Genomic DNA, 44,715 nt, shown 5'->3' on the forward strand with positions numbered 1-44,715 from the left:
ACGGCCGTCCCGGAGACATCGTCGTCGGGGTGGACATCCGTCAACTCTGCGATCCGCTCCTGGAGTTCGCGTTCGGCGAGGCCGCCCGGCTCGGCTGCCGGGTGCGGGCCGTGCACGCCTGGACCCTCCCACCGGTCGTACGCGAAGCCTCCGCCCTCGTGGCCGCAGAGCAGGACCTGGCACCCGGCGTCCAACGCGGACTCGCCGCGATACTCGCGCACTGGGAGCGGCAGTACCCGTCGGTGCCCGTCGTCGCGCTCGCGCCGGTCGGCCCGGCCGCCCCCGTGCTCGTACGGGCCGCCGCCGGGGCGGAGCTGGTGGTCGTCGGGCGCCGCAGCCGCCGTCCGACCCTCGGCGCGCACATCGGGCCCGTCACCCACGCGGTCGTCCACCACTGCGCGGCGCCGGTCGCCGTCGTATCCCACCGGTGAACGGGTGTGGAGGGCGCCGGGGAGCCGGACCGGGCCCACCTGACGGACAATCCATGTAGAGGCCCGCGAGCCCGACCCACCGCCCAGGGACCGTCATGAACGAACCGACAACACCCGGCACACCCATCCGCGTCTTCCTCGTCGATGACCACGAGGTGGTCCGGCGCGGCATCCGCGACCTCATCGACGACGAGCCCGACATGGAAGTGGTCGGCGAGGCGGGCACGGCCGACCAGGCTCTGGCCAGAGGGCGCGCGCTGCGGCCCGACGTGGCGGTGCTCGACGTACGCCTCCCCGACGGCGACGGCATCACCGTGTGCCGGGAACTGCGCTCATGGATGCCCGACCTCGCCTGCCTCATGCTGACCTCGTTCGACGACGAGGACGCCCTCCTCGACGCGATCATGGCGGGGGCCGCCGGGTACGTCCTGAAACAGATCAAGGGCTCCGACCTGGTCTCGGCCGTACGGACCGTGGGCACGGGCCAGTCGATGCTGGACCCGGCGACGACCGCACGCCTCATGCACTCCCTGCGCGGGCCCGAACCGGCCGCGCCGCCGGAGGACGAGCGGCTCGCGGGGCTCTCCGAGCGCGAACGCAACGTACTGGAACTGATCGGCGAGGGGCTCACCAACCGCCAGATCGCCGAACGCCTCTACCTCTCCGAGAAGACCGTCAAGAACCACATCTCACGGCTCCTCGGCAAGCTGGGCGTGGAACGCCGCGTACAGGCCGCCGTCATCGCCGCACACGCGCGCGAGCACGACACGTGAGCCGAGCAGAATCCGTTCCGTCAGTCCCGAAGCGCAGCGCGTTCCCGTCGGCCGGATGTGTGGAAGGCCGTGCGGACGATCCGGGCTGCGCCGAAGGCCACGGCGGCGCAGGCCAGGGCCAGGCCGGCTTCCGCCCACCCGAGGGGTTCGGTCTGGAGGACCGAGCGGAGGAAGGGCAGCGTGAGCGCCGCCGCCCCGAGCAGGGCCGAGGCGAGGGCGGAAAGGGGCAGGAAGAGGTTGGCTCGGGTGAAGAGCCGAGCGCGCAGGCCGAGGACGACACCGAGCTGGGCGGCGAGCAGAGCCGCGAACAGCACGCTCTGCCAGGCGAGGCCGAACGCTTCGGCGGCCAGCCCGGCCCCGAGGGAAGCGGCCGTGACGACGGCGGCCAGGACGAGCAGCCGCTGCCATGCGCCGCTGCCGAGGATGTGCTGCTCCGGGGGCCGGGGCGGCCGTCGCATCGCACCGGGGGATGCGGGTTCCGCGCCCATCGCCACGCCGGTGAGCCCGTGGGTGAGGAGATTGATCCAGAGGATCTGGCCCGCGCGCAGCGGCAGCGTCAGGCCGAGCAGCGGTCCGAGCAGCATGATGAGGATCTCGGCGGCGCCGCCCGCCATTCCGTACACGAGGAAGCGCCGGATGTTGTCGTACACCCGTCGGCCCTCCTCGACGGCGGCCACGACGGTGGAGAGCTCGTCGTCCGTGAGGACGAGGTCGGCGGCCTGGCGGGCAACCTCGGTGCCGCGCGCACCCATGGCCACGCCGATGTCCGCGCGGTGCAGGGCGGGGCCGTCGTTGACTCCGTCGCCGGTCATGGCGGTGACCGCTCCCCTGGCGCGCCAGGCCTCGACGATGTCGAGCTTCTGCCCCGGGTCTGTCCGGGCGAAGACTCTGACCGCCGTGAGGTCGGAGACCGTCCCCGCCGCCACGTCCCCGCCGGTGACGACACGGCGGTCCGTCCCGGTGTCGTCGTCGGTGAGGACTCCGACGCGGGAGGCGATCGCCTCTGCCGTGGCGGGATGGTCCCCGGTGATGAGTACGGGGGTAATGCCGGCCGCGCGGCAGGAGGCGAGGGTGGCCGCCGCGTGCGGTTTCGGAGGGTCGCTCAGCGCGACGAGTCCCAGCAGGTCGAGGCCGTGCTCCGCGTCGGCCGCCTCGTCGGGCGGGGTGTCCCGCGTGCCGGACGCGACCGCGAGTACGCGGTGGCCTCGCGCCGCCCAGTCCGCGGCGTGTTCGTGGGCGCGTGCGAGGGTGTCGGGACGGTCCCGGAGGACGGCCGGGTCGAGCACCGCCTCGGGCGCCCCCTTGAGGCAGACGAGGACGCGGCCTTCTGGAGTGCGGTGCAGAGTGGACATCCGCTTGCGGAGGCTGTCGAAGGGCGCTTCCGCGATCCGGGGGTACGCAGGGTGGTCCGGCGCACGGCCCGCTTTCGCGGCCGCCACGAGCAGGGCTGCCTCCATCGGGTCGCCCAGGGCGGCCCAGCGGTCCGTGGGGCCCTCGGGGTCGGGCGGGCGCAGGGCGGCGTCGTTGCACAGCGCCGTCACGGTCAACAATGCGGCCACGGGCGGCAGTTCGTCGGCGGTGGCCGGTCTGCCGGCGACGAGGACGTCGCCCTCGGGTTCGTAGCCCACGCCCGTGAACTCGGCCTCCAGCTCGGGTGTCCAGACGTGCTGGACGACCATGCGGCCCTCCGTCAACGTGCCGGTCTTGTCGGTGGCCAGCACGGACACCGAGCCGAGCGTCTCGACTGCGGGCAGGCGCCGTACGAGTGCGTGGCGGGCCACCATGCGCCGCGCGCCGAGGGCCAGAGCGAGGGTGACGACCGCGGGCAGCGATTCCGGGACGGCGGCCACGGCGAGGCTGATGGAGGTCACCGCCATGGTGCCGAGGGGCAGGCCGCGGACCGTGCCCAGCACGAGGACCAGGGCGCACAGCACCAGGGTCACGGCGGCGAGGACCCGGCCGAGGGCGGCGAGGCGACGTTGCAGCGGAGTGGGCTCGCGGCGGTCGTCGAGCAGGGCCGCGATGCGGCCGAGGGCGCCGGCCGACCCGGTGGCTGTCACGACGGCCACGCCACGGCCGCGTACGACGACGGTGCCCGCGCTCACCGTGCTCCCGGCGTCCTTGTCGACGGGCACCGACTCCCCGGTGAGCATGGACTCGTCGAGCAACAGGGCGGATGCGTCGGCGAGTTCGGCATCGGCGGCGACGATGTCGCCCTCCCCCAGGAGGAGGACGTCTCCGGGGACGACGGACGCGGACGGCACGTCACGGACGGCGCCGTCGCGTCGTACGCGCGCGTGCGGGGCACTCAGCGCGGACAGGGCGCGGATGGCGTTGTCGGCCCGGATCTCCTGGACGACGCCGACCGTGGTGTTCACGAGGACGACGAGGCCGATGACCAGAGCGTCGGTGTGGTCGCGGATCGCCAGTGTCAGGACGACCGCTGCGAGCAGGACCAGGATGAGCGGGTCGAGGAGCTGTGCCCGGATGCGGCGGTGCAGCGGCACCGGCGGTGCAGCCGCCACCTCGTTGGGTCCCTCGTCGGCCAGGCGGCGTGCGGCTTCGGCCTCGCTGAGGCCTTCCTCGAGCGCGGCGGTGGCGGGCGTCCGGTCGGCGGCTGCCGTCGGCATGGCCGTCAGGTGGTGCCGTGTCCGTGCCCGTGGCGGGGCAGGAACTCGACCGGGCAGTGGGCGTGTTGGAGGAGCTTCAGCGCGGTCCGCCCGAGCAGCGGACCCAGGTGACCTGCGGGCCTGCGGCCACCGACGACGAGGAGGTCGGCGTGCCGGGACGCCTCGACGAGCGCTCCGGGCACACTGCGGCTCGTCTCTTCCTCCGTCTCCACCGTCACCTCGGGGAACTCCTCACGGACGCGGTCGACGAGACGGGCAGGCGGCCGTGCGGAGTCCGCCCGACGGACGTGCAGGAGCCGCAGGGGGACCTGGTGTGCTCGTGCTTCGCAAGCAGCCGTCAGGGCGCAGCCGAGGTCGCTGTCGTCGCGGACGGCCGCGAGTACGGGCCGGGGCTCGCCGGTCCCCGTCCCGGACTCGGACTCGGACTCGGACCCGGGCTCGGGCTCCGCGGCTTCTCGGACCACGACCACCGGGGTCGTCGCCGTCTGCAGAACCTCGCGGGCCACGGATCCGAGTACGTGGTGCGGAAACCCGTCTGCCCGGTGCCCGATCACGATGGTGCCGCTCTGTGCTGCCGCTCTGCGCAGGCTGTCTGCGGGTGCGTCGTCGTCGAGGTTCTTGACGACGGCCAGGCCCGGGTGACGTCCGGCGAGATCAGCCGCCGCGTCGAGCGCTTCCCTGCCGTTTCGGCGACGCTGCAACAGGTCGTTCCGGGAAGCGAAAAAGGACGCGGCTGCCGTATCAGTGGCGTGTACGAGGTAGAGGCCGGTGGTCCGTCGGGCCGCCTCACGGGCCGCCCACAGCACAGCCGCACGCGTGCTGTCGGATCCGTCCACGCCGACGACGAGGCGGCCGAGACCCTTGCCGGATTCGGTCTTCTGCATGATCCCTCCAGGCCTTTTCCGAGGGCTGTTCCTACCGTCGCACCCGGCTATGTCAGGAGCTGAGGGCCGCCGGGGGCAAAGCGGGGCCCGAAGGTCCCGGCGCACCGCGAGCCCTCCGGCGGCGACCGCCCTCCGGCGACCTGACGAGTACCGGTCGGACGCCCTGGCGGGACCACCGGAAGAGCCGACGGGCCCACTCGGCCCATGCGGGTACGCGCGGCAAGAGGCGAGGCTGAAACCAGACCGAGGATTCCAGTGGCGAGGACAGCCCGCCGTGAGGAGGACGTCATGATCACCGCCCCGGCCCCGCGCATGTCCCAGATCCTCTCTCCGGACCACCGGACCACGCTGATGGCCGCCGCGCGGGAGGTGAAGATCCCGCACAGCACACGCCTGTTCAACGAAGGGGGCAGAGCTGACCGCTTCTGGGTCGTCAGGTCCGGCACCGTAGCCCTCGACATGCGCATACCCGGGCGCCGACCGGTCGTGATCGAGACGCTCGGCGTCGACGATCTCGTCGGCTGGTCCTGGTTGCTGCGGCCCCACGTCTGGCATCTGGGCGCGAGTGCGGCAAGTCCGGTCCATGCCTGGGAATTCGACGCGGAACGGGTCCGGGGCCTGTGCCGGGACGACGCAGTGCTGGCGGAGGAGGTCACCCGGTGGGTCGCGCAGGTGCTCGCCCACCGCCTCCAGGCCACCCGAACCCGCCTGCTCGACCTCTACGCGCCGTACGGCAGCGGAACCCACGAATGAAGGGCGTCGTGTCATGCCGTGGCCAGCGGGGACCGGCCCAGGAGCACGATGCCCGTGACAGCCGTCGCCGCGCCCAGCATCTGCACCGTCAACGTCCAGCCGGTGACGGCGAGTTGTTCGTCGAAGACAGCGAGTCCGATCGCCACGGCCCCGATCGGCTCCAGGGTGTCGATGACGGGCAGGCTGACGGCCAGAGATCCGGACTGGAACGCGCTCTGTGACAGCACCAGGCCCGTCACGCCCACGGCGATCAGCGCATACGGTTCCCAATGGAGAAGCGCCTCGAGGCTTTCCGTACGGAACCGGCCGGCCGTGCTCTTGGTCAGGCTGTCGAACAGTGCCAGCGTCACCGCCGCACAGACCGCGTAAACGGCCGTACGCAGGCGCGGCGGGCTGCTCACTCCCACAGGCACCAGGAGCGCCACGACACCGACCACCACCGCGAGTGCGGGCACCCAGTCGTGGACCGCAGGAAGCGATGTCCGGGGTGCGAGCGGAAGCACGGTCAGGAACACCGCCACGCCCCCGGCAGTGCAGATGATCCCGGTCTTCTCCGAACCAGTGAGCGGCTCCCGCTGACGGGAGGCCAGGAACGGCAGCGCGAACAGGAGATCGGTTGCCGCGAGCGGCAGGACCAGGGCCAGGGGGCCGTGGGCGAGCGCGAGTCCCAGGAAGGCGAAGGAACAGACGGAGAGCCCGATTCCCGCCAGCCAACCGGGCCGTCGAGCCAGGTCGAACAGGAGCTGAAGGCGCAGCGACTTCCACATCGCCGCCCGTCGCGCCGCCTCGTGCTGCATTACGGACCCGATGCCGAAACATACGGCGGACAGGAGGGCACTCGACACGGCGACCAAGATGTTCATGGGCCGAGATCCTCACCGGTGGACGCTCACCGAGACGGCCGCCGTCAGATCGGCGGGCCTGCGGTGCCGCGTGCCGGGACACGCGCAGTCGCGGACGTGATGGTCCGCCGCACCTCGTCCGTCAGGGCCCCGAGACGCGGCGACACAGAGGCCGTCGGTGCCTCCGGTCCGTCGATCCGGCGTGCCGCCTCCGGCACCTGCCTGAGGTCCGTCTCGAAGCGGGTGCGGGCCGAGGCGAGCGAGGGGCGTGGCCCGACCCTTCGACCGTTGCGCATCACGGTCCGCAGCAGCGGCTCCGCGCCCGCCGGGGCCGGCTCGTCGTGCAGTGCGACGACGTCCAGGAGCCCCGGCCGGCGGAAGACCTGCTTGGGTGCGGGAGCGGTGACCTTGTGGGACGACAGCTTCATCACCGGCCGTCCTTCGTACGCGACGAGCTTGTAGGCCGCGTCGAGATACGGGGCGTCGGCGGAAACGCCGACCTTGGTGCCGACGGCGTACACGTCGATCGGTGCGCCGGACCGTACGAGCGCGTCGACCGCGTATTCGTCGAGGCCGCCGCTGGCGATGATCCGCACCCGGGGCAGTCCCGCCTCGTCGAGGAGGCTGCGGGCGCGGCGCGCGAGCGTTCCGAGATCACCGCTGTCGAGACGAATGGCGCATCCGTCCGGAGCGCCCAGCTCGTGCAGGACCTCCGCGGCGGACTTGGTGCCGCGCTCGGTGTCGTACGTGTCGACGAGCAGCGTGACGGGCCCCGGGTGTGTCCGGGCGAACGCCCGGAACGCGTCGAGTTCGCTCGGGAACGCCTCGACGTACGAGTGGGCCATCGTGCCGAACGCCGGGATGCCGTACCGGACGGCGGCTGCCACGTTGCTGGTGCCCGCGAACCCCACCAGCGCTCCCAGCCGGGCCGAGGCCAGGCCGGCCTGCGGACCGTGGCTGCGGCGCAGCGAGAAGTCGATCACGGGGTGCCCGGCGGCTGCGAGGACACATCGCGCGGCCTTCGAGGCGACGGCAGTCTGGTGGCAGATCAGGGAGAGCAGATACGTCTCGACGAGCTGTGCCTGGGGAAGCGGTGCGGTCACTTCGAGGAGCGGCTCGCCGGCAAGAACGATCGTTCCCTCCGGCACGGCCCGCACCTCGCCGTCGAAACAGAGCCCCGCGAGGGGGCGCAGATCCTGCTCGTCGCGGTGCAGCGCCTCGGCGAAGTCCCTGACGTCCGCCGGACTCACCGTGAGGCCGGCGAGGTAGTCGAGCGCGGGCTCCAGACCGGCGGCCACGAGGAATCCGCGGCCCGGTGGCAGATCCCGTACGAAGAGGCTGAAGGTGGCGGGCGCTCGCATGCCCTCGCGGACATACGAGAGGGCCATGCTGACCTCGTAGAGATCGGTCGTCGTCACGTTCGACACGTCGCTCAACTCCCGTCATGCCCGTACGCCGCGGGGCTCGCCGCCCACCTCCAGCTTCCGGGCGCTGCCGGAGCCGGGACAGGGCCGGATGGTCCTGGGGACGGAACCGAACGGCTGCTGGGCGGCGAGCGCTCGCCCGACGTCGTACTCCTACCGTTGCAGCAGGCGCACGACCGCCGAGGCCACGGCCCGGTGCCAGAGTGCGCTGTCGCGCAGCATCGCGTGGTCTCCACCGGGCAGCAGGGTCAGGTCCGTTCGTGCACCGGCCTGGCCGGCACGGTGCAGGAGCGCCACAGCGGCGCGCGGTTCCGTGGTGCGGTCGCGCTCCCCGTGAAGCACGATCACGTCCTTGTCCCGCAGGTGTGCGACGGGTTCGCCGTCCGGGCACCAGGGCGCCAGGGCGACCACAGCCCGTACGGCAGAGCGGTCGGCGCAGGCCAGGGCAGCACGGCCTCCCATCGAGTGGCCGACGAGGACTGCGGGGATGTCGCCGGCTCCGCGAGCCAGTTCGTCGAGGGCGCGGCGCGCGTCGTGCAGGGCGTCCGCGGCGGCGCCGTTCCAGCCGCGCACGCGGTACCGCACGTTCGCGAGCAGCACCGGGTCGTCGGCGGGCAGCGCCGCAGCCACGGCCCGTACGAAGGGGCGCATCCGGAGGGCCGCGAGGTGCCACGGACGGGACGGGGACCGGCTGTCGGCGCGGCCGCCGTGCAGGAACAGCACCGCGGCCCGGGGGCGGGGCGGGATTCCGCGCGGGAGGCGGTGCGGGACGAGCGCCGGCTTCGGGGCGTCGGCGTCGCGCGGGCCGCTTGCCGGTGTGCGTTCTCTACCCCTCAGATGGGCGTGGTCTTCGGGCCACTGGACACTCATGCCGGTGATTCGTAGCCGCGGGCAAGATGGATTGCCCCGCTCGACCAATCCGCGGCCCGGCCCGGGTCCGAACTACTTCCGACACCCGTGACCTACCCCGGAGCAGCCTGTGAAGGAAGCCGTGTCCATCGGCGGAACCCCCTCCGCCGAGCCAGACCTGAACGAGCTGATGGGGCGGGTCGCCCTGGGCGATCAGGACGCGTTCGCGTCTGTGTACGACCTGGCGATGGGCCCCGTGCTCGGCACCGTACGTGCCGTTCTGCGCGATCACGCCCAGTCGGAGGAAGTGGCGCAGGAGATCATGGTCGAGCTCTGGCGGACCGCCGCCCGCTACCGGCCGGACCGGGGAACGGCGATCAACTGGATCCTCACCCTGGCGCATCGGCGAGCGGTCGACCGGGTGCGCTCGGCCGAGGCCTCCGCGGCCCGCGACCACAAGGCGGCGCTCCTCGACCGGACGCCCGCGTACGACACCGTGGCCGAGCAGGTGGAGAGTCGCCTCGAGCGGGAGCAGGTGCGGCGCTGCCTGCGCACGTTGACCGAGATCCAGCGCCAGGCCGTCACTCTCGCCTACTACCGCGGACTCACCTACCGTGAGGTCGCCGAAATTCTGACGCTGCCTCTGGGCACCGTGAAGACCCGTATGCGCGACGGGCTGATCCGGCTGCGCGACTGCCTGGGGGTGACCGCGTGAACACGACTGACCTGCACACACTGACCGGCGCGTACGCGATGGACGCGCTGCCCGAGACCGAGCGGGCCGCTTTCGAGCGGCACCTGTCCGGGTGCGAGCCATGCACGCAGGAGACCGCCGAGTTGACGGCCACCGCCGCACGGCTCGGTCTCGCGGTCAGCGTCACGCCGCGGCCCGAACTACGGGACGAGGTGCTGCGTCGCATCACGACGGTACGTCAGGAGACGCCGCGCGAGGCCGGTGCCGCCATGTCCGCCCCGCGGGCTGCCACCCGCCGGACGATCCTGTCGCGCTGGGCACTGGCCGCCTGTGTGGCGGCGGCTGCCGCCTTCGGCGGCATCGCGGTGTGGCAGCACCAGCGCGCCGAGGACGCGCTCGACCGGGCCAGACAGGCCACGCAGGACGCCGACCGGGTCTCCGCCGTGCTCGCGGCGCCGGACGCCCGCAGCGGCTCGGCGAAGTTGGGGGACGGTGCGACCGGCACGGTCGTCGTGTCCAGGAGCCAGGACAAGGCCGTCTTCGTGGTCTCCGGGATGGCGCCGCCGCCCAAGGGCAAGACGTACCAGCTGTGGTTCGACGAGGACGGAGTCATGCGTTCCGCCGGGCTGATGGAGCCCGGACGCAGCGAGCAGACGGTGCTGATGAGTGGCGCCGTGTCCCGAGCCTCCGGCATGGGCATCACGGTCGAGCCCGCCGGGGGCTCCGAGCAGCCGACCTCCGCTCCGGTTGCCCTGATGCCGCTGCCGGCTTGAGGGGCGGGAAGGCGCGGGGCCCGGGGCCCAAGGCCCGGGATGTCCCGCCCTTCGCCACGGAGCGGACCGTCCGGCCGCTGACGCATCGTCAGCGGCCGGACGGCGGTCTCGACGCTGCCGCAGGCCCGCCTCGACTCCGCGGCGGACGCGGGAAGAAGCCACTGGTACGGGCCACGTACCCGGCGTAACCCGGACGACTCGACATGTGCTGTTCGAGGAGCCGCTGCCCGCTGCCCCGAGTCAGAAGCAGGGACATCACGAGCGGGGCGACGACGACAGCGACTGCCACGGGGATGGAGCCGGCCGCTAGCAGGAACAGGCCCCACCACACACAGAAGTCGCCGAAGTAGTTCGGATGGCGGGTGTAGCGCCACAGGCCCCGGTCCATGATCTGGCCCCGGTTCGCCGGATCGGCCTTGAACCGGGCCAGCTGCGCGTCGCCGACCGCCTCGAAGAACAACCCCACCGCCCACAGCGCGACGCCCACCCAAGCGACCCAGCCCATCGGATCCGGTACGTAGTGGGCGGCCTGGACCGGCAGGGACACCAGCCAGACCAGAGCGCCCTGAAGCAGGTAGACCATGCGCAGGGCGTACAGGTTCGGGTCGCCCGGGGCCTTGGCCAGCAGGCGGGCGTAGCGCGGGTCCTCCCCGTGGCCGCGGCCGCGCCGGGCGATGTGCCCGGCGAGCCGAAGACCCCAGAGCGCTGTCAGGGCGGTCACGAGGACCCGCCGGACCGGGTCGCCGCCTGCCCCGGTCGAGGCGAGGAGACTCGTCAGGGCGACGGCGGTGAAGCCCAGGCCCCAGGCGATGTCGACGATCCGGTGCATGCCCTTGCGTACGGCGACGGCGAAGGTGACCAGCATGACGGCGAGGGCGGCCGGCGCGGACCAGGGCAGGCCGGCGGCGAAGTGGCCCCAGGGAAACCCGTGGGCCGCGCCCACACCACTCACCCCACTCACGTCGCTCATGCCGCCACCGGCCGCTCAAGCCCCGCGTACCAGTGCCGCGGAGTCGTCGGGTGGCCACCCGGCGCCTCGGGGTCGGGGCGCACGGCGAGGATCTGATCCACGCCCATCCGGCGCTCCTCGAAGGCGAGGGCGCCCCCGACCAGATAGAGCCGCCAGACCCGCGCCGTCTCCTCACCGACGAGACCCACGGCCTCGGTCCAGCGCTCTTCGAGCGTGCGGTGCCAGGCCTCGATCGTGCGGACGTAGTGTTCGCGAAGCGATTCGACCGACCGGATCTCCAGGCCTGCCGTCTCCAGGAGTCCGACGGTGTCGCCCAGCGGGCGCATGTGCATGTCGGGGGCGATGTACGCCTCGATGAACGCTCCCCCACCGGGCGCTGTCGCGCCGCGGGACATCTGCTGGACCAGAACGCGTCCTTGCGGGCGCACCATCCGGTGCAGGGCCGCCGCGAACGCGGGGTACTCGGCGTCACCCACGTGCTCGCCCATCTCCACGGTGGAGACCGCGTCGAACCCACCGTCTGCGATGTCCCGGTAGTCCTGGCAGATCACCTCCACCCGGTCGCCGAGGCCGCGGACGCGCACCTGTTCGCGTACGTGCGCCGCCTGTTCCCGAGCGAGGGTCACGGCGGTGACGTGGGCCTTGTGCCGTTCGGCCGCGTGCAGGGTGAGGGACCCCCAGCCGCAGCCGATGTCGAGCAGCCGGGCGCCGGGGACCAGCCCGAGCTTGCGGCAGATCAGCTCCAGCTTGGCGCGCTGTGCTTCCGCGAGGCCGAACTCCGGTTCCTCGCCGGCCCAGTAACCGCACGAGTACGCCATGGTCTCGTCGAGAAGGAGCCGGTAGAAGTCGTTGGACAGGTCGTAGTGGTGGCTGATGGCGGCGCGGTCACGGGACCTGCTGTGCAGCACGCCGCGCAGCCGTGCCTGGGAGGCGGGCGGAGCCGGCGGTGGGCCCACGACGCCGAGCCGCACCCCGGCGCCGACGGCACGGGCCCGGTCGGGCAGGGAGAGCCGTGGGGTGCCCAGCTGCTGTTCCCTGGCTGCTGCCCAGACGGCACGCAGCCCGTCGGCCAGGTCCCCCTCCACCTCCAGTTCTCCCGTGACGTAGGCCTGGGCCAGTCCCAACTCACCGGGCTGCCACAGGAGTCGGCGCAGTGCGCGCCGGGAGCGTAGGACGACGACGGGGCCGGTGGCCGGGCCGGTCTCGCTGCCGTCCCAGGCGCGCAGCCGGACGGGGAGCGGGCCTCCCCATGCGGATTCGGCGAGTGCGGCGAGGCGGTGCGCCGCGGTCCCGTGCCGTGCGGGGCGGGTGGTGGTCATGGGGCCGCGGCCTCCTTGGTGAGCAGGTACTGCTGGACGTCGAGGTAGCCGGCGCGGAACCCGGCCTCGGAGTAGGCGAGGTAGAGGGTCCACATGCGGCGGAACGTCTCGTCGAAGCTCAGGGCCTCCACCTCGTCGGCGCGCTCGGCGAACCGTTCGCGCCACAGTCGAAGCGTCTCGGCGTAGTGGGGGCCGTAGGCGTCGCGGCGGGCGAGGGTGAGCCCGGTGTGCCGACGCACCGTCTCGGCGACGGCCTCGACCGAGGGAAGGAGTCCGCCGGGGAAGATGTACTTGCCGATCCAGGTGTGAGTGGCGCGAGAGGCCAGCATCCGGTCGTGCGGCATGGTGATCACCTGCAGGGCCACCCGGCCGCCCGGGGTGAGCCGCTCGTCGAGGGTGCGGAAGTAGACCGGCCAGAACTCGGCGCCGACGGCCTCGGCCATCTCGACGCTGACCACGGCGTCGTACGTGCCGCGGGCCTCGCGGTAGTCGGACAGTTCGACGGAGACGCGATCGGCAAACCCGGCCTCCGCTATCCGCGTACGAGCGAGGTCGCGCTGTTCGGCGGAGAGGGTGACCGAGGTGACGTGGGCGCCGCGGGCTGCGGCGCGTATCGCCAACTCGCCCCACCCGGTGCCGATTTCAAGGACGTGGCTGCCCTCGCGGACCTCGGCGAGATCCAGCAGCCGGTCGACCTTGAGACGCTGGGCGTCGGCGAGCTGGTCCCACTGCGCGGGCAGGGAACGGAAGAGGGCCGAAGAGTAGCTGAGGGTCTCGTCGAGGAAGAGGGCGAACAGGTCGTTGGACAGGTCGTAGTGGTGGCTGATGTTGTCGCGGGAGCCGGCCGGTGTGTTGCGCTGCGCGCGCGGACGGCGTGGGGCCCACAGGCGACGCAGGCGTTGCAGGGGTGCGGGGACCAGCTCGGTGGCGTGCGCGGCGAGGACGGTGAGAGCGGCGACCAGGTCGGGGGCGTCCCACTCGCCGGCCATGTAGGACTCGCCGAAGCCGATCAGACCCTGTGCGCCGATACGGCCGTGGAAGGCCCGCGGATCGTGAACGTCCACGACCGGGCCGCCCTTCCCGAGTTCCGTTCCGTCGGCGAACCGCACCCGCAACGGCAGTTGCTTCAGGGCTCGTTGAACCACGGCGGCGGCGATCGCCGTTCGGGGGCCGCGGCGGGGAACGGGGGCGGCGACGTCGGGCCACCGCCCCGGGTCCGGACCGGCGGGACCGGCCGCGGTCCCGGCCTCGGCTGTCTTCTCGGTGGGACCGGCCTCGGAGGGTTTCGCGCCCGCCTTGGCCTCGGCGGAGGTGAGCCTCTCGGTGGCGGCGGGGCCGGCGGGAGGCGCGGTGGCGAGCGCGGGCGTCCGGGGCTCCGGGGCCGATGCGGACTTCGGGGGCTTCGGGGCCGGGGCCGCGGCGGTGCGGGGCTCGGCTGTGGTCATGAAGCGTTCTCCGGGGTTCTCGGTTCGGACTCGTCGGATTCGATGGGGCGTGGTCCGGGTCTCGGCTGTACGGGCAGCCCCCGCAGGTAGAGGCGGATGCCGTGCCACCGGATCGCGGCGGACACGGCGAGCGTGGACCAGGGGTGGCGTAGGGCGAGCCGGAGCAGGGCGCCCGTACGTACTTCGCGGCGAAGGCCCCGGACGGTTGCGGTGAAGGGCCTGCCGTTGTCGCGTTCCAGATGCACGGTGAGGTCGAGGCGGTCGCCGGGTGCGGGCAGTCGCATGCTGTAGCTGCCGTCGACGGGAAAGAACGGCGAGACGTAGAACGCCTTGCCGGCCACCGACCGGCCCGCGGCATCGGGACGCAGCAGGTAGCAGTGGCGTCCGCCGTACGTGTTGTGCACCTCGGCGACGACACAGCGCAGCGTGCCGTCGGGCCCGTGACACCAGAAGACCGTCAGCGGGTTGAACACGTACCCGAGGACCCGGGCGTGGGTGAGCATCAGGACCGGCCCACCCTGGAGGTCCACGCCGTGCCCGGCAAGGAACGCTTCGAGTCCGGCGCGGATCGTCGGACGGTCGCCGTCGAAGTGGTCGCGGGCGTCGAAGCGCGCCAAGGGCCGCAGAGGCAGCGGCAGTTCGGGTGGGCGGTCGGGGTCGATCAGCCACATGTAGGTGCGGTGGCGCAGCGTGTACCGCCACGGGGCGGTGCGGACGTGCGCGATCGCCACGCTGTACAGGGCCGGAGCGGGGCACGAGACCGAGTGCGGCAGCGAGGCCGTGCTCACCAGCGCACTCCCAGGGCCGCGGCGGCCATGACGCCGGAGCGGCAGCCGTCCTCGTGGAACCCCCAGCCGTGGTACGCCCCGGCGAACGCCGTGACGGTGGTGCTCAGTTCGGGCAGCCGCTGCTGGGCGGATACCGACTCCGGGGTGTAGACCGGGTGTTCGTACACCATGCGGGCCCGGACCAGGTCAGGGTCGACGCGGTCCTCGCCGCCGAGCGTGACCACGTACGTCTCGGGTGCGTCCAGGCGTTGGAGCCGGTTCATGTCGTAGCTGACCCGTACCCGGTCGGCGCCCGCCTGGCAGGAAGGCATCAGGTAGTTCCAGGAGGCGCGGGCTGCCCGGGCGTGCGGCAGCAGGCTGGTGTCGGTGTGCAGGAGCGTGGCGTTGCGGGAGTACCGGAAAGCGCCGAGGACCTCCTTCTCCAGGGCGGTGGCGTCGGCGAGGAGACGGAGCGCCTGATCCGGGTGGGTGGCGACGACCACCGAGTCGTACGACCGCACGACGCCGTCCTCGGCGGTGACGCGAACGCCGTCCGGATGCCGCTGGATCGCCCGGACCGGAGTGCCCAGGCACACCGTGTGCAGGGCGCGGGCCACCCGGTCCACGTAGCTGCGCGAGCCGCCGTTGACCGTGCGCCATGTGGGCGATCCGCCGACCGAGAGCATCCCGTGGTGGCGCAGGAACCGGAACAGGTACACGGCCGGGTAGCGCTCCGCGGTGGCGGCGTCGCACGACCAGACCGACGACACCAGCGGGGTCATGAAATGCGTACGGAAGTACCGGGAGAAACCCTCGCGGTCCAGGAACTCGCCCAGGGTGAGGCTTGCTCCGGCGTCCTGCGCGAGGAGCCGGCGCGCGGCCCGATGGAAGGCGGGCACCTGGGCGAGCAGCCGCAGATGCCGCGCGCTCAGGGCGTTGCGGGGCCGGGCGAACAGTCCGGCCGGGCCGCGCGCGCCGGCGTACTCCAAACCGCATCCCTCGCACCGCACCGACAGGCTCATCTCCGACTCCTGTGTGCCGACGCCGAGTTCGGCGAACAGTCGCAGCAGGTTCGGATAGGTGCGGCGGTTGTGGACGATGAAGCCGGAGTCGACTCGGTGACGCGAACCGTCGGGCGCAGTCAGGTCGTGGGTGTGGGCGTGTCCGCCGAGCCGGTCGTCGGCCTCGTACAGCGTGACGTGATGCGCGCGGGCGAGCACGTACGCGGCGGTGAGACCGGCCACGCCGCTGCCGATCACCGCCGTGCGCGGCCGGTCCCGGTCTACGGGAGCCGGGGCCCCGTCGACCCCGCCCGCCGTGTTCACTGACCCCATGGACATGCCTCTCCTCTCCGGCCGCGTGTGCGGTCTCCTGGGTATTCCGGAGCAGAGGGCGTGACGGATTGGGGATCTCCTCATCTCTTTCCGGTGAGCCGCGGTGAGCGGGCCGTACGGTGCCGACGCGGGCGGCGTGACCCGGCGCCGGCGGGACTGTGCGGCCGCAGGGACCCGCTCCCGCGGCCGCATGCCTCCCTCACGCAGCCCGGCGGTCGGCTGTCGGGCTCCCCGTGGGCTCTCAGTCGTCAGCTCTCGTGCGTCACTTGGGCATGAGGACCGAGTCGATGATGTAGACCGTGGCGTTGGCCGTCTGCACGTTGCCGCAGACCACGTTGCCCGAGTCGGCGACCGTGAAGGACTCGCCGGAGCCGGAGGTGGTCACCTCGGTCTTCGCCAGGGTCTCGAACTTGCCGTTCTCCAGGTCCTTCGGGGCGAGCTTCTGACCGACCACGTGGTGGGTGAGGATCTTCGTCAGCTGCTCCTTGTCGTTGAGGACCTTGTCCAGGTCCGCCTTGGGGATCTTGCCGAAGGCGTCGTTGGTGGGTGCGAAGACGGTGATGTCCTGCGCGTTGTTCAGGGTGTCGACGAGGCCGGCCTTCTTCACGGCCGTGACCAGCGTCGACAGGGCCGGGTTGTTGGACGCGGCGGTGGCGACCGGGTCCTTGGCCATCCCGTCGAACGAGCCCGCGCCGTCCTTCGGCACGGACGCGCAGGCCGGACCGAACGGACCGTCCATCGCCTCGGCGTCGTCCGCGGGGGCGGAGGTCTCCGGCTCCTTCTCCTTCGACGCGGGGGCCGAGGCGCTGTCGGCTGCCTTGTCCTGGGAACCGCTGTCGGAGCAGGCGGTCAGGGCCAGCGGCAGCATGGCAGCAGCAGCTACGGCGACAGCGACACGACGGACACGATTCTGCATGGCAATCCCTCATCGATCGGATTCGTAAGAGCCCTGTGCTCTCATCGCCGGGAATTCGAGGCGGGTACGGAGGCGGTTTGGTCTCTTCTCCCAAGAGATTCCGCAGTCACCCGATCGGGCCCGAGGACCAAACCGGAACCGGCGCGGGCACGGATTCTGCGCATGGACGACGACATGGACGACGACATGGACCGCCAACGGCCGACCACCACCCCTCCCGACGGCAACGGCCACGACAGTGCCCGTGGCGCCAAACGGAGCCCGAGACGGCTCTCCCTCGGAGCGCTGAGCGGCCTGCTCGCCGGGTACGCGGCCCTCGCGGTCGCCGAGTTGGTCGCCGCCGTGGTGCGGCCGGAGTCGGGGCCGGTCGTCGCGGTGGGCGGCGCGGCAATCGACCGTACGCCGTCCGCCGTGAAGGACTGGGCGATCCGCCAGTTCGGCACGAACGACAAGCTGGTGCTGCAGCTCGGCATCCTCGTCGTGCTCTGCGGCGTGGGGCTGGTCCTCGGCGTGCTCGCATCCCGTCGGCGCCGTATCGGCTCGCTCGGCGTCCTCGCCTTCGGCGCCGTCGGCGCGCTGGCCGCCACCAGCCGGCCCGACTCCACGGGCGCGGTCGACGCCCTGCCGTCCGTGGCGGGCGCCGTGGCCGGAGCCGCGCTGCTGTACTGGCTGATCGGTCTTCTGGAACGGCGCACCGCACCCGCGGCGGACGCGACGGAACCGAGCGCTCAGGCAGACTACGGCTGGGACCGGCGCGCCTTCGTCGTCGCCGCGACCGCTGCCGCGGCAGCGTCGACCGGCGCCACGGTGGCCGGCCGGGCCTTGAGCGGGTCGCAGACCCGCAGCGCAGCAGCCTCGCGCACGGATGTGACGATTCCGCCACCGTCGTCCGAAGCCGCCCCCACACCTCGCGGAGCCGCACTGCGCATCAAGGGGATCACTCCGTACGTGACGCCCAACGACGACTTCTACCGCGTCGACACCGCCCTGGTCGTGCCGAAAGTCGACGCCACCACCTGGAAGCTCCGCATCCACGGCAAGGGTGTGACCCGCGAACGGACCCTGAGCTTCGACGACTTGCTGAAGATGCCGCTCGTCGAACGCACCATCACCCTGACCTGCGTCTCCAACGAGGTCGGCGGCCCCTACATCGGCAACGCCCGCTGGATCGGCGTCCCCCTGGCCGAACTGCTGCGGAAGTGCGGCGTCCGGCCGCCGTCCGAGGGCGGGCCCGCCGATCAGCTCGTGTCGCGCTCCGTGGACGGCATGACGCTCGGCACCCCCGTCGAGGACGTCATGGACGGGCGCGACGCGATGCTGGCCGTCGGCATGAACGGCGAGCCGCTTCCGTTCGTCCACGGCTTTCCCGTACGCATGCTCGTGCCCGGCCTGTACGGGTACGTCTCGGCGTGCAAATGGATCCGGGACATCGAGCTGACCACCTTCGACGCCTACGACACCTACTGGGTGAAACGGGACTGGGCACAGCGCGCTCCGGTCAAGACCCAGTCCCGTATCGACACCCCCAAGCCGTTCGCCCGCCCGGCCGCCGGCACCGTCATGGTCGCCGGGGTCGCCTGGGCCCAGCACCGCGGCATCGACAAGGTCGAGGTCAGGGTCGACAACGGCCCGTGGGAGGAGGCCCGGCTCGCCGCCGAGGACACGAGGGACACCTGGCGCCAGTGGTCGTACGAGTGGAAGGCCGCCAAGGGCGGCCACAGACTCACCGTCCGGGCCACCGACCGCACAGGCGAGACCCAGACCGAACGCCGCACCCGCACCATCCCGGACGGAGCCTCGGGCCGGCACTCCGTCGTCGTCACCGTCGAGTGAGCGCGGCCCTGCGCAGCCTGCTCGTCCGGCGCGGGACGGCTATGTGCCGGTACGGAAGAGCGATTCCAGGAGCGCCAGGCCGGAGGCGAGTCCCGTGAGGCGGCCCGCCCCCGGTTCCGGGGGCGTACCGGCCCAGCCCGGTCCCGCCAGCAGGGCCAGTGGATGGCTGCGGGCGCCGCGTACGCCCCATTCGAGAGCGAGGAGCCTGCGCACCACCCTCAGGTCGGCCGTCTCCCGGGACTGAGACCAGAGAACGACGGCGCCCGGGCCGGTGCGCCGCGCGGCCGACTCCAGGGCCTCCGCGGGTACGGCGGCCCCGAAGATGCGGGTGGGCAGTCCCCGTTCGGTCAGCGCCGCCCACAGGGCTTCGATCGGCAGGCTGTGCTGCTCCTCCGGCATACAGGCCAGCAGGATCGGCGGGCGACCGTCCATGGCCGGGGCGACCGCCGAGCGGAGCATGGACGACACGTGCCAGGACAGCAGGTGTTCCACTTCGACGTACGACTCGTCGGCCGTCGCCCACTTGCGGCCGACGGCGTGCAGAGTCGGGGCGATGATCTGTTCCCAGGCCACCACGACCCCGTACGCGTCGATCGCGGAGCGGAGCTGGATCTGTACCGCCGAGGCGTCGAGTCGGACCGCGGCGCGCGCCAGGCCCCGGCTCTCCGGCCAGACCTGGCCCAGCGGCAGGTCTCGGAAGCCTCCCGGAGTGCGCCGCCGCGGGCCGGGCTGCGAGGGCGCCGCCGTGGGTCGGCCGCTGTCCGCCATCGCCAGTTGAGCCGCCTCCGCGGGCGTGACTCCCTGCGCGGTCAGCCGGCACATGTGCTCCATCCTGGCCACGTCCTCCGGGGACCAACGCCGGTGGCGCCCTTGTTCACGGCGGCTCGGGCCGATGCCGTAGCGACGCTCCCATGTGCGCAGTGTCGTCTGCGCGACACCGAGCCTTCGGGCGAGCGCCCCGGTGGTCAGGGCGGCCTCGGCGGCAGCGTCCCGGTCGGAGGACGGCGGGCCGGACCGGCGGGCCGCTCGCTGACGCGTCACAGCCGGCCCGACGTCAACACCTCGCGGGCCGCCCGGGCCCCCGAAGCCAGGGCACCCTGGACGGACCCGGTCGCGCGGTGGTCCCCGCACACGTACCGCCCGGGCTCGAATCGACTGGTCCGGGACAGCGGCCAGGGCGGGACCATGGCGGGCAGAGCACCGTGAACGCTGTAGTGAGCGATCTCCTCCCACCCGGAGGTGTCGGTCCCGTAAGCCTCGGCGAGAGCCTCGCGCAAGGCGAGGGCGCGCTGCGCTGTGTGGGCGCCGAGCACCGATGCGGAGATCAACGCGTGGCCTCGGGGTGCGTGGCCGGGCGCCACCCGACTCGGAACGCAGGTGTTGAGGAAGCGGCGGCGAGAGTCGAGCAGCAGCACGGGCTCGTTGAGCGGTGAGCGGGGCGCCGCGTAGTAGTACGTGCAGACCGTGCGCGTCGGCGGGACTGTCAGGTGCGGAACGAGGCGCGCGGACGTTTCCGGGTCGGTGGCCACGACGACCGCGGGAGCGTCCAGTTCCCGGCCGTCGGTCAACAGGACTCCGGTGGAGGTGAGTTGACGCACCGGAGTCTCTAACTGCACGGCACCTGGGGGGAGTTGTGACGCCAGGTGTACGGGGACCGAGCCGATGCCCGCGGCGGGCAGCGTGGCGGTTCCGCGCAGGAAGCTCCGCCAGACCATGTGGAACACCCGGCTGGACGTCTCCAGGCGGTCGTCGAGGAACACCCCGGCCAGAAACGGGTGCAGGAAGTTCTCCAGCAGATCGCCGGTGACGCCGCGGCGGCCGAGTTCTTCGCTCGTCCTGCGTTCGGTGCGGCCCCTGAGGGCACGCGGGGGCGCCAGCGCCGCGAACAGGGACAAGGTGGCGAGTCCCGCGGAGTCCCGCACCAGGGCCCCTCCCTGTCGGGCGAGCCGAGGGAGATCGCGGGGGCGGCGTGAGGGGTCGCTGTACCGGTGCCGCCCGTGCGGCGTGTGCGTCAGGACCGAGGGCGTGAAGGGGTGCAGGAGCAGGCTGCGCAGTGCGGCCCGGCGCCTCAGTTGAGGGTACGCAGTGTTGAGCACCTGGAAGCCGCGATCGAGTACGAAGCCGTCCCGGCGATCGGTACGCATCCGGCCTCCCACGGCGTCGGACGCCTCCAGGACGCGCACGTCGAGGCCCGCTGCGCCGAGGTCGAAGGCGCAGGCGAGGCCTGCCGCCCCCGCGCCGACGACAATCACGTCATGGTGCCTGCGCTTGCCGCTCATGCGCCTCTCCTTCTGCTCACCGGGCCTCACCGCCGGGCCTCCTGTCTCGCGCCGGAAGGCCGTCCGCCAGTCCCTTTCGGGGCGCTCTCCGGATGCGCCCCGCGCCGAACGGCCTCGTCGATGTATGCCGCGCCCGCCTCCGATGACCGCTGCCGGACGTCTCCCCCTGCGGCTCGGCGCGTCCACTTTCCGCACCTTCTTCGGCCGCGAGCGGAGGCTTGGTTGCACTTGAGGATAAACGACGCACAAACGATGCATCTTGTGCACCGGTTTTCCTCGCGATCACGCTGACGACAGGCGCGACGAGGCGCCGCCCGGCAGATCAGTACAGCCCGGTGGAGCTGTCCGAGGAGTGTTCAAGATGACCGCAACACAGATGGTGCGCCCTGAGCCCGGTGCGGCAGCGGAGGCGGACCTCGCCCCGGCCACCGTCCTTGCTTCGGCCACCAGCCCGGGACGTCGGGACGATCAGCTGATCGCCGAGGCGTTTGTGCGGGGGGACGAGGACGGCTGCAGGCTCGTGTACGAGCGGTGGGCAGCCCTCGTGCACGGCATCGCGCGGCGGGCGCTCGGCGACTCCTGCGAGGCCGAGGACGTCACGCAGCAGGTCTTCATCGCCGCCTGGCGCTTCCGCCGCGGGTTTCGTCCGGAGCGGGGCAACGCCGCTTCCTGGCTGGTCGGCATCGCCCGGCACAAGATCGCGGACGCGCACGCGGCACGGGCCCGTCAGGCCCGGCTGGCGGCAGCGGTGCAGTCGGACCGGAACACGGCGCCACGCCTGCCGGACGGGCGCCTCGCGCAGCAGACCGTGGACCGCGTCGTGGTCCGGTACGAACTGAGCCGGCTTCCCCGCGTGCAGCGAGAGGTCCTGAGGCTGGCTTTCTACGAGGATCTCTCCCAGTCGCAGATCGCCGCCCGCACCGGGCTTCCGCTCGGCACGGTCAAGAGCCATGCCCGGCGGGCCATGCGCACGCTGCGGCTGCGCCTGGAGCAGAGCGGGTGCTGACCCTGCCGCCGAGCAAGGTGCAGTGCGGCAGCCCGCGACCGTCACGCGCACACCGGTTCTCCGCGGCACGCATCCGGGCCGGTCTTCCGGGCGGAATCACGGGTGTGGCACAAGGGCGACGGGCCCCACCCGGATCCGAGCCGAGGCGTCCTCCACGGACGGCCGTCGGGATCCGACCACCCGGACCACGCGCCCTCGATCCAGGAGGAACGAGCCATGACAACCTCAGCACTCCGCCGCTGGGCAGCCTGTGCAAGCACGCTGGCCCTCCCGGTGGCACTCGGCCTCACCGCACCGGCAGCTCTCGCCGCGCAGCCTGCAGAGCCGTTCGGCCCGGCATGCTCGTCGCTCCCCACCTCGGGAGAGGGCAGCGCCGAAGGCATGGCCGACGACCCGGTCGCCACCGCGGCTTCCAACAACCCCGAGCTGTCGACGCTGGTCGGCGCGGTCAAGAAGGCGGGACTCGTCGACACCCTGAACAACGCCGAGAACATCACGGTGTTCGCCCCGACCGACGACGCGTTCGCCAAGGTCCCCAAGGCCGACCTCGACAAGCTGCTGGCCGACAAGGAACAGCTCACCAAGGTGCTGACCTATCACGTCGTGGGCGAGAAGATCGACAAGGGCATGCTCGCCGACGGCACGTACAAGACCCTGGAGGGCGGCGAGTTGACCACGAACGGCTCCGGGGATGCGTACAAGGTGAACGACAGCGCGTCCGTGGTCTGCGGCGACGTGGCCACCGAGAACGCCACCGTGCATGTCGTCGACACCGTCCTCATGCCCAGGGCGTGAGCCCGATGTCGCGGTGTCACCGCAAGATCGGTGCGCCCAACTCGGCCGTTGCCGCCTCTGCCCTGGCCGGGTGGTGGTCTGGAGACCGGCTTGAAGGGCTCGGCGGAGCCAAGACTGCTCCGCCGAGCCGCCGGGCGGCGACCCGCACGCGGCAGCCCGCAACGTCGTGGTGACGGCCCTGTCCCCGCTCGTGTCGAAGCGGCCCGCCCGGTGCGCGCAGCGTGCGTAGAGTCATGCGGCAGCCGACACCAGGGGACGTCTCCCCCGAGTCGGCCGCCGCTGAGCCGGTGCGGTGTGGCCCCCTCAGTCGCGGCCGCGGGCCTGCTTGAAGCGGGTGAGCCCGTCGGCGAGGTCGATCAGCGGTTCCGGGTAGCCGAGCCCGTTCCTGGTCTCGCGCGGCAGCCGCCAGGGTTCGTGCACCAAGCGGTCCTCGACGTCGGCGAGCTCGGGTACCCACCGGCGGACGTATGTTCCACGCGGGTCGAAGCGCTTGCCCTGGACGACGGGGTTGAGGACGCGGTGGGGGCGGGTGTCCGTGCCGGTGCCGGCCACCCACTGCCAGTTGAGCTGGTTGTTGACGACATCCCCGTCGACCAGCAGGTCCAGGAAGTGCCGGGCTCCGATGCGCCAGTCCACGTACAGGGTCTTCGTGAGGAAACAGGCCGTCAGCAGGCGGGCGCGGTTGTGCATCCAGCCCTCGTGGCGCAGCTGGCGCATGCCCGCGTCGACGAGCGGGTAGCCGGTGCGTCCGTCCCGCCAGGCAGCGATCTCCTCGGCCGCGTCGTCCTCGCCTCGCCAGTGATCGTGCCGGGTGCGGTAGTCCACGGCGGCCGTGTCGGGGCGGGCGGCGAGGACCTGGTGATGGAAGTCGCGCCAGCACAATTGCCGTACGAACGACTCCGCTCCCGGGCCGCCGTGCGCGCGGGCGCGCTGGACGAGTTCGAGGGGTGAGAGAGCCCCGAAGTGGAGGTAGGGCGACAGGCGGGAGGTGGCATCGCCCGCCAGGTCGTCGTGCCGGTCCTCGTACCGGGAGAGCGCGTCGGACCACCACTGCGCGCAGCGGGTGCGGCCGGCCGTCTCCCCGCCCTCGGGGCGTCCGGGCGAGGTGGCGTCGACGTCCTCGGCCGACGGCGGGGACTCGCCGCGCGCCGCCTCGGGGACGCACACGCTCGGCGGCGGCGGCAACGGGTCGCGCAGGGACGTCTGCGACCAGCGGCGGAAGTACGGGGTGAACACGGCGTAGTGGTCGGCACCGGTCCCCGCGGGTGTCACCGCGCCGGGGGCGACGGCGGTGGTCACCGCATCGTGGACGTGCAGCGTCACCCCCTGCGCGGCCAGCGCCTCGCGCAGCCGCCGCTCGCGCCGGTGGGCGTACCTGGTCACGGCGGCGGCCATGTGCACCTCGGTGGCCCCGCACTCGGCGGTGACAGCGGACACCTCCCGCGCGACGGGACCGGTCCGCACCACGAGGCGACCGCCTCGGCACCGGAGCCGCTTGTCCAGGTCGGTCAGGCAGTCGGCGAGGAACGCCCGGCGGTTTGGCGAGTCGAAGCCGACCGCATGCACCCCCGGGTCCCGTACGAAGAGCGGTACGACCTCGTCCGCGGCGCGCACGGCGGCGGTCAGCGGGGGGTGGTCGTGCAGCCGCAGGTCTGCGGTGAACAGGACGACCGCGACGGTCATGTGGCCCCTCCTGGGGTGGTGGTGGTGCGCAGCGCTGAGGATCCGGGCCACGATTCGTGGGGAACGGGCCCTGACGGTCCCCGGACCGGGGCGGTGTCTGCTCATGGCCGCGCTCTTCGCCGGTCCCTTCGTCGGCCTCTTCGCCAGCCGATCGCGCGTCGGATGCGCTCGGCCGGCGACCGGGACGCCGACGGCGACGGCCGGGCGCCCCGTCCGGCCGCCGCGGCATGGGCGATGTTGCGTGCCATGCCCCCGAACACGGCGGCGTGGAAAGGCGAGACCGACCACCAGTAGGCGTGGCCCAGGAGCCCGCGGGGATGGAACAGGGCCCGTTGCCGGTACCGGGTGCGCCCCTGGTCGTCGGTGTCGACGCGCATCTCCAGCCAGGCCAGGCCCGGCAGCCGCATCTCGGCGCGGAGCCTGAGCAGGCGGACGGGTTCGATCTCCTCGACGCGCCAGAAGTCCAAGGAGTCGCCGACCCGCAGCCGTTCGGCGTCGCGTCGGCCGCGGCGCAGCCCGACGCCGCCGACGAACCGGTCGAGCCAGCCGCGCACGGCCCAGGCGAGTGGGAAGGAGTACCAGCCGTTGGGGCCGCCGATTCCCTCGATCACCTTCCACAGGGCCTCGGGGGACGCGGCAACAGGGAGTTCGCGTTCGTCCTCGTACAGGCTTCCGCCGGCCCAGTCCGGGTCGGTGGGCAGCGGGTCGCTCGGGGCCCCAGGCACCGCGGCCGAGGACCAGCGGGTGACGACCTGCGCCTCACGGACCCGCCGGACGGCGAGGGCCAGTGCGTCGTCGAAGGGCAGCGGCCGGCCGGGCAGGTCGGGGACGTAGCGGGCGATGTCGTGTTCGTCGCAGACCACCTCGTGCCGCAGCGACTCGGTGAGCGGGCGGGCGATGGACGCGGGGACCGGGGTGACGAGCCCGACCCAGTGGCTGGACAGCCGGGGCGTGAGGACCGGGACGGGGACGATGACGCGTCGCCGCAACCCGGCGACCGCGGCGTAGCGGCGCATCATGTCCCGGTACGTGAGCACATCGGGCCCGCCGATGTCGAAGGCCCGGTCGACGTCGGCGGGCAGGCCGGCCGAGCCGACGAGGTAGCGCAGCACGTCACGGACGCCGATGGGCTGCGTGCGGGTGTGCACCCAGCTGGGGGTGACCATCACCGGCAGGCGCTCGGTCAGGTAGCGCAGCATCTCGAACGACGCCGAGCCGGATCCGATCACCACGGCCGCCCGGAGCACGGCGGCCGGCACGGGGGCGTCGAGGAAGATCCGGCCGACCTCCGCACGGGACCGCAGGTGGGGCGAGAGCGAGCGCTCGGGGACGCCCCGCGGGGTGAGCCCGCCGAGGTAGACGATCCGGCGGACCCCGGCGGCGTGCGCCTGCTCGGCGAAGATGCGGGCGGCGCGCCGGTCGGTCTCCTCGAAGTCCCGTCCGGTGCCGAGGGCGTGCACCAGGTAGTAGGCGACGTCGATGCCCCGCAGTGCGGCGGCGACGGACTCGGCGTCCGTGACGTCGCCGGGTACGGCTTCGATCCGCGGGCCCCAGGGGTGGTCGCGGAGCTTGCTGGGGGTGCGGACCAGGCAGCGGACGCGGTGGCCCGCGTCGAGCAGCTCGGGGACGAGCCGCCCGCCGATGTATCCGGAGGCTCCGGTGACGAGACAGTGCAGGGAGTCTGGTGTCCGGGGCAGTCCGTTCGCCTTGCCGTTCGAGGTCGCGTTCATCTTTTCCCTCCTCGGGACCGTCCGGGTCTCCTCAGGGCCGGCCGATCATCACCCAGTCCGTGGCGGCGGTGTGCGGGCGGCGGTGACGAGGAAGCGGGAACCCACCGTCTCGGAGACCACCTCGATGGCGGTGCCGATCGAAGGCACGAGCGCCCGCGGTCCGCCGGAGAGCCCTTCAGCATGTCGGGGCGGCCAGGCGGCAGCGCGGGGTCGCGCGGCACCGGCGCCACGCGCCCCTGGGGCGCCCGCGCCGTCGGCGCGTCCCCGCCGGCGGCTGCACCCGGGGGATGCAGGACTCCGTCCACCGCCGGGCCTCCCGGGCCCGGACCGACCACGGCCGGACCGCCCGGAACCGAATCGTCCGTGCGGGACGCCCCACGGCAGACGGGCCGACCAGGCGCATCGTGCAGGCTGGGAAGGGGGTCCCCCGGTGCCGGAAATCGGCTGGCGCCCTGGTAGGACGGGAGTCGGTCGGGGAGGCCGCCGATGTCGCTCAGGCCGAGGGCCACCTCGGCATCGGTGGCCTTGTCCCGTTCCTGCGGTTGCACGCCGGGACCCAGTCCTGGGCTCACCGACTGGGTCTCGAACGCCGGGGCGTGCGGGCCGCCGCGCATGTGGAGCCGCGCCACGGCGAGGGCAAGCCGGCCGGTGTGCTCCACCATGGTCAGGGGATGGCGCCGCACCGGGCAGGAGCGCTCTTCGAGGGGGTGGAAACGCGGCCACCGGCACCGTGCGGTGGAGCTGCGGCCCGAGACGACCAGCATCGACGCCACGGTGGGCAGACCCATCGCGGACCAGGGCACCGGGGCCTGCGCACCGGCGGTCCAGGCCGAGGCCGTGCCGGCCAGCGCGAGGGTGCCCGGTGCGAAGTCCTGGCATAGCGGCCTGCCCTCCGCACCCATTCCGTCCATGCGCTCCTCCCGTCGGAAACAAGCGGCCGCGTGCGCTGGTCGGCCCGCAGGTCCACATGACCCCTTCGGAGCGAGCAGCGCACGCGGATGCACCCGTCAGGACCTCCGATCGCCCCTGGGGAGGCCATGGGCCATGCCGTGACCGCAGAGGTGGCCCTCGGACCACAGCAGTGGGACCGGCGACGAGACCGCGACGCAAGGGGTCCCGGCGTACGCCCTGGGTCCCCGGCAGTACGACGTGACTCCACCGGTCCGGAACTTCGGCGCACAGCGCGGACCGTCCGACCGCCGCGCTGCATCCTCCGGGGGGCGGAGAGCGCGTTGCTCAGCACGGCCGAGGACCGGCCGAGGACCGGCCGAGGGAATGGTGAAGGCGGCGAGGCACTCCGCGTGCTGCTGCGGGCGATCCCCGCTCGTCCGTCGCACGTCGGCCTGAGCCTCCGAGGCCCTTCTCAGTCACAACCGGAACCACCGCTCCTCCCCCGGCACGACGCGGAACCTCCGCTCGCCCGGCAGCACCACGGTGAGCGGCCCCAGCGGGGAGGGCGGTACGCGGACGGCGAGGCGGCCGGGCAGCACGCGTACCCGCACTCCGCGATGTCCCTGGGCGCAGACGGTGAAGGCGAAGCGCGGGATCTCCGCCAGCGGGACGGGGGCCACCCGGAGCCCGTCCGGTCCGGCTTCGAGGCCGGTGATGCCCCGCTCGACCAGGTCGACGGTTCCGGCCATGGCGCCGAGGTGGATGCCCTCTCCGGTCGTCCCGCCCTGGATGTCCGCCACGTCGGCGAGCAGTGCCTCCTCGCAGTGGCGCCAGGCATCGGCGCCCTTCAGGCGGGCGAGGACCCAGCCGTGGACGAGGCTGCTGAGCGTGGAGCCATGACTGGTGCGCCGCAGGTAGTGGTCGACGGTGCCGCGCCACACCGCATCGTCGAGGCGGTGGCCGAGTCGGGCGAACAGGTCGTGCAGTTCGGGCGGTCGGAAGAGGTAGCCGAGCATGAGCACGTCGGCCTGTTTCGACGCCTGGTAGCGGTTGACCGTGTCGCCCTCCGCCTCCAGGATCCGGTCGAGTCTCCGGATGTCGCCGTACCGGGCCCGCAGGGCCTCCCAGTCGAGCTCGGCCAGGTCTCCGTAGCCGTCGAACTGGCTCACCACGCCCTGGTGGAACGGCACGTACAGGCGGCGGGAGACGTCCTCCCAGCGCGTGAGCTCCGTGCCGTCGAGCCCCATGTGCTCCCGGAGTTCCCCGCGCCGCACAGCGGGCAGGCGGTCCAGCAGGTCCAGGGCGCGGGCCAGCACCCAGGCAGCGGTGACGTTGGTGTAGGCGTTGTCGTCGATGCCGGGTGTCGCGGCGTCCGGGTAGGCGTCGTGGTACTCGTCGGGTCCGACGACCCCGCGGATGCGGTACCGCCGCGTGGCCGGGTCGAAGGCGGCGGCCGCGGCCCAGTAGCGAGCGGTCTCCAGCAGGATCTCGGCGCCCTGTGCGTGCGGGAAAGCGAGGTCCCCGGTGGTCTGCGCGTACCGCCACACGTTGTACGCGACGGCCGAGTTCACATGGTGCTGGAGGCGGGAGTGGTCGGGCAGCCAGCGTCCGGAGCGGGGGTTGAGGTGCATCTCCTGGGTCTCCTCCCGGCCCGAACTCGCGCTCTGCCAGGGGTACATGGCCCCGACAGCGCCGGCCCGGCGGGCGGCGGCTCGGGCGGCGGGGAGGCGACGGTGCCGGTAGAGGAGCAGCCCTCTGGCCACCTCCGGGAAGTGCAGGCTGAGGTGGGGCAGGACGAACAGCTCGTCCCAGAACACGTGCCCCCGGTACGCCTCGCCGTGCAGTCCGCGGGCCGGCACTCCCACGTCCAGGTCCGCCGTGTGCGGGGAGAGCGTCTGCAGGAGGTGGAAGCGATGCAGCCGCAGGATGTGCCCGACCTCCCCGGGCACGTACAACTCGCCCTGTTTCCACAGCAGTTGCCAAGCCGCCGCGTGCGCGGAGCGCAGCTCGGGGAACGAGCCGGCCCGCCCGGCCGCTGCGATCGCCGCGCGCAGCGGATCCGCGGTGTCCCGGTCCCGCGAGGTGCACAGGGCCAGGGTCTTGACGACGCGGACCGATCGGCGGGCAGCGATCGGCAGCCGGTACGTCTGTACCGTCCCCGCCCTCGCGCTCGACTCTGCGGCAGGGCAGGCCGGTTCGGTGGTCGTGCGGACCGCCAGGGCGACCCGGATGCCGGACTCGGCGGTGCGGCAGGAGAGCCAGGCGACCCCGCCCGGACGGAATCCGGTCCGGTGCCCGGTGAGGTGGTGGCCCTCCAGGTTCCGGTAGCGCTCGACGCCGGAGTTCGTCACCGTGCCGTCGAGGCCGGCCCTCACGTCGACCGCGCCGGACCACCCGTAGGCGTGGAACGACGTGCACTGGGCCGCGAGGCGCGGGTCACCCATGTGCACGATCCTGGTGTGGCTCACGCGGAGCCCGTGTCCGGCGGGGTCCTGGTAGTGCAGCGACCGGGTGAGTGTCCCGGTGCGCAGGTCGAGCAGCACGTCGGAGTGGCACAGGTCCGCCGAGTCGGGGGTCAGCCAGGCGCCGGGAGGTTCGCCGTCCGGCAGGCAGCGGTAGCGCAGCCACGTCCAGTCGGGCAGGTTGACGAGGTCTTCGTTCGTCACCTGTACGCCCGCCACGGTCGAGGTGCGCCGGTCGTAGCAGCCCGCGAGGTAGGTGCCCGGGTAGTGGGTGGCGTCGGCGCGGCACTCGGGTGCGGAACCCCGGGTGGCGAAGCGGCCGTTGCCCAGCGTGCAGAGCGCCTCGACCAGACGCTCGCGGTCCGGTGCGTACCGGTCGTATCGCCAGGTCCAGCCCGGGTCCACCGTCATGCCGGCCCCCAGACTGTCATGGCCAGGGTCTGCAGGTCGGGGACGACCAGGTCGGCGCCCTGCTCCCGCAGGGGCGCGGTGGCGCGCCGGTCGGGGGTGCGGTCGACCCCGACGACCAGGCCGAAGCCGCCGCGGTGCGCGGCCCGTACGCCTGCCTGCGCGTCCTCGACCACCGCGGTCTCCTCGGGGCGGCTGCCCAGGACGGCGGCAGCGTGCAGGAAGAGCGCGGGGTCGGGCTTGCCGGGGAGGTGGAGGCGGGCGGCGTCCACCCCGTCGACGAGCGCGGCGAAGAACCGGTCGAGGGCATGCGCATTGAGCAGGGCGCGGGCGTGCCGGGAGGCCGAGACGGCGGCGCAGGGCACTCCGGCGGTGCGCAGGGCTTGGAGCGCCGGCACGGTGTCCGCGTAGACGGGTGCACCACCGGCGGCGAGCAGTTCGGTGAAGGCCTGCTCCTTGCGGGCGGCGACAGCCCAGACGGTGTCGCAGCCCGGCGGGTCCCCGGGTTCGCCCGGAGGGAGGGCGAGTCCGCGCGCCGCGAGGAACGCCTCGGCTCCGTCGTAGCGGGGCCGCCCGTCGACGTACCGGCGGTACTCCGCCTCCACGTCGAAGGGCGGCTGCCCGGAGTGCTCTCCGCCCCACCGGGTCAGACAGGGGTCGAAGGCGGACTTCCAGGCGCGGGCGTGGACGACGGCGGAGTCGAGCAGCACGCCGTCGGTGTCGAACACCGCGCTGCGCGGCGCACGGCTGCCGCGGTCCCGGCTCACGGCTGTGCGTCCTCCCCCGCCGCATGCCGCCCGCTATGAGCCGGTCGGCCCCGGGTCAGGGGCTCTCGGCCCCCTCCGCACGGCAGGGTGCGGGTGTCACTGTGGAGACCGGCCCACTCGGAGAAGGAGGGCTGACCATGTCCGAGGCAGCCCCGTCCGCCGTCCCGGGCGCTCCGCGCCCCGCCCTGCTCAGTTTCCTCGGCGGGGTGGGGACGGTCACCGGGAGCAAGTTCCTGGTGGAGAGCGACCATGCGCGGATCCTCGTCGACTGCGGTCTCTTCCAGGGTTTCGCGAACCTGCGCCGCCGCAACTGGGAGCGGCTCGCCCGCGACGCCGCGGACATCCACGCCGTCGTCGTCACCCACGCCCACCTGGACCACTGCGGCTATCTTCCGCGTCTGGTCCGGCACGGTTTCCGCGGCCCGATCCTGACCACCCCGCACACCGCGCGCCTCGCCGGGATCGTGCTGCGCGACAGCGCCCGGCTCCAGATGGAGGCGGCCCGGCACGCGAACGAGCACGGTTGGTCGAAGCACCGCCCGGCGAAGCCCCTGTACGACGACTCCGACGTGGAGAAGGCCCTGGCGTTCTTCGACCCGGTCCCGGTGGGCGCGGACGTGGAGATCCTCGCGGGCACGCGGCTGACGCTGCACCATGGCGGGCACATCCTCGGCTCCGCGTGGGCCCGGCTCACCCTGGAGGACGGGCACACCCTCGCGGCTTCCGGGGACCTCGGGCGGCCGGGGCATCCGCTGCTGCTGCCGCCGGAGCCGTTCTCGGGCGCCGACGTGCTGCTGATGGAGTCGACGTACGGCGACCGCCGCCACGACCAGGACTCGGCCCGCTCTGCCTTCGCCGACGTCGTCGCCCGGACCGTCGCGAGGAGCGGCACGGTGGTGATCCCCGCGTTCGCGATCGACCGCACCGAGGTCGTGCTGCACGAGCTGGTCCGGCTCCGCGAGACAGGCGTACTGCCGCGCTCGGTCCCGGTGTTCGTCGACAGCCCGATGGCGCTCGCGGCTCTCGACGTGTACCGGGACGCGGTTCGCGAGCGCTCCCCCGAACTGCGCCCCGAGATCCTCGCGGAGGGCGAGGGCGCGCTGAGTCCGGCCCCGTTCCAGGCAGCCCGCACGGTCCAGGAGTCCATCGACATCAACAGCGTGCCGGGCCCGGCCGTCATCGTCTCCTCGGCCGGCATGGCCACCGGGGGGCGGGTCCTGCACCACCTGGACCGGCTGCTTCCCGACCCCCGCAACGCCGTGGTCGTCGTCGGCTTCGCCGCGGCCGGAACGCGGGCCCGCGACCTGGTCGACGGGGCACGGGTGCTGAAGATGTTCGGGGCGTACGTGCCCGTCCGCGCGGAGGTCGCCGACGTACCGCACTTCTCGGCGCACGCCGATGCCGGGCAGATCGTCGACTGGCTGCGCTCCGCCCCGCCCCCGCACACCACGTACCTGGTCCACGGCGAACCGGCGGCGGCCGCCGCACTGCGCGACCGCATCGACGACGAGCTCGGCTGGACGGCCGTCGTCCCGCGCTCCGGCGAGGCCGTGCTGGTCCGCTGAACCGCCGGCCGGCCGCCGAGCCCACATCGACACCCGCTGAGGAGGGACCCATGGCCGCACAGCCGTTCACGGTCGCCGACGTGATGACGAAGAAGGTCGTCGCCGTACGGGTCGGCGCGGAGTTCAAGGAGATCGTGGCCACGATGGCGCGGTGGGCGGTGAGCGCGGTGCCGGTGGTCGAAGGGGAGCGCGGCGGCCGGGTGGTCGGCGTCGTCTCCGAGGCCGACCTGCTTCCCAAGGAGGAGTTCCGCGACCACCGGATCGGCCTCGTCGAACAGTTGGGGCACCTGGCGGAGACCGCGAAGGCCGGCTCGCGCACGGCCGGTGACCTGATGACCTCGCCCGCGGTCACCGTGGGCCCCGAGGCCTCCCTGCCCCAGGCGGCCCGCATCATGGCAGCCCACCACGTCAAGCGCCTCCCCGTGGTCGACGAGCAGGGCACGATCCAGGGCATCGTCAGCCGGGTCGACCTGCTCAAGGTCTTCCTCCGCAGCGACGAGGACCTCGCCGCCGAGATCCGGCAGGGCGTCGTCGAGCGCTGGTTCCCGCTCTCCCGGAACCAGGTCGAGGTCCGCGTCGAGGACGGCGTCGTGACGCTGTCCGGCGACGTCCAGGACAGCTCCCTCATCCCCATGGCCGCGCGTCTGGCCCAGGCGGTCGAGGGCGTGGTGGACGTGCGGTCCGAGCTCACGGCGACGGCCGCGACCTAGTCGTGCCGGGCCGGCTCTCCACACTCGCGGGCGCGGCCCTGGTCCTGTTCGTGCTCCGCGACGTGTTCCACACCTTGTGGCACCCGACCCGCCACGGCGGCCTGAGCCGTCTGGTGATGATGTCCCTCTGGCGGCTCTCCGCGCTCGTCGGCGCTGGCCGTCGTCCGGCCGGCCTTGCGGGCCCGGTCGGCGTGGTCGCGGTCTTCGCGGTCTGGGCCCTGACCGTGTCCGTGGGCTGGGCGCTGGTGTACTGGCCGTACATGCCGCGGGACTTCTCGTACGCGGCAGGGCTCGCCCCCGAGGAGCACGCGGGTCCCGTCGACGCGCGCTACCTGTCCCTGGTCACGCTGGCCACCCTCGGCCTCGGGGACATCGCGCCGGCCTCGGATCTACTGCGGGTCCTCGCGCCCATGGAGGCGCTGGTCGGGTTCGTGCTGCTGTCCGCGACCGTCGCCTGGATCCTCGGCATCTACCCGGCGCTCGCCCGCCGCCGGGCACTGGCCCTGCGGCTCTCCCACGTTCGGCGCAGCCGAGCGCCCGCGCAGGCGCTCGACTCGGACGGCGGTGCCGCGCTCCTGGACGGCCTGGCCGCCGCCCTCGCCACGATCACCGTCGACTTCCAGCAGTACCCCGAGTCGTACTACGTCTGCGACGGCGACGAGAACACGTCGCTGCCCGCCCAACTCGGTTTCACCGTCGGCCTGGCGGACCGGGCCGCGAGGGCGCGCCATCCGGATGTGCGGCTCTCCGCGTCGGTGCTCCGGACCGCGCTCGGGGATCTCGCCGCGGTCGTCGACGAGCGGTTCCTGCGCACCGGCGCCACAGCCGGGGAGGTCTTCTCGGCGTACGCGGGCGATCACGGCCGACCGGCTGGGCCGGACGGCCCTCGTCGGAGTGGCGGAAGCGGGTGATCCTGAGAAGAGCGGGGGGTGTCGGACGCACGAGAAGGTGACGAGAGATGAGGCACCGCAGCGTCGCGGACCTGATGACGCCCACGGCGGTGGGCGTCGCGCCGGAGACCACGTTCAAGGAGATCGCGCGGCTCCTCGACGAGTACGACATCACCGCGGTGCCCGTCGTGGACAAGCTGGACCGGCCGCTCGGCGTGGTCTCCGAGGCCGATCTGGTCCGGCGCCATGTGCGAGGGGACGAGGACGACACCGCGGAGGAGCTCATGTCGAGCCCGGCCGTGGTCGCCCGCCCCGAGTGGAGCGCCGTCTTCGCGGCCGGTGTGATGGACCGGGAGAAGGTCAAGCGGCTGCCCGTCGTGGACGACGACGGCCGCCTGATCGGGGTGCTCAGCCGCAGCGACCTGGTCCAACTGTTCCTGCGCCGCGACCGCGCGATCCAGGAGGAGATCGTCGAGGACGTGATCACCCGCACCCTCCGGCTGAGCCCCTCGGCCCTGTCGGTGGACGTCACGGAGGGCCGGGTCACCCTCAGCGGCACGGTCCGCGACCCGGACCTCGTACCGGCGCTGCTCAAGCTCTGCGAGAGCGTCGACGGCGTGGTGAAGGTCATCGACCGCATCGAGCGCCGAAGCGACGTCCCGGCCGGGAGGTGAACCCATGAACACACAGCTCGCGCCCTCGCGCCGTTCGCCGGTCTCGCTGAACGCCGAGCTCGACGCTCCGCTGTCCCGCTGGCTGTGGCTGGTCAAGTGGATCCTGGTGATCCCCCACTGGATCGTGCTGTTCTTCCTGTGGATCGGCTTCTTCCTCGCCACGGTCGTCGCGTTCTTCGCGATCCTCTTCACCGAGCGCTATCCACGCGCCCTGTTCGACTTCAACCTCGGTGTGCTGCGCTGGTCCTGGCGTGTCTCGTACTACTCGTACAGCGCCCTCGGCACCGACCGGTATCCGCCGTTCAGCCTGGGCGCCGAGCCCGGCTATCCGGCGCGGCTCGACATCGCCCCGCCCGAGCGGCTCTCCCGCGGCCTCGTCCTGGTCAAGTGGTGGCTGCTCGCGATCCCGCACTACCTGGTCCTCGCGTTCTTCGCGGGCGGCATGCGGCACGCCCTGGGCAGCGTCGGCCTGATCTCGCTGCTCACGCTGTTCGCCGCAGTCGCGGTGCTGTTCACCGGCCGGTACCCGCGGGATCTGTTCGTCCTGGTCGTCGGCCTGAACCGCTGGGTGTTCCGGGTGATCGCCTACGCGAGCCTGATGACGGACGCCTATCCGCCGTTCCGCCTCGACCAGGGCGGCGCGGAGCCGGACAACTCCGGGGTGCGCCCGGCGCGTTGACGACGGCGGTGCGCCCTGCGGAGTTCGTCCGTGCCCCACACGAGGAACGGGAATGTCGTGACGACGGCGACGACGTCCAGGGGAAGCGCGGCCGTGCCGAAGAGCTGCTGCAGCGGTGGCGCGTAGACGACCGCGGCGGTGAACGCCAGCTCGAAGGCGATCCCGGCGAGCAGCAGCGGGTTGGTGAACACGCCCACGGTGCGGAGCGCGGCATGGTCGGTGCGGGCGGCGAAGGCCGTGCCGACCTGGCAGGCGACGATCCCGGCGAACGTGGCGGTGGTGGCCGTGACGTACGCCTCGTGCAGGGGACTGCCGGCGCCGGTCGGACTGCCGGGCTGCCAGCCGGCCCGCCACAGCACGTAGAAGTAGCCGGCGAGCACGAGGACCGCCGATGTCAGGCCCAGCCAGCCCCAGCTGCGCACGAGCATGTCGCGGGAGATCACACTCCGGTGCGGCGGCCGGGGCGGACGTTGCATGACGCCGGGCTCGGAGCGTTCCCGGCCGAGGGCGAGAGCGGGCAGTGTCTCGGTGCCGAGGTCGATGGCGAGGATCTGCAGCACGGTGAGCGGCAGCGGTACGGCGCCCGCGGAGAGCGCGAAGACGAGGAACGGGACGATCTCCGGGGTGGCGTGGGCGAAGATGTAGACGATGAACTTGCGTACGTTGTCGTAGACACGGCGCCCGGACTCGACAGCCGTCACGACCGTGGCGAAGTCGTCGTCGGTGAGGACCATGACGGCTGCCTCACGAGCGACGTCGGTGCCGGAGCGGCCCATGGCGACGCCGATGTGGGCGCGATGCAGCGCCGGGGCGTCGTTCACGCCGTCGCCGGTCATGGCGACGATCCGGCCATGGGCCCGCAACGCGTCGGCGACCTTGAGCTTCGTCTCGGGCGAGGAGCGGGCGAAGACGATCTCGGCGTCGTCGTCGAGGAGCAGCCGGTCCAACTCGTCGTCGCCCAACTGCTCCGACTCCGGGACCACTTGGAGCCGGGGCAGGCCGATGCCGACGCTCCGGGCGACCGACGCGGCCGTCGCCCCGTTGTCGCCGGTGACGATGTGCACGCGGATCCCGGCCTCGTGGCAGTGGCGGACGGCCTCAGCGACCTCGGGCCGCGGCGGGTCGTACAGGCCGAGCAGGCCGAGCAGCGTCAAGCCCGTTTCTGCGTCGCGCCGGCGGGACGGGGGTGCGGCCCCGGCCGGTACGTCGCGTACGGCGACGGCGAGTACGCGCATCCCCTCCCCGGCGAGTTCTTCGGCGGCCGCACGCCCCTGTTCGGCGGGGGCTCCGGGTGCGAGCCGGGCCAGCACGGCCTCGGGGGCGCCCTTCACGACGACCCGAGCGCCGCCCGCGTCCGGGGCGTCCTGCACCACGGACATCAGCCGCAGCCGGGGGTCGAAGCGGAAGACGGCCCGGCGTCGCAGGTCCCGCTCCTCCGGGTCGACCGCCGCCCCCTGCGCCGCGGCACCCTCGACGATCGCGGTCTCGGTCGGGTCGCCGTGCAGTTCGCCGTCGGCGCCTCGCGTGACGGTGGTGCACTGTGCGGCCGCAGCCGTCAACTCCCTTGTCCACGGTCCGGGTTCGCGCCCGCGCCCCGGAGTCCAGCAGGCCTTCAGACGCATCTGGTTGCGGGTGAGAGTGCCGGTCTTGTCCGTGCAGATGACGCTCGTGGAGCCCAGCGTCTCCACCGCACTGAGCCGCTTGACCAGGGCGCCCCGACGGGCCAGTGAGCGCACGCCCACCGCGAGAGCGAGGGTGATGGTCGGCAGCAGCCCCTCGGGCACGTTGGCCACGAGGAGGCCGATGGCGAACATCAGCGCATCCGTCACCGGCAGGCCCACGGCGACGCCCACGACGAGGAACACCGCACCCATCCCGGTGGCGACGGCCGCGATGAGCCACGCGACCTTCTTGACCTGCCGCTCCAGCGGGCTCGTCTCCCGCCGGGTGCGCTGGCTCAGGGCGGCGATCCGCCCCAGTTCCGTGTGGTGGCCGGTGGCGAACACCACCGCCTGTGCCTGCCCCTCCACGCAAGTGGTCCCGCTGAACAGGAGGTTGGGCTCCTCCAGGAGCGGCGCTCCATCCCGTCCGGCGCCGGCCACCCGCTCGGCGGGCACGGATTCCCCGGTGAGCGTGGACAGGTCGACCTCGACGCCTCCCCGGGCGACCCGCGCGTCCGCGGGGACCTTGTCCCCCTCCTCCAGGAGGATCACGTCCCCCGGCACCAGGTCGCGGGCGTCCACGGTCAGGGGTTCGCCGTCGCGTACGACGAGGGCGTGTTCGGGCAGGTAGCGGGCGAGGGTCTGCACGGCACGCTCCGCCTGGCGTTCCTGCAGCAGGGCGAAGGCGGCGTTCACGGCGATGACTGCGGCGATCGTCCAGCCGAGCACCGCGAGGTCGGCGACGAAGGCGAGGGCGGCCGCCGCCCACAACAACAGGGCGAGGGGATGGACGAGTTGACCGGTCAGCTCCCGTAGGAGCGAGGTGCGCCGCTTGCTCCGGACCTCGTTCGGCCCGTGCACGGCGAGGCGCCGTGCGGCCTCACGGGCGCTCAATCCGTCCGGGCCGGTGGCGAGTTCACGGCGGAGCCTGGGCAGGGGCTCGCTGGGGTCGGAAGGCGGTACGTCGCCGGGTTCGGCGGCGAAGTGCGGCTCGGCGCCCCGGCCGGCGGTCGGGTGCTGCACGGCGCCCTCGCCGGCTGTGTGTTGCGCGGCGCCCGGGTCACCGGTCGGGTCCGGCGTGTCGCCAGGTCCGGCGGTGGCGTGCCGGGCGGCGTGGCCGACGGAGCGGGCGTGTTCAGCCATCGCCGTTTCCGGAACCGCTGCCCCGGCGTTGGCGGCCGGACCAGATGGGCTCCACCCGGGCCCATTCCTCCTCCCACTCGGCCAGCCGTCGGCCCTCGGCACGGCGGCGTGCGAGGTACTGGAGGCCGACGCCCGATCCCGCGACCGCGCCGGCCACCACGATGCCGCCCGCGAGACTCGTGAGGACCAGCTCCCCCGCGGTACCCGGCGGACGCGCGACGGCGCCGCTGTCGTCCACCCAGATGGTCACGGTGCTGCCCTGGGGGGTGTGGCCCTGCACTTCGATGGTGCCGGTCCTGCGGACGTCGTCGGGGTACTCCCACACGGCGGCTGCGGCAGATCCCGCCGAGGCGCCGCGCCAGGCCGCACCGGCCGTGACGACCGACTTCTCGACCGTCGTCGCCTTCACCCGGTGGAGGTGCTCGGCGCGTTCTCGGTCGGCCCTGGCACCGGCGTCCCAGAAGAACCCCATGGCGACGACACCGCACAGCACGGCAACGGTCAGCAGGAACGGCGGCAGTACGCGCCCGTGGGGACCGGCGGAGGGCCGCCCCGGCACTTGCTCGTGGTCGCTCATTGCGCACCTCCCGTGGGCGGCGGCAACTGGCCGCCGCAGCAGGGCTGTTCAGCGGGCGGTCTCCGGCCCGGCCTCCAGGTCGTCGGCGATGTGATGCGCCCACGCCTGGATCTGCGCCGAGTTGCGGAAGTCCCCGCCCTTGCCGTGCCGGACCAGGGAACGGGCCACGAGGCCCGGCGTCTTCGCGGTCATGGCTCCGCCGAACGTCATGTGCTCGCGTGCGCCGAGCCGCTCCATGCTGCGCGCCACCCCCAGTACGGGCGGGATGTCGTACTGTTCGGCGGAGCTGTCGACGGGGCCGCTGCTGAAGAGCCATACGGGGCGGCGGCTCAGCTGCTCGGCATTGCGCCGGACGCATCTGCGGGCCTGGCCGTTCCAGCGCCCGGCGTACAGGGCGCCGCCCAGGACCACGCCGTCGTAGCTGCTCACATCGGTGATGTCGCCGGCCGGAAGGACGACCGCCTCCACACCGTCGTCCCGCAGGGTCCTGCCGATCTCCTCGGCGATACCGGCGGTGGCGCCGTGCTTGCTTCCATAGGCGACCAGTACGCGCTTGAAGGTCATGACGTCTCGCCTCCGTCGGCCCGCTTCACCGGGATGGTCCGTGGTGTCTCGGCCGTCCCGTCGGGCAGCGGGACGCGGACGGTGAGAATGCCGTCGGCGTACGAGGCCTCCACGTCGTCGGCGGGGATCGGGACCGGGAGGCGCGCGGAGCGACGGAAGGATCCGTACCGGAACTCCGAGTGCTCCTTGGTCTCCTCGCTCTCGCGGTGCTCCGCCTGCACCGTGATCACGTTGTCGTCGACGGTGATGCTGATGTCGTCGACGTCCATTCCGGGCAGCTCGGCGCGCAGCACGTAGGCCCGGTCGTCGCTGGTCACCTCCACCGGGATGGAGTGGGCGGTCGCAGCGGGTCGCCAGGCGGGCAGCCCCGGGAAGTCGCGGTGGAACCAGTCGTCGAACTCGGGGAAGAGGCCGCGTCGACGTGCCGGCTTGTCTCCGGTCATCGTTCTGCTCCTCGTGCGCGGGCCCCGTGCGGGGGCCGGCGGCTGTTCAGGTCGTGGAGCCTGTTCGGCTCGTGTGCCTCCACCCTCTCGCCGTACGGGCGCCGGGCGCAGTGCCCGACCGGGTTCTTCCGCAGGGCCGGTCGGTCCCGAACAGGCCGCGTCCGCCGGGTCCGTTCGGCCCACCGCGTTCTATCGCGGTGTTCCGGTCACGGGGCGAGATCGCGGCGGCGGAGCAGGACGTGGGCCGCGAGGAGGCCGACGGCGCCCACGCCCACCAGGACGGCGAGCGGTGCCCAGAGGATCGTGCCCTGGGCCAGCGCGTCGCCGGGTGCGTAGTAGTGGAAGGGGCTTGCGTAGCGCAGCGGGGCCGCCGGTTCCCAGGCGAGGGCGAGGAAGTTCAGGGCGAAGCCCACGGCGCCCATGGCGGTCACCGCCCCGAGCACCTGGGACCGTCGCCGCCCGGCCGCCGACACCGCGAGCGCCGGCCCGGTCAGGGAGAACGCGAAGCCCAGACCCATGGCTCCGGCCGCGAACACACCGCCCAGGCCGACGTCCGCGTGGATCGAAGGGGACAGGGCCACGCCGACCGCGACCGTCAGGGTCCCGGCTGCGGTCAGCGCGGTGGAGGCGAGGAGCAGCGCACCGGCCCGCTCGGCGAGAAGCCGTGCACGGGTGACGGGCCTGACCATGACGAGCTCGATGGTGCCCGACTCCACATCGGCGGCGACGGCGGCGGCCGCGAGGGAGCCGATGACCGTCAGCTGGAGGGCGATCCAGAACGGGTGGACCAGGCCCGCGCCGAGCAGCCCCGGATAGCTGGCGAGGGACACGTCCCCGCCGGAGCCGCTGAACGCCCGGTACGCCGATGGCGGGCCCTTCCCTCCCCCCGAGAAGAGCTGCCCGGGCGGAATCGTGTCGGCCACGACGACGATGAGCGTCTCGAAGGCCACCATGCCGACGAGCAGCGCGACCAGCATGCGCCGTCGCCGGTGCAGTGCGAGCCGGAGAAGCGGCAGCCGTTCCGTCATGACGGGCCGCCCGGGGCCTGCTCGTCGCGCGGTGCGCCCTCCCGGTAGAGGTCGAGGAACGCCTCGTCGAGGCCCGCCTCTTCGACGGTGATGTCGGCGACGGGCAGAACGAGCAGCTCACGCAGGGCGTCGGCGACGTCCCTGGGCGGTACGAGGAGTTCGGCGCGGTCGCCGTCCCAGCGCGGCTGCCATCGGTCGGCGGCCCCGAGGCTCCGTACGCCTCCGGTCGCCGCGGGGGCGAGCGTGACGCGGATCTTGCGGGCGCGGGCCTCGCGCAGCGCGTCCACACGGGCCACGGTCACGAGCCTGCCGTCCCGCACGATCGCGACCCGCCCGCAGGCGCGCTGCACTTCGGGCAGCACGTGGCTGGAGAGCAGCACGGTACGTCCGGCGTCGGCGGCTTCCGTCAGGAGTGCGTAGAACGTCTCCTGCACGAGGGGGTCCAGGCCCTCGGTCGGCTCGTCCAGGACGACGAGGCGCGGGTCGTGCTGGAAGGCCTGGATGAGGCCGAGCTTCTGCTTCATGCCCCGGGAGTAGGCGGCGACCGGCCGCCGCAGGTCTCGTTCGGACAGGGCGAGGCGCGCGCACAGCTCGGTGCGGCGCCGCGACGGTGCGCCTTGCAGGGCCGTGAGCAGGTCCAGGGTCTCCGCCCCGGTGAGCTCCGGGTAGAGCCTCAACTCGCCGGGCAGGAAGCCCAGTTCGAGAGCGAGCCGACGGTGGTCGAGCACCGGGTCCAGGCCGAGCACTCGGGCCTGCCCGGCGGTGGGGCGAAGAAGCCCGGCGAGGCAGCGCAGCGTCGTGGTCTTGCCCGCCCCGTTGGGGCCGAGGAACCCGAAGACCTCGCCGGGATCGACGACGAGGGACAGCGCGTCGACGCCGACGACCTGCCCGAAGTGCTTGGTCAGCCGGGTCAGTTCGACGGCGGGTGCCGCGGGCGGCTCGCGGTCAGGCACAGATCTCCTCGACGAAGTGCCCGACCTGTTCCTCCGGCAGGCGCCGGGCGAGGTCCGCCTCGTCGGCGATCGTCATGGTGGCTCTCTCCTCTCCCCCTCCGGTTCCTCGGCTCCGGGTGGTGCACGGGGTGCGGTCACAGGTAGGCGGACGAGACCTCGACGGTCCGCACCGGGCGCTCGGGCCGGGGGCGTAGCGCCTTCAGCGGCACGGGGAAGGTCTTCGGATCCCGGGGCAGGACACCACTCGCCCCGCTCCGGAGCCGCCGCTGTCCACGGGAGTGGCCGTTTCGCCGTCCACGCCGACCGGAGCGCATGACTCACTCCTCCCTTGCTGAATTGCCGCTGGATACAGGCGAGTTGAAGCCGTACGTCGCCTCCGCCTGGGCCACGTGCTGCTTGACCGCCGCGAAGCTGTCCGGTGCCACGGAGAGGGAGTCGAGGCCGGCCTCGACGAGGAGGGCCGTGAAGCCGGGGTCGTCGCTGGGCCGCTGCCCGCACAGGCCGACCGGGCGGCCGACGGCGTGGGCGCGTGCGGCCAGGGACTCGATACTGCGGACCACGGCGGGATCACGTTCGTCGAAGAGCCGGGACAGCTGTTCGGAGTCGCGGTCGACACCGAGGGTGAGCTGGGTGAGGTCGTTGCTGCCGATGGAGAAGCCGTCGAAGCGGAGGGCGAACTCCTCGGCGAGGACGACATTGGCCGGGATCTCCGCCATCACGTACACGAGCAGCCCGTTCCGGCCGCGTTCGAGCCCCTCGTCGGCCATGACGGCGAGCACCCGGTCCGCCTCGCCGAGGGTGCGGCAGAAGGGGATCATCACGACGACGTTGGTCAGGCCCATCTCGTCGCGCACGATCCGCAGGGCCCGGCATTCGAGCGCGAATCCCTCCCGGTAGCCCTCGCTGTAGTACCGGCTCGCGCCGCGCCAGCCGATCATGGGGTTCGCCTCGTCGGGCTCGAAGGGCCGGCCGCCGACGAGTTTGGCGTACTCGTTGGTCTTGAAGTCGCTGGTGCGGACGACGACGGGGTCCGGCCAGCGGGAGGCGGCGATGCGGGCGATGCCGTGGGCGAGGCGGTCGACGAAGTACTGGCCGGGGTCGAGGTAGTCCTCGGTGAGCCGCTCGACGACGTGCCGGTCGGCCGGGTCGAGGCGGTCGGGGTGGAGCAGCGCCATGGGGTGGGTCTTCACCTGGTGGGCGACGATGAACTCGAGCCGGGCGAGGCCGACTCCGTCGGCGGGCAGCCGCCACCAGCGGAACGCGGCGGACGGGTCGGCCAGGTTGAGCATCACGCGGGTGCGGGTGGTCGGGAGCTCCGCCAGGTCGGTCTGTGTCTCCTCGTACGGGAGCAGTCCCGCGTAGACGCGGCCGGTGCCGCCCTCGGCGCAGGAGACGGTCACCGCGCGGCCGTCGTCGAGGAGTTGGGTGGCGTTGCCGGTGCCGACGACGGCCGGGACGCCCAGTTCGCGGCTGACGATGGCGGCGTGCGAGGTGCGGCCGCCGTGGTCGGTGACGACGGCGGAGGCCCGTTTCATGACGGGTTCCCAGTCGGGGTCGGTGATGCCGGTGACGAGGACCCCGCCCTGCGGGAACCGGTCGAGGCCGACGGGTGCGTCGAGCGCGACGACCGGGCCCTGGCCGATGGCCTCGCCGACGGCGGTGCCCTCGACCAGCGGGGCACCGGGGGTGGCCGTGAGCCTGCGGCGGGTCAGGGTGTCGGCCCGGCGGCGTGACTGGACGGTCTCGGGGCGGGCCTGGACGATCCAGAGGTCGTCCGTGCGGCCGTCCTTGGCCCATTCGAGGTCCATCGGGCAGCCGTAGTGCTCCTCGACGGCGGCGGCCCAGTCGGCGAGCAGGCGGATCTCGGAACCGTCGAGGACCTGCTGGTGGCGTTCGTCGCGGGAGGTGCGGACGGTCCGGGTGGACCCGTGCTCGGCGTACACGGTCTTCAGACGCTTGGTGCCGATCTGCACGTCGATCACCGGGTCGAGGGCGGGGTCCTTCATGCTCGGTTTGAAGACGGTGTACTCGTCGGGGTCGACCTGTCCGCTGACGACGGTCTCCCCCAGTCCCCAGGCCGCGCTCACCACGATCACGTCGGCGAAGCCCGTCTCCGGGTCGAGGGTGAAGGCGACGCCGGCGCCCGCGAGGTCCGAGCGGACCATGGCCTGGACGCCGACGGACAGGGCCACGGCGAGGTGGTCGAAGCCCATGCGTTCGCGGTAGTCGATCGCCCGGTCGGTGAACAGGGAGGCGCAGCACCGCAGGCAGGCGTTCAGCAGCTCGTCCTCGCCCCGCACGTTGAGGTAGGTCTCCTGCTGCCCGGCGAAGCTGGCCGCCGGCAGGTCCTCCGCGGTCGCGCTGCTGCGCACGGCGACCTCGGGCTCGGCCTGGCAGGTCTCGACGGCAAGCCGCCGGTAGGCCGCGAGCACGTCGTCCCTGACGCGGGCGGGGAGTCGGCGGGCGAGGAACAGGGAGCGGATGCCCGCGCCGACCTCGTCGAGCGGGGCGCCGTCGTGCAGCCGGTCCAGCTGGGTTTCCACCTGGCTGCGCAGGTCGCCGGTGCCGAGGAGTTCCGCGTACGCCTCCGCGGTGGTGGCGAAGCCGGGTGGGACGCGTACGCCGGCATGGCGGAGGTGGTTGGTCAGCTCACCGAGCGAGGCGTTCTTGCCGCCGACCCTGCCGACGTCGTCACGGCCGAGGTCGGTGAACGGCACGACGTACCGGGTCTGTCCCATGGTGTCTCCCGCAGTTCTCATCGCGGTTCCAACTGCTCGGCAGCGTCTGTCGCTTCAGTAGCGGAGGGGGCGGCCGGAGGGCGACCGCAGGTCCAGCGGTTGGGGGCGACGCGGCGCTTTGGGCTGACGGCTGACCCGGATCTGCTGCATCGTGCTCACCTTCTCGGAGGCCGGGCCTCGCCGTGTCGGCCCGTCTGGTCCTCACGCTGCCGCGTGCGCGTGCGGCTCCCCAGGGCCGAGGGGGTCAGGTTTCCGGGCCGGTCGGACCGTGCGGGGCCGGGGCCGAACGGGCCCCGGCAGTGCTCCCGTTCGGTGGGCCCGGCTGCGTCAGAGGTATGGCGACGACGGGTCCGGGGGCGTGGCGGAAGAGGTCGCGTACCGGCCCGGGTCGGCCTCTCGGGGCCCGTCGTCCGCCGGTCGTCGGGTCATGCC

Annotated in this window: 37 protein-coding genes; 13 read left to right on the plus strand and 24 right to left on the minus strand. The window is 72.8% G+C overall.

Going from position 1 to position 44,715, the window contains the following annotated elements:
• Both ACIDOF_RS36105 and ACIDOF_RS36110 read left to right on the plus strand, forming a co-directional pair.
• Positions 1 to 431, plus strand: a 431-nt coding sequence (locus ACIDOF_RS36105) for a universal stress protein (protein ID WP_409010484.1), incomplete at its 5' end; no start/stop codon positions are given.
• A gap of 95 nt (positions 432 to 526) precedes the next feature.
• The gene (locus tag ACIDOF_RS36110) at positions 527 to 1,204 is read left to right on the plus strand and encodes a response regulator (RefSeq protein WP_409010485.1); all 678 of its coding nucleotides are present in this window, start codon (positions 527 to 529) and stop codon (positions 1,202 to 1,204) included.
• Between the two features lie 20 nt (positions 1,205 to 1,224).
• Here the strand turns inward: ACIDOF_RS36110 and ACIDOF_RS36115 are convergent, their stop codons facing one another.
• Together ACIDOF_RS36115 and ACIDOF_RS36120 are read right to left on the minus strand one after the other, a co-directional pair.
• Positions 1,225 to 3,834, minus strand: a complete 2,610-nt coding sequence (locus ACIDOF_RS36115) for a cation-translocating P-type ATPase (RefSeq protein WP_409010486.1) — start codon at positions 3,832 to 3,834, stop codon at positions 1,225 to 1,227.
• Positions 3,835 to 3,839: 5 nt separating this feature from the next.
• Positions 3,840 to 4,718 (minus strand): universal stress protein, encoded by an 879-nt coding sequence (locus ACIDOF_RS36120; RefSeq protein WP_409010487.1) that lies wholly within the window; start codon positions 4,716 to 4,718, stop codon positions 3,840 to 3,842.
• Between the two features lie 288 nt (positions 4,719 to 5,006).
• On the opposite strand from ACIDOF_RS36120, the gene ACIDOF_RS36125 reads away from it, so the two are divergent.
• Positions 5,007 to 5,471 carry a cyclic nucleotide-binding domain-containing protein gene (locus ACIDOF_RS36125; protein ID WP_409010488.1) on the plus strand — a complete coding sequence of 155 codons (465 nt, stop codon included), beginning with the start codon at positions 5,007 to 5,009 and terminating at the stop codon, positions 5,469 to 5,471.
• An 11-nt stretch (positions 5,472 to 5,482) separates the two neighbouring features.
• Here ACIDOF_RS36125 and ACIDOF_RS36130 read toward each other — a convergent pair whose 3' ends face one another.
• The 3 genes from ACIDOF_RS36130 to ACIDOF_RS36140 all read right to left on the minus strand — a co-directional run bounded on the left by ACIDOF_RS36130 (position 5,483) and on the right by ACIDOF_RS36140 (position 8,607).
• A complete protein-coding gene (locus tag ACIDOF_RS36130; protein WP_409010489.1) occupies positions 5,483 to 6,334 on the minus strand; it encodes a DMT family transporter in 852 nt (283 codons plus the stop codon).
• A gap of 44 nt (positions 6,335 to 6,378) precedes the next feature.
• On the minus strand, positions 6,379 to 7,740 hold the full coding sequence (locus ACIDOF_RS36135) for a nicotinate phosphoribosyltransferase (RefSeq protein ID WP_409010490.1): 1,362 nt from the start codon (positions 7,738 to 7,740) through the stop codon (positions 6,379 to 6,381).
• Positions 7,741 to 7,890: 150 nt separating this feature from the next.
• Positions 7,891 to 8,607, minus strand: a complete 717-nt coding sequence (locus tag ACIDOF_RS36140; RefSeq protein ID WP_409010491.1) for an alpha/beta hydrolase — start codon at positions 8,605 to 8,607, stop codon at positions 7,891 to 7,893.
• A 109-nt stretch (positions 8,608 to 8,716) separates the two neighbouring features.
• Between ACIDOF_RS36140 and ACIDOF_RS36145 the strand changes: the two genes are divergently transcribed.
• Positions 8,717 to 9,301 (plus strand): sigma-70 family RNA polymerase sigma factor, encoded by a 585-nt coding sequence (locus tag ACIDOF_RS36145; protein WP_409010492.1) that lies wholly within the window; start codon positions 8,717 to 8,719, stop codon positions 9,299 to 9,301.
• Positions 9,298 to 10,053, plus strand: a complete 756-nt coding sequence (locus tag ACIDOF_RS36150; RefSeq protein WP_409010493.1) for an anti-sigma factor domain-containing protein — start codon at positions 9,298 to 9,300, stop codon at positions 10,051 to 10,053. The genes ACIDOF_RS36145 and ACIDOF_RS36150 overlap by 4 nt, the downstream gene beginning before the upstream one ends.
• Before the next feature lie 88 nt (positions 10,054 to 10,141).
• On the opposite strand, the gene ACIDOF_RS36155 is transcribed toward ACIDOF_RS36150, so the two are convergent.
• The 6 genes from ACIDOF_RS36155 to ACIDOF_RS36180 form a co-directional block, all read right to left on the minus strand.
• Positions 10,142 to 11,023 carry a DUF1295 domain-containing protein gene (locus ACIDOF_RS36155; protein WP_409010494.1) on the minus strand — a complete coding sequence of 294 codons (882 nt, stop codon included), beginning with the start codon at positions 11,021 to 11,023 and terminating at the stop codon, positions 10,142 to 10,144.
• Positions 11,020 to 12,342 (minus strand): class I SAM-dependent methyltransferase, encoded by a 1,323-nt coding sequence (locus ACIDOF_RS36160; protein WP_409010495.1) that lies wholly within the window; start codon positions 12,340 to 12,342, stop codon positions 11,020 to 11,022. The genes ACIDOF_RS36155 and ACIDOF_RS36160 overlap by 4 nt, the downstream gene beginning before the upstream one ends.
• Positions 12,339 to 13,787: a class I SAM-dependent methyltransferase gene (locus ACIDOF_RS36165; protein ID WP_409010496.1), complete on the minus strand. Its 1,449-nt coding sequence runs from the start codon at positions 13,785 to 13,787 to the stop codon at positions 12,339 to 12,341. Before ACIDOF_RS36165 ends, ACIDOF_RS36160 begins: the two co-directional genes overlap by 4 nt.
• A complete protein-coding gene (locus ACIDOF_RS36170) occupies positions 13,784 to 14,575 on the minus strand; it encodes a DUF1365 domain-containing protein (protein WP_409010497.1) in 792 nt (263 codons plus the stop codon). The genes ACIDOF_RS36165 and ACIDOF_RS36170 overlap by 4 nt, the downstream gene beginning before the upstream one ends.
• Positions 14,572 to 15,888: an NAD(P)/FAD-dependent oxidoreductase gene (locus ACIDOF_RS36175; RefSeq protein WP_409010498.1), complete on the minus strand. Its 1,317-nt coding sequence runs from the start codon at positions 15,886 to 15,888 to the stop codon at positions 14,572 to 14,574. Before ACIDOF_RS36175 ends, ACIDOF_RS36170 begins: the two co-directional genes overlap by 4 nt.
• Positions 15,889 to 16,150: 262 nt before the next feature.
• The gene (locus ACIDOF_RS36180; RefSeq protein ID WP_409010499.1) at positions 16,151 to 16,804 is read right to left on the minus strand and encodes a fasciclin domain-containing protein; all 654 of its coding nucleotides are present in this window, start codon (positions 16,802 to 16,804) and stop codon (positions 16,151 to 16,153) included.
• 162 nt (positions 16,805 to 16,966) lie between these two features.
• On the opposite strand from ACIDOF_RS36180, the gene ACIDOF_RS36185 reads away from it, so the two are divergent.
• Positions 16,967 to 18,637, plus strand: coding sequence for a sulfite oxidase (locus ACIDOF_RS36185; RefSeq protein WP_409010500.1), 1,671 nt, complete (start codon positions 16,967 to 16,969; stop codon positions 18,635 to 18,637).
• A 39-nt stretch (positions 18,638 to 18,676) separates the two neighbouring features.
• On the opposite strand, the gene ACIDOF_RS36190 is transcribed toward ACIDOF_RS36185, so the two are convergent.
• A complete protein-coding gene (locus tag ACIDOF_RS36190; RefSeq protein WP_409010501.1) occupies positions 18,677 to 19,678 on the minus strand; it encodes a MerR family transcriptional regulator in 1,002 nt (333 codons plus the stop codon).
• Positions 19,675 to 20,916, minus strand: coding sequence for an NAD(P)/FAD-dependent oxidoreductase (locus ACIDOF_RS36195; RefSeq protein ID WP_409010502.1), 1,242 nt, complete (start codon positions 20,914 to 20,916; stop codon positions 19,675 to 19,677). The genes ACIDOF_RS36190 and ACIDOF_RS36195 overlap by 4 nt, the downstream gene beginning before the upstream one ends.
• A gap of 361 nt (positions 20,917 to 21,277) precedes the next feature.
• On the opposite strand from ACIDOF_RS36195, the gene ACIDOF_RS36200 reads away from it, so the two are divergent.
• Positions 21,278 to 21,922 (plus strand): sigma-70 family RNA polymerase sigma factor, encoded by a 645-nt coding sequence (locus ACIDOF_RS36200; RefSeq protein WP_409010503.1) that lies wholly within the window; start codon positions 21,278 to 21,280, stop codon positions 21,920 to 21,922.
• A gap of 216 nt (positions 21,923 to 22,138) precedes the next feature.
• Entirely contained in the window at positions 22,139 to 22,717 is a 579-nt protein-coding gene (locus ACIDOF_RS36205) for a fasciclin domain-containing protein (RefSeq protein ID WP_409010504.1), read from the plus strand.
• A 303-nt stretch (positions 22,718 to 23,020) separates the two neighbouring features.
• Here the strand turns inward: ACIDOF_RS36205 and ACIDOF_RS36210 are convergent, their stop codons facing one another.
• The 4 genes from ACIDOF_RS36210 to ACIDOF_RS36225 form a co-directional block, all read right to left on the minus strand.
• Positions 23,021 to 24,400, minus strand: a complete 1,380-nt coding sequence (locus ACIDOF_RS36210; protein WP_409010505.1) for a cryptochrome/photolyase family protein — start codon at positions 24,398 to 24,400, stop codon at positions 23,021 to 23,023.
• Positions 24,401 to 24,501: 101 nt separating this feature from the next.
• A complete protein-coding gene (locus ACIDOF_RS36215; RefSeq protein WP_409010506.1) occupies positions 24,502 to 26,130 on the minus strand; it encodes an SDR family oxidoreductase in 1,629 nt (542 codons plus the stop codon).
• A gap of 1,367 nt (positions 26,131 to 27,497) precedes the next feature.
• On the minus strand, positions 27,498 to 29,894 hold the full coding sequence (locus ACIDOF_RS36220; RefSeq protein ID WP_409010507.1) for a glycoside hydrolase family 65 protein: 2,397 nt from the start codon (positions 29,892 to 29,894) through the stop codon (positions 27,498 to 27,500).
• The gene (locus ACIDOF_RS36225; RefSeq protein WP_409010508.1) at positions 29,891 to 30,658 is read right to left on the minus strand and encodes an HAD family hydrolase; all 768 of its coding nucleotides are present in this window, start codon (positions 30,656 to 30,658) and stop codon (positions 29,891 to 29,893) included. The genes ACIDOF_RS36220 and ACIDOF_RS36225 overlap by 4 nt, the downstream gene beginning before the upstream one ends.
• A 137-nt stretch (positions 30,659 to 30,795) precedes the next feature.
• On the opposite strand from ACIDOF_RS36225, the gene ACIDOF_RS36230 reads away from it, so the two are divergent.
• The 5 genes from ACIDOF_RS36230 to ACIDOF_RS36250 are packed head-to-tail and all read left to right on the plus strand — an operon-like array spanning position 30,796 to position 35,176.
• Positions 30,796 to 32,223 (plus strand): MBL fold metallo-hydrolase RNA specificity domain-containing protein, encoded by a 1,428-nt coding sequence (locus ACIDOF_RS36230; RefSeq protein ID WP_409010509.1) that lies wholly within the window; start codon positions 30,796 to 30,798, stop codon positions 32,221 to 32,223.
• A gap of 50 nt (positions 32,224 to 32,273) precedes the next feature.
• Positions 32,274 to 32,933 (plus strand): CBS domain-containing protein, encoded by a 660-nt coding sequence (locus ACIDOF_RS36235; protein ID WP_409010510.1) that lies wholly within the window; start codon positions 32,274 to 32,276, stop codon positions 32,931 to 32,933.
• A 2-nt stretch (positions 32,934 to 32,935) separates the two neighbouring features.
• The gene (locus tag ACIDOF_RS36240) at positions 32,936 to 33,844 is read left to right on the plus strand and encodes a potassium channel family protein (RefSeq protein ID WP_409010511.1); all 909 of its coding nucleotides are present in this window, start codon (positions 32,936 to 32,938) and stop codon (positions 33,842 to 33,844) included.
• A gap of 47 nt (positions 33,845 to 33,891) precedes the next feature.
• Positions 33,892 to 34,497: a CBS domain-containing protein gene (locus ACIDOF_RS36245; RefSeq protein ID WP_409010512.1), complete on the plus strand. Its 606-nt coding sequence runs from the start codon at positions 33,892 to 33,894 to the stop codon at positions 34,495 to 34,497.
• 4 nt (positions 34,498 to 34,501) lie between these two features.
• Positions 34,502 to 35,176 (plus strand): DUF4389 domain-containing protein, encoded by a 675-nt coding sequence (locus ACIDOF_RS36250; RefSeq protein ID WP_409010513.1) that lies wholly within the window; start codon positions 34,502 to 34,504, stop codon positions 35,174 to 35,176.
• Here the strand turns inward: ACIDOF_RS36250 and ACIDOF_RS36255 are convergent.
• The 7 genes from ACIDOF_RS36255 to ppsA all read right to left on the minus strand — a co-directional run bounded on the left by ACIDOF_RS36255 (position 35,107) and on the right by ppsA (position 44,283).
• Positions 35,107 to 37,980, minus strand: a complete 2,874-nt coding sequence (locus ACIDOF_RS36255; RefSeq protein WP_409010514.1) for a cation-translocating P-type ATPase — start codon at positions 37,978 to 37,980, stop codon at positions 35,107 to 35,109. The genes ACIDOF_RS36250 and ACIDOF_RS36255 overlap by 70 nt on opposite strands.
• Positions 37,973 to 38,557: a hypothetical protein gene (locus tag ACIDOF_RS36260; protein WP_409010515.1), complete on the minus strand. Its 585-nt coding sequence runs from the start codon at positions 38,555 to 38,557 to the stop codon at positions 37,973 to 37,975. Before ACIDOF_RS36260 ends, ACIDOF_RS36255 begins: the two co-directional genes overlap by 8 nt.
• Before the next feature lie 48 nt (positions 38,558 to 38,605).
• The gene (locus ACIDOF_RS36265; protein ID WP_409010516.1) at positions 38,606 to 39,121 is read right to left on the minus strand and encodes a flavodoxin domain-containing protein; all 516 of its coding nucleotides are present in this window, start codon (positions 39,119 to 39,121) and stop codon (positions 38,606 to 38,608) included.
• Positions 39,118 to 39,564 carry an Hsp20/alpha crystallin family protein gene (locus ACIDOF_RS36270; RefSeq protein ID WP_409010517.1) on the minus strand — a complete coding sequence of 149 codons (447 nt, stop codon included), beginning with the start codon at positions 39,562 to 39,564 and terminating at the stop codon, positions 39,118 to 39,120. Before ACIDOF_RS36270 ends, ACIDOF_RS36265 begins: the two co-directional genes overlap by 4 nt.
• A 206-nt stretch (positions 39,565 to 39,770) precedes the next feature.
• Complete coding sequence (locus ACIDOF_RS36275) at positions 39,771 to 40,592, minus strand: ABC transporter permease subunit (protein ID WP_409010518.1); 822 nt, start codon at positions 40,590 to 40,592, stop codon at positions 39,771 to 39,773.
• The gene (locus ACIDOF_RS36280; protein WP_409010519.1) at positions 40,589 to 41,545 is read right to left on the minus strand and encodes an ABC transporter ATP-binding protein; all 957 of its coding nucleotides are present in this window, start codon (positions 41,543 to 41,545) and stop codon (positions 40,589 to 40,591) included. The genes ACIDOF_RS36275 and ACIDOF_RS36280 overlap by 4 nt, the downstream gene beginning before the upstream one ends.
• Positions 41,546 to 41,862: 317 nt before the next feature.
• Positions 41,863 to 44,283 carry a phosphoenolpyruvate synthase gene (ppsA, locus tag ACIDOF_RS36285; protein ID WP_409010520.1) on the minus strand — a complete coding sequence of 807 codons (2,421 nt, stop codon included), beginning with the start codon at positions 44,281 to 44,283 and terminating at the stop codon, positions 41,863 to 41,865.
• Positions 44,284 to 44,715: the final 432 nt, after the last annotated feature.

This window comes from Streptomyces sp. Da 82-17 (genome assembly GCF_046098215.1).
Taxonomy (GTDB): Bacteria; Actinomycetota; Actinomycetes; order Streptomycetales; family Streptomycetaceae; genus Streptomyces.

Excerpts from the sequence above, each read along its gene's own strand:
- ACIDOF_RS36235 (WP_409010510.1), top strand. The coding sequence starts at position 32,274 with ATGGCCGCACAGCCGTTCACGGTCGCCGACGTGATGACGAAGAAGGTC.
- ACIDOF_RS36175 (WP_409010498.1), bottom strand. The coding sequence starts at position 15,888 with ATGGGGTCAGTGAACACGGCGGGCGGGGTCGACGGGGCCCCGGCTCCC.
- ACIDOF_RS36250 (WP_409010513.1), top strand. The coding sequence starts at position 34,502 with ATGAACACACAGCTCGCGCCCTCGCGCCGTTCGCCGGTCTCGCTGAAC.
- ACIDOF_RS36220 (WP_409010507.1), bottom strand. The coding sequence starts at position 29,894 with ATGACGGTGGACCCGGGCTGGACCTGGCGATACGACCGGTACGCACCG.
- ACIDOF_RS36275 (WP_409010518.1), bottom strand. The coding sequence starts at position 40,592 with ATGACGGAACGGCTGCCGCTTCTCCGGCTCGCACTGCACCGGCGACGG.
- ACIDOF_RS36125 (WP_409010488.1), top strand. The coding sequence starts at position 5,007 with ATGATCACCGCCCCGGCCCCGCGCATGTCCCAGATCCTCTCTCCGGAC.
- ACIDOF_RS36140 (WP_409010491.1), bottom strand. The coding sequence starts at position 8,607 with ATGAGTGTCCAGTGGCCCGAAGACCACGCCCATCTGAGGGGTAGAGAA.
- ACIDOF_RS36160 (WP_409010495.1), bottom strand. The coding sequence starts at position 12,342 with ATGACCACCACCCGCCCCGCACGGCACGGGACCGCGGCGCACCGCCTC.
- ACIDOF_RS36185 (WP_409010500.1), top strand. The coding sequence starts at position 16,967 with ATGGACGACGACATGGACGACGACATGGACCGCCAACGGCCGACCACC.
- ACIDOF_RS36120 (WP_409010487.1), bottom strand. The coding sequence starts at position 4,718 with ATGCAGAAGACCGAATCCGGCAAGGGTCTCGGCCGCCTCGTCGTCGGC.
- ACIDOF_RS36130 (WP_409010489.1), bottom strand. The coding sequence starts at position 6,334 with ATGAACATCTTGGTCGCCGTGTCGAGTGCCCTCCTGTCCGCCGTATGT.
- ACIDOF_RS36180 (WP_409010499.1), bottom strand. The coding sequence starts at position 16,804 with ATGCAGAATCGTGTCCGTCGTGTCGCTGTCGCCGTAGCTGCTGCTGCC.
- ACIDOF_RS36155 (WP_409010494.1), bottom strand. The coding sequence starts at position 11,023 with ATGAGCGACGTGAGTGGGGTGAGTGGTGTGGGCGCGGCCCACGGGTTT.
- ppsA (WP_409010520.1), bottom strand. The coding sequence starts at position 44,283 with ATGGGACAGACCCGGTACGTCGTGCCGTTCACCGACCTCGGCCGTGAC.
- ACIDOF_RS36265 (WP_409010516.1), bottom strand. The coding sequence starts at position 39,121 with ATGACCTTCAAGCGCGTACTGGTCGCCTATGGAAGCAAGCACGGCGCC.
- ACIDOF_RS36110 (WP_409010485.1), top strand. The coding sequence starts at position 527 with ATGAACGAACCGACAACACCCGGCACACCCATCCGCGTCTTCCTCGTC.
- ACIDOF_RS36230 (WP_409010509.1), top strand. The coding sequence starts at position 30,796 with ATGTCCGAGGCAGCCCCGTCCGCCGTCCCGGGCGCTCCGCGCCCCGCC.
- ACIDOF_RS36200 (WP_409010503.1), top strand. The coding sequence starts at position 21,278 with ATGACCGCAACACAGATGGTGCGCCCTGAGCCCGGTGCGGCAGCGGAG.
- ACIDOF_RS36260 (WP_409010515.1), bottom strand. The coding sequence starts at position 38,557 with ATGAGCGACCACGAGCAAGTGCCGGGGCGGCCCTCCGCCGGTCCCCAC.
- ACIDOF_RS36255 (WP_409010514.1), bottom strand. The coding sequence starts at position 37,980 with ATGGCTGAACACGCCCGCTCCGTCGGCCACGCCGCCCGGCACGCCACC.
- ACIDOF_RS36215 (WP_409010506.1), bottom strand. The coding sequence starts at position 26,130 with ATGAACGCGACCTCGAACGGCAAGGCGAACGGACTGCCCCGGACACCA.
- ACIDOF_RS36210 (WP_409010505.1), bottom strand. The coding sequence starts at position 24,400 with ATGACCGTCGCGGTCGTCCTGTTCACCGCAGACCTGCGGCTGCACGAC.
- ACIDOF_RS36165 (WP_409010496.1), bottom strand. The coding sequence starts at position 13,787 with ATGACCACAGCCGAGCCCCGCACCGCCGCGGCCCCGGCCCCGAAGCCC.
- ACIDOF_RS36270 (WP_409010517.1), bottom strand. The coding sequence starts at position 39,564 with ATGACCGGAGACAAGCCGGCACGTCGACGCGGCCTCTTCCCCGAGTTC.
- ACIDOF_RS36195 (WP_409010502.1), bottom strand. The coding sequence starts at position 20,916 with ATGAGCGGCAAGCGCAGGCACCATGACGTGATTGTCGTCGGCGCGGGG.
- ACIDOF_RS36205 (WP_409010504.1), top strand. The coding sequence starts at position 22,139 with ATGACAACCTCAGCACTCCGCCGCTGGGCAGCCTGTGCAAGCACGCTG.
- ACIDOF_RS36115 (WP_409010486.1), bottom strand. The coding sequence starts at position 3,834 with ATGCCGACGGCAGCCGCCGACCGGACGCCCGCCACCGCCGCGCTCGAG.
- ACIDOF_RS36245 (WP_409010512.1), top strand. The coding sequence starts at position 33,892 with ATGAGGCACCGCAGCGTCGCGGACCTGATGACGCCCACGGCGGTGGGC.